General features: G+C 38.3%; 49 protein-coding genes and 3 pseudogenes. 36 read left to right on the top strand and 16 right to left on the bottom strand.

The window, feature by feature from the left end; all coding sequences use genetic code 11:
- Window positions 1-185 precede the first annotated feature (185 nt).
- Window positions 186-569: a hypothetical protein gene (locus ACSU6B_RS11930; protein ID WP_215002830.1), complete on the bottom strand. Its 384-nt coding sequence runs from the start codon at window positions 567-569 to the stop codon at window positions 186-188.
- A gap of 319 nt (window positions 570-888) precedes the next feature.
- Between ACSU6B_RS11930 and ACSU6B_RS11925 the strand changes: the two genes are divergently transcribed.
- The 3 genes from ACSU6B_RS11925 to ACSU6B_RS11915 all read left to right on the top strand — a co-directional run bounded on the left by ACSU6B_RS11925 (window position 889) and on the right by ACSU6B_RS11915 (window position 3,184).
- Window positions 889-1,710, top strand: coding sequence for a basic amino acid ABC transporter substrate-binding protein (locus tag ACSU6B_RS11925; protein WP_410885429.1), 822 nt, complete (start codon window positions 889-891; stop codon window positions 1,708-1,710).
- A gap of 98 nt (window positions 1,711-1,808) precedes the next feature.
- Window positions 1,809-2,465, top strand: a complete 657-nt coding sequence (locus tag ACSU6B_RS11920; protein ID WP_215002834.1) for an amino acid ABC transporter permease — start codon at window positions 1,809-1,811, stop codon at window positions 2,463-2,465.
- The gene (locus ACSU6B_RS11915; RefSeq protein ID WP_214715245.1) at window positions 2,462-3,184 is read left to right on the top strand and encodes an amino acid ABC transporter ATP-binding protein; all 723 of its coding nucleotides are present in this window, start codon (window positions 2,462-2,464) and stop codon (window positions 3,182-3,184) included. The genes ACSU6B_RS11920 and ACSU6B_RS11915 overlap by 4 nt, the downstream gene beginning before the upstream one ends.
- Window positions 3,185-3,610: 426 nt before the next feature.
- On the opposite strand, the pseudogene ACSU6B_RS11910 reads toward ACSU6B_RS11915, so the two are convergent.
- From ACSU6B_RS11910 to ACSU6B_RS11895, 4 genes and pseudogenes are all read right to left on the bottom strand, one after another.
- Window positions 3,611-3,922: pseudogene (locus ACSU6B_RS11910) on the bottom strand (Fur family transcriptional regulator).
- A 69-nt stretch (window positions 3,923-3,991) separates the two neighbouring features.
- Complete coding sequence (locus tag ACSU6B_RS11905) at window positions 3,992-4,909, bottom strand: metal ABC transporter solute-binding protein, Zn/Mn family (RefSeq protein ID WP_410885426.1); 918 nt, start codon at window positions 4,907-4,909, stop codon at window positions 3,992-3,994.
- Between the two features lie 63 nt (window positions 4,910-4,972).
- Window positions 4,973-5,818, bottom strand: a complete 846-nt coding sequence (locus tag ACSU6B_RS11900) for a metal ABC transporter permease (protein WP_410885424.1) — start codon at window positions 5,816-5,818, stop codon at window positions 4,973-4,975.
- An 11-nt stretch (window positions 5,819-5,829) separates the two neighbouring features.
- Window positions 5,830-6,639: a metal ABC transporter ATP-binding protein gene (locus ACSU6B_RS11895; protein WP_410885422.1), complete on the bottom strand. Its 810-nt coding sequence runs from the start codon at window positions 6,637-6,639 to the stop codon at window positions 5,830-5,832.
- Window positions 6,640-6,871: 232 nt separating this feature from the next.
- Between ACSU6B_RS11895 and ACSU6B_RS11890 the strand changes: the two genes are divergently transcribed.
- The 5 genes from ACSU6B_RS11890 (at window position 6,872) to ACSU6B_RS11870 (ending at window position 10,496) form a co-directional block, all read left to right on the top strand.
- The gene (locus tag ACSU6B_RS11890) at window positions 6,872-7,888 is read left to right on the top strand and encodes a permease (RefSeq protein WP_410885420.1); all 1,017 of its coding nucleotides are present in this window, start codon (window positions 6,872-6,874) and stop codon (window positions 7,886-7,888) included.
- 3 nt (window positions 7,889-7,891) lie between these two features.
- Window positions 7,892-8,245, top strand: coding sequence for a DUF1980 domain-containing protein (locus tag ACSU6B_RS11885; protein WP_410885418.1), 354 nt, complete (start codon window positions 7,892-7,894; stop codon window positions 8,243-8,245).
- A 354-nt stretch (window positions 8,246-8,599) separates the two neighbouring features.
- Window positions 8,600-8,869, top strand: coding sequence for a 30S ribosomal protein S14 (gene rpsN / locus ACSU6B_RS11880; RefSeq protein WP_410885416.1), 270 nt, complete (start codon window positions 8,600-8,602; stop codon window positions 8,867-8,869).
- A gap of 75 nt (window positions 8,870-8,944) precedes the next feature.
- The gene (locus tag ACSU6B_RS11875) at window positions 8,945-9,298 is read left to right on the top strand and encodes a hypothetical protein (RefSeq protein WP_410885414.1); all 354 of its coding nucleotides are present in this window, start codon (window positions 8,945-8,947) and stop codon (window positions 9,296-9,298) included.
- 22 nt (window positions 9,299-9,320) lie between these two features.
- A complete protein-coding gene (locus ACSU6B_RS11870) occupies window positions 9,321-10,496 on the top strand; it encodes an FAD-dependent oxidoreductase (RefSeq protein ID WP_410885412.1) in 1,176 nt (391 codons plus the stop codon).
- Between the two features lie 140 nt (window positions 10,497-10,636).
- On the opposite strand, the gene sufU is transcribed toward ACSU6B_RS11870, so the two are convergent.
- The 3 genes from sufU to ACSU6B_RS11855 all read right to left on the bottom strand — a co-directional run bounded on the left by sufU (window position 10,637) and on the right by ACSU6B_RS11855 (window position 12,578).
- Window positions 10,637-11,089, bottom strand: coding sequence for a Fe-S cluster assembly sulfur transfer protein SufU (gene sufU, locus ACSU6B_RS11865; RefSeq protein WP_168244403.1), 453 nt, complete (start codon window positions 11,087-11,089; stop codon window positions 10,637-10,639).
- 91 nt (window positions 11,090-11,180) lie between these two features.
- Window positions 11,181-12,170, bottom strand: a complete 990-nt coding sequence (locus ACSU6B_RS11860; protein ID WP_410885410.1) for a CobW family GTP-binding protein — start codon at window positions 12,168-12,170, stop codon at window positions 11,181-11,183.
- Window positions 12,171-12,185: 15 nt separating this feature from the next.
- Window positions 12,186-12,578 (bottom strand): (2Fe-2S) ferredoxin domain-containing protein, encoded by a 393-nt coding sequence (locus ACSU6B_RS11855; protein ID WP_410885408.1) that lies wholly within the window; start codon window positions 12,576-12,578, stop codon window positions 12,186-12,188.
- 515 nt (window positions 12,579-13,093) lie between these two features.
- Here ACSU6B_RS11855 and ACSU6B_RS11850 point away from each other — a divergent pair.
- From ACSU6B_RS11850 to ACSU6B_RS11820, 7 genes and pseudogenes are all read left to right on the top strand, one after another.
- A complete protein-coding gene (locus ACSU6B_RS11850) occupies window positions 13,094-14,095 on the top strand; it encodes a CobW family GTP-binding protein (protein WP_410885406.1) in 1,002 nt (333 codons plus the stop codon).
- Window positions 14,096-14,184: 89 nt separating this feature from the next.
- Complete coding sequence (locus ACSU6B_RS11845; RefSeq protein ID WP_410885404.1) at window positions 14,185-15,366, top strand: GTP-binding protein; 1,182 nt, start codon at window positions 14,185-14,187, stop codon at window positions 15,364-15,366.
- 23 nt (window positions 15,367-15,389) lie between these two features.
- Entirely contained in the window at window positions 15,390-15,539 is a 150-nt protein-coding gene (rpmG, locus tag ACSU6B_RS11840; protein ID WP_144548409.1) for a 50S ribosomal protein L33, read from the top strand.
- Between the two features lie 191 nt (window positions 15,540-15,730).
- Entirely contained in the window at window positions 15,731-16,306 is a 576-nt protein-coding gene (dcd, locus tag ACSU6B_RS11835; RefSeq protein ID WP_410885402.1) for a dCTP deaminase, read from the top strand.
- A gap of 93 nt (window positions 16,307-16,399) precedes the next feature.
- Window positions 16,400-16,912: a MogA/MoaB family molybdenum cofactor biosynthesis protein gene (locus tag ACSU6B_RS11830; RefSeq protein WP_410885449.1), complete on the top strand. Its 513-nt coding sequence runs from the start codon at window positions 16,400-16,402 to the stop codon at window positions 16,910-16,912.
- A gap of 82 nt (window positions 16,913-16,994) precedes the next feature.
- Complete coding sequence (gene folE2, locus ACSU6B_RS11825) at window positions 16,995-17,900, top strand: GTP cyclohydrolase FolE2 (RefSeq protein ID WP_410885400.1); 906 nt, start codon at window positions 16,995-16,997, stop codon at window positions 17,898-17,900.
- A gap of 171 nt (window positions 17,901-18,071) precedes the next feature.
- Window positions 18,072-18,260, top strand: a pseudogene (locus tag ACSU6B_RS11820) (GTP-binding protein); the annotation flags it as partial.
- A gap of 244 nt (window positions 18,261-18,504) precedes the next feature.
- On the opposite strand, the gene ACSU6B_RS11815 reads toward ACSU6B_RS11820, so the two are convergent.
- Entirely contained in the window at window positions 18,505-19,563 is a 1,059-nt protein-coding gene (locus tag ACSU6B_RS11815) for an N-acetylmuramoyl-L-alanine amidase (protein ID WP_410885398.1), read from the bottom strand.
- A 385-nt stretch (window positions 19,564-19,948) separates the two neighbouring features.
- Between ACSU6B_RS11815 and ACSU6B_RS11810 the strand changes: the two genes are divergently transcribed.
- From ACSU6B_RS11810 to ACSU6B_RS11800, 3 genes are all read left to right on the top strand, one after another.
- A complete protein-coding gene (locus ACSU6B_RS11810) occupies window positions 19,949-20,218 on the top strand; it encodes a TIGR03943 family putative permease subunit (protein ID WP_410885396.1) in 270 nt (89 codons plus the stop codon).
- A 384-nt stretch (window positions 20,219-20,602) separates the two neighbouring features.
- A complete protein-coding gene (locus tag ACSU6B_RS11805) occupies window positions 20,603-21,472 on the top strand; it encodes a permease (RefSeq protein ID WP_410885394.1) in 870 nt (289 codons plus the stop codon).
- A gap of 10 nt (window positions 21,473-21,482) precedes the next feature.
- Complete coding sequence (locus ACSU6B_RS11800; RefSeq protein ID WP_410885392.1) at window positions 21,483-22,379, top strand: TIGR03943 family putative permease subunit; 897 nt, start codon at window positions 21,483-21,485, stop codon at window positions 22,377-22,379.
- 533 nt (window positions 22,380-22,912) lie between these two features.
- On the opposite strand, the gene ACSU6B_RS11795 is transcribed toward ACSU6B_RS11800, so the two are convergent.
- Together ACSU6B_RS11795 and ACSU6B_RS11790 are read right to left on the bottom strand one after the other, a co-directional pair.
- Entirely contained in the window at window positions 22,913-23,179 is a 267-nt protein-coding gene (locus tag ACSU6B_RS11795) for a zinc ribbon domain-containing protein (RefSeq protein ID WP_410885390.1), read from the bottom strand.
- Window positions 23,180-23,196: 17 nt separating this feature from the next.
- Window positions 23,197-23,703 carry a hypothetical protein gene (locus ACSU6B_RS11790; protein WP_410885388.1) on the bottom strand — a complete coding sequence of 169 codons (507 nt, stop codon included), beginning with the start codon at window positions 23,701-23,703 and terminating at the stop codon, window positions 23,197-23,199.
- Window positions 23,704-23,861: 158 nt separating this feature from the next.
- Here ACSU6B_RS11790 and ACSU6B_RS11785 point away from each other — a divergent pair, with 158 nt between their 5' ends.
- The 3 genes from ACSU6B_RS11785 to ACSU6B_RS11775 all read left to right on the top strand — a co-directional run bounded on the left by ACSU6B_RS11785 (window position 23,862) and on the right by ACSU6B_RS11775 (window position 30,001).
- The gene (locus tag ACSU6B_RS11785; RefSeq protein ID WP_410885386.1) at window positions 23,862-25,466 is read left to right on the top strand and encodes an acyl-CoA dehydrogenase family protein; all 1,605 of its coding nucleotides are present in this window, start codon (window positions 23,862-23,864) and stop codon (window positions 25,464-25,466) included.
- Between the two features lie 442 nt (window positions 25,467-25,908).
- A complete protein-coding gene (locus ACSU6B_RS11780) occupies window positions 25,909-28,662 on the top strand; it encodes a dynamin family protein (RefSeq protein WP_410885384.1) in 2,754 nt (917 codons plus the stop codon).
- Between the two features lie 112 nt (window positions 28,663-28,774).
- Window positions 28,775-30,001, top strand: a complete 1,227-nt coding sequence (locus ACSU6B_RS11775; protein ID WP_410885382.1) for an RtcB family protein — start codon at window positions 28,775-28,777, stop codon at window positions 29,999-30,001.
- Between the two features lie 70 nt (window positions 30,002-30,071).
- Here ACSU6B_RS11775 and ACSU6B_RS11770 read toward each other — a convergent pair whose 3' ends face one another.
- On the bottom strand, window positions 30,072-31,028 hold the full coding sequence (locus ACSU6B_RS11770) for a D-2-hydroxyacid dehydrogenase (protein WP_410885380.1): 957 nt from the start codon (window positions 31,026-31,028) through the stop codon (window positions 30,072-30,074).
- Window positions 31,029-31,278: 250 nt separating this feature from the next.
- Here ACSU6B_RS11770 and ACSU6B_RS11765 point away from each other — a divergent pair, with 250 nt between their 5' ends.
- The 12 genes and pseudogenes from ACSU6B_RS11765 (at window position 31,279) to recQ (ending at window position 42,271) form a co-directional block, all read left to right on the top strand.
- On the top strand, window positions 31,279-32,487 hold the full coding sequence (locus ACSU6B_RS11765; protein ID WP_410885378.1) for an MFS transporter: 1,209 nt from the start codon (window positions 31,279-31,281) through the stop codon (window positions 32,485-32,487).
- A gap of 223 nt (window positions 32,488-32,710) precedes the next feature.
- Window positions 32,711-32,848: a hypothetical protein gene (locus tag ACSU6B_RS11760; RefSeq protein ID WP_410885376.1), complete on the top strand. Its 138-nt coding sequence runs from the start codon at window positions 32,711-32,713 to the stop codon at window positions 32,846-32,848.
- 140 nt (window positions 32,849-32,988) lie between these two features.
- Window positions 32,989-33,198 (top strand): annotated as a pseudogene (locus tag ACSU6B_RS11755) (3-hydroxyacyl-CoA dehydrogenase); the annotation flags it as partial.
- Between the two features lie 129 nt (window positions 33,199-33,327).
- Window positions 33,328-33,513: a CBS domain-containing protein gene (locus ACSU6B_RS11750; protein ID WP_410885374.1), complete on the top strand. Its 186-nt coding sequence runs from the start codon at window positions 33,328-33,330 to the stop codon at window positions 33,511-33,513.
- Complete coding sequence (locus tag ACSU6B_RS11745; RefSeq protein WP_410885372.1) at window positions 33,473-33,706, top strand: AMP-binding protein; 234 nt, start codon at window positions 33,473-33,475, stop codon at window positions 33,704-33,706. Before ACSU6B_RS11750 ends, ACSU6B_RS11745 begins: the two co-directional genes overlap by 41 nt.
- Entirely contained in the window at window positions 33,688-34,095 is a 408-nt protein-coding gene (locus tag ACSU6B_RS11740; RefSeq protein WP_410885447.1) for an AMP-binding protein, read from the top strand. The genes ACSU6B_RS11745 and ACSU6B_RS11740 overlap by 19 nt, the downstream gene beginning before the upstream one ends.
- A gap of 214 nt (window positions 34,096-34,309) precedes the next feature.
- A complete protein-coding gene (locus tag ACSU6B_RS11735) occupies window positions 34,310-35,455 on the top strand; it encodes an acyl-CoA dehydrogenase family protein (protein WP_410885370.1) in 1,146 nt (381 codons plus the stop codon).
- Between the two features lie 14 nt (window positions 35,456-35,469).
- Window positions 35,470-36,627: a thiolase family protein gene (locus tag ACSU6B_RS11730; protein WP_410885368.1), complete on the top strand. Its 1,158-nt coding sequence runs from the start codon at window positions 35,470-35,472 to the stop codon at window positions 36,625-36,627.
- Between the two features lie 180 nt (window positions 36,628-36,807).
- Window positions 36,808-38,382, top strand: coding sequence for a fatty acid--CoA ligase (locus tag ACSU6B_RS11725; protein WP_410885366.1), 1,575 nt, complete (start codon window positions 36,808-36,810; stop codon window positions 38,380-38,382).
- A gap of 15 nt (window positions 38,383-38,397) precedes the next feature.
- On the top strand, window positions 38,398-39,492 hold the full coding sequence (locus ACSU6B_RS11720; RefSeq protein WP_410885364.1) for a CaiB/BaiF CoA transferase family protein: 1,095 nt from the start codon (window positions 38,398-38,400) through the stop codon (window positions 39,490-39,492).
- 128 nt (window positions 39,493-39,620) lie between these two features.
- Window positions 39,621-39,818 (top strand): DUF4083 family protein, encoded by a 198-nt coding sequence (locus ACSU6B_RS11715; protein ID WP_410885362.1) that lies wholly within the window; start codon window positions 39,621-39,623, stop codon window positions 39,816-39,818.
- Window positions 39,819-40,138: 320 nt separating this feature from the next.
- Window positions 40,139-42,271, top strand: coding sequence for a DNA helicase RecQ (gene recQ, locus ACSU6B_RS11710; protein WP_410885445.1), 2,133 nt, complete (start codon window positions 40,139-40,141; stop codon window positions 42,269-42,271).
- 155 nt (window positions 42,272-42,426) lie between these two features.
- On the opposite strand, the gene ACSU6B_RS11705 is transcribed toward recQ, so the two are convergent.
- Window positions 42,427-43,227, bottom strand: coding sequence for a formate/nitrite transporter family protein (locus ACSU6B_RS11705; protein WP_410885360.1), 801 nt, complete (start codon window positions 43,225-43,227; stop codon window positions 42,427-42,429).
- A 216-nt stretch (window positions 43,228-43,443) separates the two neighbouring features.
- Between ACSU6B_RS11705 and yfkAB the strand changes: the two genes are divergently transcribed.
- A complete protein-coding gene (gene yfkAB, locus ACSU6B_RS11700) occupies window positions 43,444-44,562 on the top strand; it encodes a radical SAM/CxCxxxxC motif protein YfkAB (protein ID WP_410885358.1) in 1,119 nt (372 codons plus the stop codon).
- A gap of 358 nt (window positions 44,563-44,920) precedes the next feature.
- Window positions 44,921-45,565, top strand: a complete 645-nt coding sequence (locus ACSU6B_RS11695) for a GntR family transcriptional regulator (RefSeq protein WP_410885356.1) — start codon at window positions 44,921-44,923, stop codon at window positions 45,563-45,565.
- Between the two features lie 114 nt (window positions 45,566-45,679).
- On the opposite strand, the gene ACSU6B_RS11690 is transcribed toward ACSU6B_RS11695, so the two are convergent.
- From ACSU6B_RS11690 to ttdA, 3 genes are all read right to left on the bottom strand, one after another.
- The gene (locus ACSU6B_RS11690) at window positions 45,680-46,477 is read right to left on the bottom strand and encodes a fumarylacetoacetate hydrolase family protein (RefSeq protein WP_410885443.1); all 798 of its coding nucleotides are present in this window, start codon (window positions 46,475-46,477) and stop codon (window positions 45,680-45,682) included.
- A 78-nt stretch (window positions 46,478-46,555) separates the two neighbouring features.
- Window positions 46,556-47,167, bottom strand: a complete 612-nt coding sequence (gene ttdB, locus ACSU6B_RS11685) for a L(+)-tartrate dehydratase subunit beta (protein WP_410885354.1) — start codon at window positions 47,165-47,167, stop codon at window positions 46,556-46,558.
- Window positions 47,164-48,075, bottom strand: coding sequence for a L(+)-tartrate dehydratase subunit alpha (gene ttdA, locus ACSU6B_RS11680; RefSeq protein ID WP_410885352.1), 912 nt, complete (start codon window positions 48,073-48,075; stop codon window positions 47,164-47,166). Before ttdA ends, ttdB begins: the two co-directional genes overlap by 4 nt.
- Window positions 48,076-48,522: 447 nt before the next feature.
- On the opposite strand from ttdA, the gene ACSU6B_RS11675 reads away from it, so the two are divergent.
- The gene (locus ACSU6B_RS11675; protein ID WP_369445799.1) at window positions 48,523-49,839 is read left to right on the top strand and encodes an MFS transporter; all 1,317 of its coding nucleotides are present in this window, start codon (window positions 48,523-48,525) and stop codon (window positions 49,837-49,839) included.
- The last annotated feature ends 233 nt before the right edge of the window (window positions 49,840-50,072 follow it).

Here is a 50,072-nt window from a genome sequence, read left to right as displayed (position 1 = left end):
AGGAGGCGCTAGCGCCGAGGAGGCTCCCCGGACCGCCCGCGGAAAGCGAAGTGCCTAGAGCGGAAATCAACAGGCCCAATAGCAGGTACAATGAATAATTAAATGCTGAGAATAAAAAATTGCCGAGAAAAATACCCTTTCTCGACAATCTGAACCGGGCGCATGCCCGGTCCTTAAAGTTTCTCTTAGTATTCGCCATCAAATGGTGTGAATGGGAAATTAAATCTTCTTTCAACTGCACGAAGGCGTTGATTCACGCGTTGGAGTCTACGGTCGATTTGGGCTACTTGGCGTTGTAGTTGATTGATCTCCCTTTCTTGACGCTCATTCGCCCTCTCCAGTTGATTCAGTCTGCGCTCAACCTGCTGTGGCTGCCTTGCTGGGTCATATTGTTCAGGTTGAAGATAGGGATTAAATGGCTCTGCTGGAGCATAGGGATTCATTTGCTCTTGTTGATCATAGGAAATAAATTGTTCTGGTTGACCATAGTAATTCATTTGTTCTGGTTGTACATAGGCATTATAATCAACCGGCATTTGTGGCATTTGATAATAACCATACGGATTCATTGGGCATCTCTCCTTATGTGGTAAATACCCTATAGATTATGTAGGTGTATAGGAGGTGTATCGGCGAATGCCCATGACAAAGTCATCTCAAGAAAAAGAATATGCAATGTAAAAAGGAGGATATCCAGGAGTAATAGATGGAAATAAAAGAAGTTATTATTCTACGATGCTAAACACTTCAGGTTATTACAGTATTAATATAGTAAAATATTTAAAATATTGAATATAAAATCAAAACAGGGTATAATCATGTATATTCGGAATATTATCAATTCTTACAATAATTACTTTTATAAAAAAACATTGGAGGTCTGAACAAATGAAGAAATTTAAACTATTTTCAACTGTATTAATGGCAGCACTACTCTTAGTTCTTTCAGCTTGTGGAACGAGTAAGGGTACAAGCACAACAACTGGGGGAGACGGGGAAAAGAAGACATTGCGTGTGGTAACAGATGCCGCCTATGCACCGTTTGAATACCAGGATAAAGGGGAAGTTGTCGGTTTTGATATCGATTTTATCAATGCAGTGGCAAAAGAAGCTGGTTATAAAATTAAGGTGGAGCATGTTGGCTGGGATCCAATTTTTGTTGAATTAGATAAGAAAATCGCTGACATTGGACTTTCCGCCATCACCATCAACGATGAAAGAAAACAAACCTATGATTTTTCAGTACCTTACTTTTTATCAACCAATAAAATCTTAGTTCCAAAAGATAGTGATATTAAGAGTGCAGCAGATTTAAAAAATAATAAAACGGTAGCCGTTCAAAATGCAACAACTGGACAAGAAGCAGTTGAAGGTCTTTTAGGAAAAAATAGCGATAAAATCAAAAAGTTTGAAAATAATAACCTAGCAATCTTAGAACTAAAAAGCGGCGGAGCAGATGCTGTAGTTGCTGATAACACAGTTATCGAGCAATATGCAAAAAACAACCCGAAAGATAATTTTGTTGTCATTGAAGATTCAGGTGCTTTTGCTAAGGAATTTTACGGATTAATGTTTCCAAAGGGAAGCAAGATTAAAGCAGACTTTGATAAAGCTGTAAAAGCGGTTATTGATAACGGAACGTATGCAGATGTATACAAGAAGTGGTTTAAAGTAGAACCAGATACCCAGATCTTAAAGGATCAGCAGTAATATTGCTTATTAAATTGCGTAACTCTTACTTAGCAGTTACGCAATTTTTGCTAGTTAGATTCGATAATTAGCTTGTTGTTTAATAGGGGGATTAAAGTATGGATTTTCGTTGGGATATTTTAGTTGAATATGCTCCTTTTTTTCTTAAAGGAACAATATTAACCATTGGGCTTTCAATCGCAAGCATTTTGATTGGTACCATTCTTGGCTTATTCATCGGATTAGGGAAAATAATGAAAAATAAGCTCCTCGCCTGGCCTTTTACCATTTACATTACCTTTTTTCGAGGTACACCATTACTTGTTCAAATATTATTAATCCATTTTGCAGTCGTACCCCTTTTTCTTGGAAAAACAAGTCCTATTTTAGCTGCAATTCTTACACTATCATTAAACGCTGCGGCATATATCGCTGAAATCTTCCGCGCGGGAATTCAATCGATTGATCGGGGCCAGATGGAGGCAGCTCGTTCTTTAGGGATGAATCATGTACAAGCTATGCGGTATATTATCCTCCCGCAATCCTTTAAACGAATGATTCCACCGCTTGGAAATGAATTTATCGTCTTAATAAAAGAGTCATCGCTGGCGGCTCTTATTGCAGCCCCTGAACTTATGTATTGGGGACGAGCCATGCAGGGACAGTATTTCCGAGTCTGGGAACCGTATCTTGCGGCTGCAGTTATTTATCTTGTGTTAACACTTTCTTTAAGCTTCCTGCTAAATCTTCTTGAAAGGAGGTTGGCAACCGAATGATTCAGGTAAAGAATTTAAAAAAATCCTTTGGCAAAAACGAAGTCCTCAAGGACATCAATGTTACAGTCAAGAATCAAGAAGTAGTCGTGGTAATTGGACCTTCGGGTTCCGGAAAATCAACATTTCTTCGCTGCATAAATATGCTAGAAACGATTACCGGTGGTCATGTCTTAATTGAAGGAATCGATTTGACGGACAAAAAAACAGATATCAATAAAGTACGTACAGAAGTGGGAATGGTTTTTCAGCAATTCAATCTTTTTCCGCATAAAAAAGTGATTGAAAATATAATGCTTGCACCAATGAAAGTAAGAAATATTCCAAAGGAAAAAGCGAGAGCTAAGGGTTTGGAACTTTTACGGAAAGTTGGATTAGAGGATAAGGCAGATGCCTATCCCGATTCTTTATCAGGTGGGCAAAAGCAGCGGGTTGCGATTGCTAGGGCGCTTGCAATGGAGCCGAAAATCATGCTTTTTGATGAACCAACGTCTGCACTCGACCCTGAAATGGTTGGCGAGGTACTTGAGGTTATGAAGGACCTAGCTAAAGAAGGAATGACGATGGTGGTTGTGACACATGAAATGGGCTTTGCCAAAGAAGTTGGCGATCGGGTTATATTTATGGATGGCGGATTGATTGTCGAAGAAAATGTTCCTAACGAATTATTTGATCATCCGAAGGAAGAACGGACAAAGGCGTTTTTAAGTAAGGTTTTATAACAAAGGGACTATTAAAAGAGGAGTTATTACCTCACATTTCTCCATTAGGTTGGGAACACATTAATTTGTTAGGAGAATATACATCTGATGTAAAAAAGGTACCTTCAAATGAATTGCGTCTATTAAAGATATAAAGATTAGGCTGATTTTTCCTTAGAGTTGGATAAATCAGCTTTCAATTTCCATTTATTGTCTTACCGTGGGTTTTATGTCAAAATGTTGGAGCTACCCCAAAGAGAGCGAAATCTTCTATAGCTCGATCCTAAAAAAACCTCGATAACTCATACTTGAGTCAAGGAGGGCTGAAAGTCTTTACGATCGTTATGAAATTCTATCCTAATAATGGCATTACTGTAAGAACGTACGGTGGTATGAAAGCTCGAGAGGTGGTCACGCACACCTATTTGATCGAAAAGGTTTTATCTACTAAGCACAATCTTCACAATAACCATAAATTTCAAATTTATGTCCAGTGATTTCAAATCCTTTGGGTACATTAAATATGTTTTTCATAGGACATTCTACAAAGGATATCGTTCTCCGGCATTTTATGCAAATAATAATATGATGATGCTAGTATTCATCGGAACAAGCAAATCGAAAAAGCCTTTCTCCTTTAAATTCTGTCGATTCTAATATCCCAACTTCCTCAAATAAGGATAGATTTCTGTAAATGGTGTCAAAGCTTAGATTTGGATATTCTTTTTGCATAACTCCAAATACTTCCTTTGCAGACACATATTATTTATAACCCTTTGCCTTTAACAATTGTAGAGCGCCTTTCGCATTCATTTAACCATCTCTAAGTTACTTACTTTCTATTACTTTAGCAACATCGTCCAGTTGATCCATCATCCATTGCAGATAATTTTTCCCTTTTGGCTCAGTCTCGGTTACCTTTACAATTGGTATACTGTTGGAATTTGCAAGATTAACTATATTATCTACCACTGGAGTTGAATTTTGAGTATTATGGACAAGTAATTTAACTTTCTTTCCTTTTAAATCGTTTTGTAAAGCTGCAATATCCGATGGAGCAGGATCTGTACCTTCATCGATTGCTCTAGCAAACTTTGAATTATTAATCTTTAAGTTTAAAGCTTTAGCCATATAGTCAAATACTGGTTCAGAAACATCAATATTAGTTGCAGATTGTTGCTTCAGTTCTTGAACTTTCTCCTTTAATGGGTCAAGCGATTTTATATAAGATTGTGCTCTTTGATTGAAATCTTCTTTATGAGTTGGATCCAGTTTGGATAAATCATCTGCTATTTTGATTGCTAATTTAGGCATGGTTGTTGGGTCATACCAAACGTGTTCATTTTCTCCTTCTTTTACTCCCATGATGTCCTCAGCTACTAGGATTGAAGATTTTGAATTGGCAGAAGATGAAGATTTGATCACCTTATCCATCCACGCATCATAGCCAGCTCCATTATACACGATTACTTGTGCATCATTGACTAATTTAGATGTATCAGCAGTAGGTTCATAATCATGTGGATCGACGTCAGGATTATCCAATATCGACGTGACTTCTACACGATTTCCGCCCACAACTTTTGCTACTTCCCCGTAAAAATTCTCGGCAGCCACGATTTTGATTTTATTATCGGTATTAGCTGGTGCCGAAGTTGTTGTTTTTGAAGTATCAGCACAGCCTGACAGAAGTAGAAGGGAAGCAGAACATCCTACAGCTAAAAGTGAGTACCATTTTTTTCGCATGATTTTGTTTTCCATTTTAAGATTTCTCCTCTATTTTAAATATTTATTCCATAATTAAATTGATTAAGATGCAAAAGACTTTGTACTGGTTTTATCTAAAGACCCTTTTGTCCGTATTCGCTCACGGTAGTTCCTCCAACCTAGTGCAGCAAAATAAAAAATTGCTTGTATAGCGGTAATAAAGAAACTAACTGGTAGATTCGTATAATATCCAATTACTAATCCCAACCATAAACCGACAACAGCAAGGAGAACAGAATACAGTATCATACGAGATACCTTTTGGCTTAAATGACGAGCTGCTGCTGCGGGCGTGGTCATCAGGGTGAATACAAGAAGGGCACCTACAATTTGTACAGCGCCAACCACTGCAATCGAGAGAATGAGCAAGAAGGAAATTGAAATTCCTCGAACAGGCAAACCTGCAGCCTCAGCCCCCACAGGATCAAAGGAGTCAAAGGTTAACATCTTAAACCCTATTAAAAGCAAAACCAATACCCCGATGGATAAACCTAAGACCTCTAAAACTTGCTGGGTGCTGATACTTAACACACTACCAAAGAGAATAGAAAATGCAGCTGAAGCATTCTTTGTGGATAAGGATAAGAAAAGCAGTCCAAGTCCAAGAAAAATACTTATTATTACATTTATGGAGAGATCTCTTCGGAACACTTTAGTACCCAATTGCCCAATTGCCAATGCACTAGCAGTGGTAAAAAGCAGTAAACCGTTTAATGGGTTCCAACCCATATAAATTGCGAACGACGCTCCTGCGAATCCAATTTCTGAGAACATGTGGGCAATGAATGATACGCCTCTTGCAATGACATAGACCCCAATTACACCGCACATGACCGCAACCAACGTACCCGCTACAAAAGCATGTTGCATAAAATCATATTGAAACATTTATTTACCTCCTATGAAACTTCCGAATGTGAATGAACGCAGATGGGCGTAACAGGTTCCATTAGATTAGGAGAGGACATCAGAATCTTTGCACCTGACCTCGTCACTTCAACCGGTACACCATATAACTTCGTTAATACATCAGGTTGCATCACATCTTCAACTGTTCCTTTTACATATTTTTCTCGTGTTAAGTACAAGATCTGATGCGCATATTTAGAGATTAAATTCACATCATGACTTACAAATACTACACTGATTCCACGTTCTCGGTTGACTCGTTCTACGACAGCTGCAAGGTTTTCTTGAGCACCAGGATCAAGGTTAGAGGTCGGTTCATCGAGTAATAACACCTTGGGGTCTCGAAGTAGTGCTTGTGCTAAAAACAGTCGTTGTTTCTCGCCACCTGAAAGTTTACCAAGTGGTTTATCTGCATATTTTTCTGAATCTGTCAAATGTAAGGCCTCTTCTACCAGTATACGGTCTTGCTTTGTTAGCCATGGCCTATATTTATGCGGCAATCCAAAGCTTACAAAATCTCTCCCCTGAATGGGAGTTTCCGGATCAATCTGACGCGATTGAGGAACGTACCCAATCAAAGAAGATCCCGCAGACTTAATATTTTTCCCACCTACTTCCACCGTTCCATCCTGTGGTTGAATCATTCCTAATAACACCCGCAGTAATGTTGTCTTACCTGCTCCATTTGGACCGATAATTCCCATAAATTCTCCAAAGGCCACGTTGAATGACAAATTTCGAAGAATCCATTCTCCTCCAAGGTGGACATTCACGTTATTAAGTGTAATTGCATTTTTCACTTAATCCATTCCTTTCAAACACTAGATTCAAAGATTACAATAAAAGTTATTCGTAACGATTACGATTTACACTTTAATAATAATAATGATTACGAATTAGATTGTCAACATTTTCTGAAAAGAATCCAACCCAGATGATATCCTTTTTGTGGTTCACAAAAAACAGGAATGTCTTAAAGTAGACAAGCATAATAATAAATCGTAATCATTTCGTTTTAAAAGGGGTTATATTATGACGATTTCATCTTCTTTAAAGGACATATTCCTATTTGGTTTATTTTTGTTTATTGTGTATCTTTTTTTCTTTGGAAATGATGAAATCCCTCAAATCATAGGAGTTATTTTTCAAGGTGAATGGAAGACAGTATTTGTTGTTTTTCTTGGGATTTTACTCGAAGCACTTCCTTTTATCGTCTTTGGTGCATTTATGGCATCGGTGATTCAAATATTTGTATCCGAAGATATCATACAGAGATTGATCCCCAAAAGGCCAATCCCTGCAATGATTACAGCATTACTTGCATCTGTCATCATTCCTGTGTGTGAATGTGCAATTATCCCGGTAGTCAGAAGATTGATTCAAAAGGGGATGCCAGTGCATGCCGGGACCATACTTCTGATTGGGGCACCAATATTGAATTTTGTTGTATTTGGTTCTACCTATTATGCCTTTCAACAGCAGCCTGAAATTCTATACGGACGATTTATTTTGTGTATATTGACAGCTGTTATTGCGGGAACAGTAATATATGGTAGTCTTAACAAAGTGAACATTCTGAAAAATAATATGGAAGATTTGACTCTTTACAGGTCATTAAATCAAAACCGAGGAGCTTCAAAGCTAAAGGGGGTATTGCATCATACTTGCCAGGAATTTTTTGCTGTAGGAAAGGTGTTTATGATCGGAGCATTTCTTGCAAGTATTGCTCAAGTGTATGTTCAGCAATCTATGCTAATTGAACCGGCAAAAGACCCTGTAAACTCAACAATCATAATGATGGCGTTTGCCTTTATTCTTTCACTTTGTTCTGAAGCGGATGCATTTGTTGCGGCTTCTCTGGGACATGTATTTCATCCAGGTGCGATATTAGCTTTTTTAGTTTATGGTCCAATTTTGGATTTAAAGAATGTATTTGTGATGTTATCTTCATTCAAAATTAAATTTGTCATATTTTATTTTCTTGTTGTTACGATAACAGTACTGCTTCTGTCCTTGCTGGCAGGACACCTAATAAATGGAGGTTATTAAAGAATGAAGGAAAAGCAAGTACCTATTTGGCAATTCAACAATGAATTACAAGGAATCCTTTTAATTGGTATTAGTTTAGTAATTTTTAAGCTTTATGTATCAAAAAAAATCTTGATTATACTGGAACCCAAGATGATTCCTTTTTTGTTGTTTGCAATGATAAGCCTTTTTATCATCGGTTTTTTCCGTCTTTTGAACAGCGATTTAAATGGGGCAGACTGCGATTGTGAAGTGTGTGATCCATCTTCTTCACTGTTCAGTATCTTCATGAAATCTTCTTTTTTCATCTTTGTGATTATATTGTCTCTGGTTTTAAATGATTTTATTGATACCGTTCAAGTCCCTTTCAAAGAGTAATGTTTTTCTAATGAGAAAGATGTGAACAACATTGTTGGACCAATGGACGTCTGGTTAGTCAAAGTAATATCCGTTTTCCTGAAGAAAAACTTGAAAATAGTAATGGTTCCGATTTATAATAATATGCGATTATCAAAATAAAGGAAGGGAAAATGAAAGACCCGTTTTTAATAAAAAAATACTTCAAAATTGATCTATTTTTTTAGTATGTAAATCGTAATGATTTTGATTTGTATCCCTTTAATGTATCGTAACTTGTTTCGCAAAAAAGAGTGAAATCGATGAGTATGCTTTATAAAACGTAATGATTACGTTTTAAATGAGATTGGATGATAATAATAGGAGGCACTAGTAATGGCAAAAAAATCGAAAATAGTAAAAGAAAAGAAACGTCAGGAAATGGTAAAGAAGTATGCGGCACTTCGTATGGAGCTAAAAGAAAAAGGGGACTTTGAGGCACTTGGGAAACTTCCTAGAGATTCATCACCGACACGTTTAAAGAATAGATGCGAGGTAACAGGAAGACCAAGAGGGTATTTAAGAAAGTTTAAAATGTCTCGGATTGCTTTTAGGGAATACGCTCATAAAGGGCAAATTCCGGGAGTGAAGAAATCAAGTTGGTAGGTGTTATACTCGTTCAGCCGCCATATTGAGAAATTTGGCGGCTGAACTATATCTGGAAATATGGAGGTGTACAGAATGAATCCAATTTTATGGAAATTTTTACATCGTAGTGCTGTTTTAAAATTACCGGATCGGAAGCGGGAAATCTATCAGTTTATAGAGAGTAAAGAAAATCAATTGGAGGAAATCGCTATAAATGAGGAACAGTTTATTCATCTACTTTGTGAAAAGTCACCATTTAAGGAGGCAGCAGACCATTTTTCACTCCATATTTCATACATAAAGGATTTAATGGATGAGGCACAGGCAGAAATTGATCAGGTGATAGATGAAAGGTGTAATCGCATGAAGTGGATTGATTGTACGGAGATGATGAGATATGTGAAAGGAAGAAAGGATAACCAGTGGGCTTTTATATTTGTTTCTTAGTCAGTTATAGGCGGTGTTTTTTATGTATGAGTGGGTAATTATTGGCGGTGGAATTCAAGGAGTAACGCTAGCAGTCTTTATGCTGAAAACGGGAAAAACAAAGGTGGATAAACTTGCGATCATCGACCGTAATAACGAACCATTAGCGAATTGGAAGCGAAATACGAAGATGATCTCGATGCCATATTTGCGTTCCCCATCCGTTCATCATTTGGACGTTGATCCATTTAGCCTTCAATCATTTGTAAAGAAGGGCTCCTATCATCAAAGTACTGCCTTTTATGGTCAATATAAGCGTCCATCACTGGAAATGTTTAACGATCACTGTGATCATCTTGTAAATGACCTAATGATAAGAGAGACATGGGTTCAAGGAGAGGTACAGGAGGTATTAAAAACAAGTGAGGGCTGGCAGGTACAGTTGAAAAACGGCCGTGAAATAAAGGGGAAAAAGCTTGTATTGGCCATTGGAATAAGTGAACAGCCCAATTTACCGGATTGGGCAATGGATCTTGATAAACAATCTCCTGGAAGTGTTTATCATATTTTTGATGAAACGATACCTGAATTCGAAAGGATGAAGCTTCCCATTACAATTGTAGGGGGAGGAATAACGTCTATTCATTTGGCACTGAAGTTGAGTGATCTGTACCCAAATCAAATCACGCTGTTGAAACGGCATCCATTCAGGATCCATTATTTTGATAGCGATCCAGGCTGGTTAGGTCCAAAACTGCAGAATGCATTTCACAAAGAAGAAAGTTATGTAAAAAGGAGGGAGGAAATATTAAGTGCCAGACATAGGGGTTCCATTCCCCATGACTTATATATAAAGTTAGTAAATCGGATCAAAAATGAATCCCTTGTTATTGAAGAAGGGGAGATCGTTCAAGGTCAAATTAAGAATGCTTGCATTCATCTTTTCGACAAAGATGGAAAATTTATTACAAAAACAGGGACTGTACTGCTTGCAACTGGATTTTTACCATGCCTCCCTGGAAGTGAATGGATATTGCCAATCGTAGAGACTTTGGATTTACCTTGTGCGGAATGCGGGTATCCTATCGTATCGAAAACCTTACAATGGGGTCAGGATTTATATGTTACCGGTGCTTTAGCAGAGCTTGAAATGGGCCCGATTGCCCGTAATATTTCTGGAGCAAGACAAGCAGCCGAACGGATCGTAAAGCATTTATAAAAGAATATAAGTCTATTAACGGGTTATTAATTTGAAAGTACTTATAATAAGATAGAAATAGCATAATAAAAGAACAAAAAAACTAATCCGTTGGAATTAGTTTTTTTGTTCTTCTTTGCGATAGTAATCAGTTTCCAGTTCTAATACCTACTTAAAGGAGTACAATAATCCTTTTCATTTTTTATAATCTTATCTAAAGCTTGCCAGGTCATTAATGCACAATTGTGTCTAGCTTTTAACTGATGTACCCCTTGAAGTGATAGGCTGTCACCAAGGTCAATCCCTTCAGTTATATTTCCATATCGGATTAACTGTTCAAAAGCATTTCGTAAGCATGAAATTTCTTTAACTGATTTATGTTTAATGAGTTCCGTCATCATCGAGGCAGATGCCATACTAATGCTGCAGCCTTCCCCTATAAACGCTGCTTTTCGTACCTGATTTTGTTCAAGTTCAATAAATAAAGTCATTACATCCCCACAAGTAGGGTTTTTATAATGGACTTTTCTGATTGTACTACCGAAAAGTTCCTTAAAATTTCTTTTGTGACTATAATGGTCCATGATAACTTGTCGGTAGAGGTTATCAAGCATGGTATAGTTGTTTCCCCCTTTTATCGTAACTTTACATAACTTTTCTTCCTAATATTCCGATAGTTGATTGTTAGTATCATAAAGAGATTTGTCAATTTGCTATGCAATTTTTAAATTGCTGTTCTAATTCTTCTTTATTTAAATCCTTCCCTATAAAAACGAGTTCACTGATTCTATTTTCATTCTCTTTCCATTGCCTGTCAGGTCGTCCTGAAAACAGCATATGAAGACCCTGAAAAACAATCCGTTCTTGTATACCTTTAACATAAAGTATACCTTTATAGCGTAATAAGTCTTCCCCTTTCTCTTGAATAAGGTAACTCATCCATTGGTCAACTTTGTCTAGATCAAGTGGCTTTTCCTCTTGGAATGCAACCGATGATACCTTATAATCATGGTCGTGATGGTGATGATCCTCTAAGAAATGGGGATCAATTTCAAGCTTTCGGTTTACGTCAAACGTGTGAATACCTAAAATATTTTCTAGCTCAATATTGCAATTTTCTGCATGTAATCTTTTTGCTGTTGGATTCATTTGACTAATTCTTCGTTCCAACTTATTTAGATCATCTTCTGAGACTAAGTCTGTTTTATTTAAAATAAGTACATCTGCAAAGGCAATTTGTTCCTGCGCTTCATCATGGCTATCCAAATGCTTTGTAATATGTTTGCTATCGACAACGGTAATAATGCTGTCCACTTCAAATTTTTCGGATAGTAATTCATCCATAAAGAATGTCTGGGCAACTGGAGCTGGATCCGCTAATCCCGTTGTTTCAATCAAAACTCGATTAAAGCTCGTTTTTCCTTGTTCCATTGAAAAAACGAGTGTGCGTAAAATGCGAATTAAATCCCCACGTACTGTACAACAGATGCAGCCATTGTTCATTTCTAAAATCTCTTCATCTGCACCAACCACTAGCTGATTGTCGATTCCAACTTCTCCATATTCATTGACAATAACCGCAATCTTTTGGTTATGCTTTTCCGTTAAAATTCGATTTAAAAGTGTTGTTTTTCCTGCACCTAAATATCCAGTCAGAATGGTGACTGGGATTTTCTTTGATCCTACAAAAGTCATTATTCTCTACTCCTTTTAAAGTATTTTCGAAATTTTGCTTACTTTTTCTTTGTCTTTCTGTATTCCGGTGACTACTCCGTTTACACGTTCAAAACCTTCACCATTAAATAAATGGCTTATCTTTTCTTTATAAACCTTACCGGCAAGAAGGGAATCAATGAAGATAGAGGCATCCTCAGGTTTTAAATCTTTATACCAAGTCCCATTAGGATAGGAGATGACAACACATTTATCTTGGCATCTTCCATTGCAACGAGTTCGGGTTGTATGGATAGTGTCGTCGGCATTTCGGTCTGAGATTTCTTTACGAATTGCTTGTGTTAGTTCCTCTGCACCCACCTGGCTGCAGCTGCTCCCATTACATATTAGAACATGATTTTTAGTTTTACTTAGATCCCATGTAGCCATATTTTCCATTCCTTTCTTTTAATCGAAATTATTACGATTTAAAATCGATAGCTGTCTTTACTCGATTTTTTTACTACACCTATTACATCCATTCCTTTTATTTACAACATATTAGAGATAAAACGGAATCATTACGATTTAAACAATGCTATTTTAACCTATGTTTAATCCATATGCAACATAAATTGGATAAACATGGGTTCAATCAGTAAGTAGGGGACGTGCTGTCTCATTCAGGTTTAGTAGTATATGTCATAAGGAGCCAAAATTATAGAACTTACGGTATAACACAAAAGGTACAAATAATTTTAATATTTTTAACAAAGAACTTGCTCAAAAAATAAAAAAGTGGTAAATTAACAATTGCTATCATATAAATCGTAATAATTACGATTTATATTTCGTTGAGAGAATGGGGTGTTGATCAATTAATTATGGGTGATGTTGGTCAAATTTGTTGGAATATAAGACGAAGTTTTAGGTATTATACCCATTGGTAGAAGAGGAGGATTATTTTGAAAAAAATACCGACTTATATTATTTCAGGATTTTTGGGAAGCGGAAAAACAACATTACTGCTCAATTTATTAAAATATTGTAAAGCACAAAAAAAGAAGGCTGCCATCCTCTTAAATGAGCTAGGGAGTGTGAATGTTGAAAATCACTTGTTTGAAGACGAGAATGTATTTGAGTTATTGGATGGATGTATCTGTTGTTCCATTCAAGAGGATTTAAAAGCTACCTTAACAACTCTGGTAGAGTCACACATGGAAAAACCGATAGATGTATTATTCGTTGAAGGAACAGGTGTTGCCAATCCGTTAGAGATCGTAGAAGTAATCGCCAGTCCCCCTTTTGTGAATTCGTTTGACATACAATCCGTCATTAGTATGATTGATGCAAATGCATACTTAGATAATCAAGATATTTTTACTTCGAAAACCATTCGTGATTTGCTTAAAAACCAAATTAAGGGGGCAACAATGGTTGTTCTCAATAAAGTTGATCTTATGAAAGAAAAACAATTACAAAAAGTTGAAGTGAAAATAAGTAAGTTGCTAGATACCAATACACCGGTAATAAAGACATCATATGGAAATGTTGATCTAAGAGAATTATTACAAAAACGATCGAACACGACTGTCTTTTCACATCAACATCAAACCAATTGTTGTGGGGATTCCCTGCATTCTTCTTGTAGTCACCATAAACACCATCATGATCATGTACAGCACACCAGCATTAAAACCATAACATTTCAAGAAGTGCCTTCTGTAACGAAAAGACAACTAAAAAAATGGTTAAAGTCATTACCAGAAGGGATTATGCGTGGAAAAGGATACATATTCTTGCAAGATAAACCGGGATTGTATCCATTTCAATACAGTTCGAATCAAGTGCACATAGGGGATTTTCCGCTAAAAATTGCAGTAGATCCTTGTATGGTGTTAATTGGGAAAGATATAGACATTACGACTATTCAAAACTCTTATGCTTCCCAATTTTCGTTATCTTAATTTCGCATGGAAAGAATAATTCAAATGATCAGGTGTAAAGGTATATCATCTAAATCGTAATCATTCAGGTTTAAAAAGGAGAAATAAAAGTGAGGAAAATACCAGTAACCGTATTAAGTGGATATTTAGGAGCAGGAAAAACAACATTATTAAATCACATTTTAGCTAATCGGGAAAATAAAAAGGTTGCTGTGATTGTTAATGATATGAGTGAAATCAATATTGATGCGTCTTTAGTAAAACAAGGAGGCTTTTTGCGTACAGAAGAGAAACTGGTGGAAATGCAGAATGGATGTATTTGCTGCACGCTGAGGGAAGATTTAATCAAAGAAGTGGAGAAGCTTGCTTCTCTAGGAGACATTGATTACATTGTGATTGAATCCACCGGCATTAGTGAGCCGATACCCGTTGCCCAGACGTTTACCTACGTTGATGAAAATTTAGGAATTGATCTATCGGCCTTTTGCAGGCTAGATACCATGGTGACTGTTGTTGATGCAAATTGCTTCTGGCAAGATTTTGCTTCCGGGGAAAGCCTGCTTGATCGGAAACAGGGGACAGACGAAACCGATACAAGAGAAGTAGTCGATTTGTTAATTGACCAAATTGAATTTGCCAACGTTATTTTGTTAAATAAAGTGGACTTGGTAGAAGGAGAAGACAGACATGAATTAAAATCAGTCCTTCAAAAACTAAATCCGGATGCTTGCATTATTGAAACAGATCATTCCAGAGTACCACTGGAACAAGTTTTAGATACAAAACTATTTGATTTTGAAAAAGCAAGCCAAGGTGCCGGCTGGATAAAAGAATTAAATAATGAACATATACCGGAAACAGAGGAGTATGGAATCACATCTTTCGTTTATCGCAGACGACGTCCTTTTCATCCGGAAAGATTAATGAACTGGTTAGAAGAATGGCCTGTAGAAGTTGTTCGGGCAAAAGGCTTCTTATGGATAGCATCCCGTAATAATATTGCAGCATTGCTGTCACAAGCCGGCCCGTCCATCACACTTCAAGGGGCTGGAGAGTGGATTGCAGCCTATCCTAAAGAGGAACAACAAGAAATTTTACAGGAAGACCCGGAATTGAAGGAGAGATGGGATGCAGTTTTTGGGGATCGCTTGACAGAGCTTGTTATGATTGGAATCGACATGAACCAGGAAGAGATTGAAAAAACTCTTGATGACTGTTTGTTAATCGAAGAGGAGCTAACGATAGAGTGGTCTACATTTAAAGATCCACTACCGCCATTTGTGGAAGCATAAAACAAAATTAGGAGGAATTTAATATGAGAGTAAAAATTACGTTAGCATGTACAGAAACAGGTGATCGAAATTATATTACAACAAAAAATAAACGAACACATCCAGATCGATTGGAATTAAAAAAATATTGCCCGCGTTTAAAAAGACATACATTGCATCGCGAAACAAAATAGGAAAGATTTACGTAACTAGGATAAAACATTTTATCGTTTGTGCGCCTTTATTCGACAAAGGCGCATACTTTTTAGAATCACTTTAAAGGGAACAATACACTGATAGTACTTCTTCATAGAATAATAACGAGAAGTCTACTAACCTAAGTATTTTGGGCAAAAGCAAATTGAATATGATAGGAGGTTAGAGTGTGATTCTTTCTGATAAGACCATTATGAAGAAGTTAAATGAGAAGGAGCTAATGATTGAGCCTTTATCACAGTTACAATTACAGCCTGCATCTGTTGATTTAAGGTTATCCAATCATTTTTTAACAGTGAATGAAAAGGTTGTTCCACTAATTACAATTGACAATCCCGCCGACTATAAAGAATTTTGTAGAAATACTATTATTATACCTCCTCAATCCTTCGTATTAGGATCTGCCCTTGAGTGGATCCGCTTACCTAATAATATGACAGCTTTTGTAGAAGGGAGAAGCTCCATTGGAAGATTAGGCCTGTTTATTCAAAACGCCGGATGGGTGGACCCAGGTTTTGAAGGGCATATCACTTTAGAACTTTATAATGCTAACCATGTTCCAATCGAATTAAAAGCAGGAATGCGTATCTGTCAGTTGGTCCTAGCAACTTTAGATCAAGAAACGACTCCCTATATAGGAAAGTACTGTTGTCAAAACAGAACCACTGAAAGCAGAGTCTATTTAGATGAAGAATCTGTGGAATTAAATTCAAGGTACAACTACAAGTTTAAAGAATTTGATTAACTTCCTCTCTTTATTTTTTGGATTAAATGCGAGATTAATTTTCTAATATGAAAAGAAAATATAGATGAAAGTAATCAAGAGGAGGGAAAGATGATGGGTGTTGAGCAGCATAAGAAAGAATCGCCTAAAAAAGTAAATTGCAAAGTCATCACAGTCAGTGACACACGGACGAATGAAACAGATAAAAGTGGAAACTTAATTATCAAGTTGTTAGAAGAAAATTCTCATATAATACATGATTATGAAATCGTTACAGATGATTTTGAGGTAATTGAAGAAGCAATTAAAAAGGGATGTCTTGATAAAGAGATTGATGTTGTCTTAATAAATGGTGGGACAGGTATTGCAAGTCGTGATGTTACAGTGGAGGTTGTTCAAAGTTTATTAGAAAAGGAACTGACAGGATTTGAGGAGATATTCCGAATGCTTAGTTATTTAGAGGATATTGGTTCTGCAGCGATTTTAAGCAGAGCAATTGCTGGTGTAGCTTATAATACTACTATTTTTTCCATGCCAGGATCAAGTGGGGCAGTCAAACTAGCTATGGAAAAACTCATTATACCAGAGATATCCCATGTAGTCAGAGAAATACGTAAAGACTCCTAAAAGGGTGAGTTGAGAGTTATTAAAATGGTATTAATTTAATAATATGTAATGCTTATTGATTATAAAGGAGTAAGGTGTATGTATGAAAAATTTTAAACTTCCCCCAAAGAGCGAACGATTAAAGCTGTTTGGTTCCATAGAACCAGGATTAAGAACGAAGCCAAGCGAAAAAGAAGAGATGTCAGATTTACAAAATATGAAGAAAAATTTCTTGTTTGAACTAGATGCCGTTGGTATTACAAACGTTAAAACTCCTGTTACTGTTATCTCAACGATAGAGCCGCTAACGCAAACTACTATTGCTACCTTTACGCTTACATCCACTATTCCTCATAATGTAAAGGGAACAAATATGAGTCGTTTTACCGAACAATTGGAGCTGTATCGAAGACTAGGATTTACCTTAACCTTTTCACAACTATCCGATTTTATAAAGGAATTATCAGAGCGTTTGGGCCAAAAGGATGCAAAACTAGAAGTAAGTTTCCCTTGGTTTTATGAACAAACAGCCCCTGCATCTCTTCTTACAGGATTGAACTGTGCTGATGCAAGAATCTTGTTTTCTTATCGAAATGGAAAGATTGTAGAAAGAAAGGTTGAATTAACCTGTACTGTAACCACCTTATGCCCTTGTTCGAAGGAAATTAGTGAGTACAGTGCTCATAATCAACGGGGGCTCATTAAAATAAATGCATTGTTAATGGATGATTATGATGAATCGATTGACTGGAAAATTATTCTGTTAGATGCTGCTCAATCCAACGCTAGTGCTGTAATTCACCCAATTTTAAAACGTCCCGATGAAAAAATAGTGACTGAAAAAGCTTATGAAAACCCTCGCTTTGTCGAGGACATGGTTCGCCTTGTGGCCGCAGACCTATATGAAGTACCATTTATCCAATCATTTAAAGTAGAATGTCGTAATGAAGAATCCATCCATCTTCATGATGCGTATGCTTCTGTATCATTTGATAAAACAAATAATTAATACTTTCAACCTTATTTATTAGAGTGAGGGAATATGATTTCTTAAATCTAATGAAGTAATTGAAACAATGATAAAAATCAAACTTTACATATTAAATAATATCCATACATTTAACGATAGTAAGCTAGTTTGGTACTAATTTAAGGAATTAGAGAGGAAGATGAAAAGAAAGTGATACCTGTATATGTCCTTTCGGGATTTTTAGGTAGTGGAAAAACGACTTTACTGTCAAATATGTTGAAGTATCTTCAACTGAACGGGAAACGACCTGCAGTAATCATGAACGAGATAGGAGATGTCAATTTGGATGGCCTACTTATCAATGATGAGGTGCCGGTCATAATGAACAGCATGCTTTCTCTATTAAAAAAACAATGAGCGTTCTTATCATTCGCACAATCACGTTATGACCTATACTCACCGAATCAAGGGAGTGGTCGAAATATAAATTGATTTGAAATTAGACAACAGCTGTTTTTATGAACGTTTTCTGTTTTTAACAAACTTTTACGAAAGATTGCGTTAGTCAAGCGTTAATAACTAATCTAAAAACACAAATAGGATCAAAGACATCAGATTTTATAGTCTGTGTCTTTGATCTTTTTTAAGTTACTTGTTCTTTGATTGAAAAATAATCGAGTAACCCTAGGTAAACCCCTTGGGCTACCCTATCACGGTAAGCAGAGCTTTCCACAACCGCCTCATCTTGTTTATTAGAAAGAAAGCCAAGTTCAATTAGTGTACTTGGTCGTGAATTGTTTCGTAAAACATCCAAGTCATCGAATCTTGTTCCATCGTTTTTTAATCCCGTTGTTTTGATGACCTCCTCTAAAATATCCGATGCCAAAATGTTATCTCTTGATTTTTGATAGTAAAAATCAGTCAATCCATTTATCGATGGATCTTCTATCCAATTGTAATGAAAGCTTATAAAAGCATCCGCATGGTTTTTATTTGAGAGGTCTGCCCGTTGTTCTAAGGAAATATAAGTATCGTTTGTCCGAGTCATAATAACATTAACACCTGCAGCTTCCAGCTTATGTTTAACAACTTTAGCTGTTACTAAGGTCAATGTTTTTTCATATGTTCCAATAATGCTGGTCGTCCCATCATCACTCCCTCCATGACCTGGATCAAGAACAATGGTTTTTCCTTTAAGGGGCTCCTGACTATTTTGAATACGGTCTGTTGATGTTGTGGATCCACTAACAGGTTGTGTTTCATTTTTGCTAGCTGTGTCTTTAGCGATGTAATTTGTGTACACCCACCCCTGAACGCCAGAAGAAGATTCAATTTTTGCCCATCCAGGTTGTTCATCTTTGACGGTTATTTTTGTTCCCAAATTTAATTTTCCTATTACCGAACTAGATAAACTTGGTTGGTCTCGAACGTTTAAACCATTGACTCCTACGGTTGCTTCTATATTTTCAGTTGGGGCAACTCGTTTGGGAGTTTTAGTTTTAGATTTCACCTGCGCCTGTACTCGTTTGGGAGTTTTAGTTTTAGATTTCACCTCTGCCGGTTTATAGTTAACATTGATAACCCATCCAGCTTGATTCTTTGATATGTTAATTTGATACTTCTTTTGAGAAAGAACAACAAGGAAGGATAATACAAGAACACTAAGAATTGCCAATACCTTAATTAGTCTTAAGTTCTTCATTTTGATTTCTATTTAACCTCCATGATTTTATAAACTTAAAACTAATATGGTCAAATGTTTATCTAAATATAATAGTTTTTTGAAATAAATGAAAATTCGATAAATAACTCGTGATAAAAGAAGGCTTTTTTATGCCTGACCATTGTCTTGTTAGGCTTGGTATGATTTATTCTTCGATTGCAGTTCTTGGTCCTGCTTTGTCTTAAATAAAGGTAGGAGATAAATACCGGGAGAATAAGGAGAGGTTCCCAAAAAAGTTAAAAACTAGTAGCATTATTGTTCTGTAACAACAAATTTAATAACATCTAAAAGTAGGGAAGACATTTTTATTCTTTCTTACTGTATCCATCGTTCGAAAAAGTACACTTTTACGAACGGGTTATTTTTGTATCGGGAAAAAGAATTTATGCAAAACCAGATTATTGTTGCTCGATTTGGGATCACATGTTGTGTTGCCGATGCCTCGGTATATGGAATGATGGTAAATGGAGAGGTAGCTGCATTGCCGAAGGATAAATGGGTTCAAGTAACAGGAAAAATTGAGCAAACCCAATTCAATGGGGAGACAATTCCCGTTTTAAAAATTAACCAGCTTTCAAAAATTACTGCTCCACAGGCACCCTATGTGTTTGATGTAGGTATTAGAATTGAATAGCCCTTTAATTATTAATGAAAAAAATGATTACTCCATCAAATTAAAAACAAGATTAAAGGCATTTATTTTTATCTATTCATAAAATATTCACATTTAAGTAGTAGAATCATTTTTGGGTAAACGAACCATTACCAATACAGAGAGATCCAGCCGTAATTGTGCTGGATTTTCTATTTCTAATTATTATTGGTTTCAAATAAAACATTTAGAAAATTCTTTTGAACTGTTAACATTTTCGTCACAAAAATTGTTTAATATATTTTAATGGGAAACATATCTACCCCATATGGAAAATCAAAACATATCAAATTAGTGATATTTTTGATATGTTTTGATTTGTTTTTTTAAAGAAACCAATTGTGTTCTACCACAGGAGGAAATTGCATGGACCGAATATTACAATTAAACACCATTTTTATAAGTATCGTCATCGAGGCATTCCCTTTTATTGTAGTGGGGGCATTTATTTCTGCATTGATTGAAGTTTTTATCTCTGAAAATACATTACTTAGAATTCTACCCAAAAATAGATTTTTATCTGTTATTGCTGCTAGTTTAATGGGAGTATTATTTCCAGGGTGTGAATGTGGCATTGTTCCCATCGTTTCGAGGCTCATAAAAAAGGGGCTCGCCCCACATGCAGCCATTTCCTTTATGCTTTCTGGCCCAATTATCAATCCAATTGTTTTATTTGCTACATTTATTGCTTTCGGAGATAGCTGGACGATGGTAGGGTACCGAGCAGGGTTAGCGATCGGTGTTTCTATTTTAGTTGGCCTTGTATTATCTTTTGTTATAAAAGAGAATCCATTAAAGGAAAATAGTGAATTACACACTCATGACCATTCTCACCAAAATACTAAACAAAAATTAATGAGTGTTTTTAACCACACCGTTGACGAATTTTTTAGTATGGGAAAATACGTAGTGCTGGGTGCACTAATTGCATCTACTATGCAAGTTTATGTACCTACACGGATATTAACAACACTGGGCGGTACGCACGTAACTGCTATATTGGTTATGATGGCTTTAGCTTTTATTTTATCTGTTTGTTCGGAAGCAGATGCTTTTGTAGCAGCATCTTTTCGTAATTTTTTTCCCCAAGCTTCAGTTGTATCTTTCTTAGTGTTTGGCAATATGGTAGATATTAAAAATTTACTTATGATGTTTGGGTCTTTTAAGGCAAAATTTGCGGTTCTTTTAGTTTCATTAATTACTTCATTTGTATTCATTGGTTCACTTCTTTTGTAAAGGATGTGGGATGATGTTTAAAGTCCTTATTTTAATATTTACAACAAACTTGTTTTTTATGCTGCATACCACAGGAAACATTTCAAAATATATAAACATGAAATATAGCTTCTTATCTGCGAGTATGATCGTGATTTTATTTATACTTACAGTTATCGAAGGAATTAAATTATGGTCTTCTGGAGAAAAGAAAGAGAAACATCGTGATTGTGATTGTAGCCACGATCATCATGACCATGAACACCATCATGATCATGGTCACGAAAAAAAGAAACAATCGGCAGGAAAAAAGATAAAAAAATTCTTGGCTTACACTCTTGTGTTAATTCCTGCTATTTCTGGAGTAGTTTTGCCAGTGGCAACTCTTGATTCTCAGCTAGTGGATGCAAAGGGGTTTTCATTTCCGACATTAGAAGACGGAAGTGATCGTTACGGGACGCATCAAGTTCTAAATCCTGATATGAGTAAATTCATGAACCAAGCTGACTTTACGGATTTAGTAAGGAAAGAGTCTAAGTCTTATATTCCAAAAAATAATATTACCTTAACGGATAAAGACTATTTAGTCGGGTTAGAAGTAATGTATAATTTTTCAGGGGCTTTTGCAGGGAAAACTCTTACCATGAAAGGATTTACTTACAATGGTCCAGGAGAACAACCTAACCAGCTGTTTTTACTTCGATTTGGGCTCATTCATTGTGTCGCTGACTCTGGTGCCTTTGGAATGATGATTCAATTCCCGAAAAACGTACACATTCCGAATGACCAATGGTATCAAGTAACAGGAACAATGGATACAGTTTATTATCCACAAATGAAAACCAAAATTCCTGTTTTAAAAGTAACAAGCTACAAAACCATTCCAAAGCCTAATGACCCTTATGTTTATAGAAACACTTTGAATTAATTAAAGGACCCTATTTGGGGTCTTTTTTTTGTCGATTTAAGTATGGAAATATAGAAAAACAAAAGAGCTTGGAAAAGGATCCATCTCTTAGTCTAGATTATGTTTTTTCTCTCTCTTCAATCCATCTTTGGCAGATAAGGTGGGCATTACCCGCACGCTTGTGGGAGGAATGGGTATCCAGGCGATTTCCCTAGCTCTATTGTCAATATTCTCTGGTCGGTCATCGTCACCATTGTGTAACTTATGTTATGGATGATAGCTCCATGGACGTTTGTATCTCCTCAGAACTTTAACTTAGTATCTCTTGTACCTAATGCCTCTGGTATTATCCTAAGCCTAGGCCAGAAGCCTCCTTTTCCTATAGCTAAGGAAGCAAAATCATTTAAACTTTGATAACTGTCTAGCTCCAGCGCCCAGCGGCTAGTGTATTTCGCTCTCCGCCCTACGATAAGTCAAGCACGAATGCGCTAACGCTCTTCGTGTTTCCTTTATCCAGTTGGAGCGCTCCAGTCCATACGCCGCTAAACGGGCGATTACGCTTTTCCTTGCCATCTTTCCAGCTTCGGAATGTTTCTTGTAAACATCCCCGCAATAAACTTCGGCATCCCAAATTCAACAATTTTTTGTTTTACTCTTTCTTTCATTTCGTCAACTGTAATATTAGGTAATGTGAATTCTCCGTTCAAATAGCAGTGGCTGCAATACTTGGTGCTCTTCGTTCCGTCCTTATCCGTTCCGCCCCCAAGTTCATCTTTTGTTAACGGCATTCCACAGCTTTGACAGTTTTTATAGGTGGTCATTTTTATCACTCCATTCTTTATTCAAAGTCAAAAACATCCACAATCCGGTCTGCTTTTAGCCGGTTTTGACACAGTTTAAATAATTGTCCCAAAAATACTTCAACCTCAAGTAATGTAGAAGGCAGTTTGATTTGAACGGTTGTTGAACCAAACATTTGTTTAAAATAGGCTTTTCTTTGGTCATTTTTTCCATCCCGTTTAAATGGTTTGTATCCCCAGACAATATGAGGCACCCCATCAATTTCTTGGATTTGTCGTATCTCTGCGCAGGTTGTGGACCGATCATGTGCATAAATGACTAAATAATAGTTGTCATTACGATGCCAATCAATGAATAAAAAATAATAACCCGTATCGCTATCTGGCCTGGTTACCTCATATGCTGCTAACGTTGGTTTTCCATTAGTCCATTGATGAAACTTTTGGAGGCTTCCGCCCGTAATTTCAAGTTTTTTAATCTCATAGATCGATGAATTAAAGGATTCGATACAGTTAGCTAAAAATATAGCTTGTTCCTTTTCCAACTTAGATTTCCCCTTTATTTATTTGAACCAATTATACTTTGAAAGTGGATGAAAAAGAAAGAATGTCCAAATTTAACTTAAACTTATATTTAACTGAATTAGAAAGTGGTATAATTTATTTATTGATTATTCTGAAAAATAAACCAGGAGGTTATTTGATGAATTTTTACAAAGATGATTTGCAGTTTCAATCCTTGCTTAAAGAGTTACTCGATCAACCCTTTTTTGAATATGCAGACAAGGAGTTAACTGTCTTTGGTGAGAAATGTGCAACTGCTATCGATGATCGGGCAAGGTTTACGGACCGGGAAGGACAGCCGCGCTTAAACAAATATGATGCCTATGGTGTAGATATTTCTGAAGTATGGGTGAACGAGGGCTATAGAAGAACCGTTGAAGAAACTTACAATACTGGAATAGTTGGTTATGTTCATAAAGAAATTCCAGGACTCGGGAAAAAAGGAAATTACATATATTCTTATGCACAAGGGTATCTTCTCTCGCAAACAGAGCCTGGATTTTACTGTCCAGTCACATTGTCGATGGCTACTGCTTATTTACTTAACCAATATGCTTCGAAAGAAATGAAGGAGCAATTTTTGCCGCATGTCCTCTCAACAGGTGAAGTTCCACACTATGAAGGTGCGACATTTTTAACAGAGCGTCAAGGAGGCTCTGATGTCGGTGCGAATGAGACGAAAGCTGTTGAAGAAGGAGATCATTTCAAACTTTATGGAGAAAAGTACTTTGCCTCCAATGCCGGTATGTGCGGGGTCGCTATGGTTTTAGCGCGGAAAGAAGGTGCACCATCAGGAACGAAGGGACTGACTCTATTTGCAGTGCCATGGCGAAACCAGGACGGAACACTTAATGGGATTCGTATTCGCCGTTTAAAAGATAAACTCGGTGTCAGGGCAGTCCCTTCTGCTGAGGTGGAATTTGATGGCGCAGATGCCTTTGTTGTGGGCGATCCAGCGAAAGGTTTTTACTATATGATGGAAGCTCTAAATCTATCAAGAGTCTGCAATGCCGTTGCCTCATTAGGAATTATGAGAAGAGCTTATTATGAAGCAAAGGAATATGCTTTAAAAAGGGATGCGTTCGGAAGTAAGCTCGCAAACTATCCAATGGTCAAAGACACGCTGACACGGCTTGCAGTAAAGCTGGAAATTGAAACCCGCACCGTTTTTAGCTATCTTCCTTTATTTGAGCGCGTTATGAATAATCAAGCAAGTCAAAAGGAGGCCATTCTTAATCGTCTCTACATCGCCCTTTTGAAAAAAGAAACGGCAGAACAAGCGATTCATTATGCACATGAAGCGATTGAAATGCACGGCGGGAATGGTTATATCGAAGACTTCGTCACTCCAAGACTATTGCGGGACGCCCAAGTCTTGACTGTCTGGGAAGGAACGGCCAATATTCTCGGATTAGAGGTTTTGCGTTTAATCGAGAAGTATAAGGCAGAAGAGCTGTTTTTAGAAAAGATGAGTCAACGCTTACGGGGGGTTGCCCATTTGCCATCCGAATGGACTTATTTGGTTGAAAATAAATTAATTCAATTGCAGAACCTATCGAAATCATTACGTACGGCATCCGCAGATCATAAAACCTTTCACTCGAAAAAGGCGGCCGAACTTATGGTGAAAATTCTTGAGAGTATTGTCGCGCTTGAACAGGCAGCAAGCGGTGACCGCCGTGCCCTCATGGTAATGGAGGTATTTTTAGAGGAGACGTGGAAGTCTTCTTATTTGTTTAATTAAGAAATGAGGACAGTCGAATACTTTTCGGAAATTGTTTTGAATTCGAAGAGTGAGAAACCTTTATCAGTTAGATAAGTGAACTCTATGAAGCTTGCCATTTCATGGTGGGCTTATTTTTTTAGTTTGATTTGAAAATAAGAATTCATTTTACGTCTAATAATCAACATTTTACCAATAATATCCGGCGAATGTTGTAAGTTTCGTTAAATATGTAATAAGAGTCTGAAAATATGTAATAAGTTCTGTAAAATATGTAGTAAGTGTCATTAATTATTTTTCTTTGTCTCCAAAATGAAATACAAATGACATCCTTTTAAAAAATTGCTCTGGTAGAATCGTATAATTAGGACTTATAATCAGAAAATCCGTCGAATAGTATATAGAATAATTAGGCCTCTTTTCCATATGAATGACAGAGAGTGGTGTAATTGGAGGGAAAGATATGACATTAGAGACGCAATTAAAACAGAAAACGTATTATGAAATGTTCATTAATGAACATGAAAATATTCATCCGATCCAGGTGCTTGGTGAACTGTTTCAGGAGGAAGCGCTAAAGGACCTGCCTGATTTATCGTCTATTCGCTTTGCGCAGGGGGAAGTGTACTTCCATCATAAAGATTATGAGGCTGCCATTTTTAAATGGGAGAATATAATCAATGAACTTGAACCCTGGGCAAAGAAAAATACTGCGGATGCATATTATGAGTTAGGTTTATTATCGACTGCTGAAGACCTTTATTGTGCAATTCAAACCAATGATCTCACCCTAAATACGGAAGTGGCCTTACAGTTATTTTCGTTGTATATAGAGCGAGGAAAGCTCGACCTGGCCTTGTCGGTGATTAAAAAAACAATTGCTGCAAACCCAGATTATCCGAACGTAACGGAAATCGCTCGTTCTTTTTTTGAAGAGCAGCAGGATTGGAATCATGCGATTGAACTAGCAGTAAACGAGGCAAAACGGACGGAATCATTAGACTGGTACGATATGATCATTACCTATGTGGAAAATGGTGTGGCTAGAAGTCATGCGCCGAGTTATTTTTCACAGGCTTTACTTGAAGTGTTTAGTCTGAATAAACAAAAATTTGAGAAGCTTATTTCCGCCCTTTGGGACAGCTATAAGAATGAAGAATCGTATTTTACTTGGATAAGAGAAATGAACCATTTGTTATTAAACCTTGAAATCAGTCGGGATAGAAACTTATCTGTACTTTCAGGTCTCCATAAGGAAGCATTTTTCAACTTAATTGATGGAAGGTATTTCATTAAAAGTCTGCAGGATTTTATTCCAGACTTCCTAACAAATTGGTTACGACTTGCCGATCGTAAAGATACCGTGCTTGCAGCAGCTGCCGTGCTCTCATGGAATGAGCTTTTTCCAGCAAGCATAAGTATGTCTATCGTTAGTGAGGCTGAAAAACTGATCAGTATTACGGAAACTGATATGGACGAATTAGAGGAGTGCCTGACACTATTTGATGCTATTACGAATTGGGCCCAATCAAATGAGATGGGCGAGAATAATCGAGTAAAATGGATTGTCGAGCAATTAGTCGATTTTGACAAACAACATCTATTAATTACCGGGTTAAGCGGAAGTGGAAAATCGACTTTTGTTAATTTGGTTCTCGGAGAGGATTTGCAGGACAGCCCAACCTCTTCTGTGGTCATGTTTAAAGATTCCAAGGAAGAAGAAATCATAGAAATTACTGATCGAGAAAAGACTCGTTTATCTGGTTTTTCTGATTTTCAAGAACGAATGGATCGACGCCGTAATGCGTTGGAATCTATGATTGAATTTAGGCGTCCGAACGCCTTTTTACAGGAAAATAAGGTCGCTCTAATTGATACCCCTGGCCTAAAAGGAAACTATAATGATTCCTATGAAGTATTGAAGAATCTGCAATTAGCAGATACCGTTCTCTTTGTGCTCGATGCAAATGCACCGTTTACGGATAAAGAAAGGTCAGTGCTTGCAAAGATTCAAGAGTTAGCTCCTGATATTCCAGTACATTTTCTACTGAGTAAGACCGATACGCTTGTAAATGAGCAGGAAGCAATAAGAGTTTTCGATGAAACTAGGGCGAGGATTCAATCCTATTTACCGGATGCTTTCGTGTTTGCTTTTTCATCGCAATATGAAAGCAGTCAGCAGCTTAAGGACTTAAAAGAGTTTATCCAATCCATTAAAAATATGAGAAACATTGAAGATAAGCGGTTGGCAAAGCTGTTGTTCTATATTCGGACCACGATTGCCAGCCTTATGCAAAAACGGATTGATGTTGAAAATCAATTGGTAGAATCCGTGCGTTGGAATGAAGAAATGCTCCAGAAGTTAACGGGGGCCGTAAATCAACTGAAGGATACGGAGAACCAAAAAACAAAAGCAGTGGTGCAGTCCTACCGTGCCATCAAAGCTTCAATTGAAAAGGATATATCAGAGTCTGTTCCAAAGATGCTTCAAGAGTGTTCTTCTTTCATTAAAGAAGACAGTAATTTTAGCAAGATTCACTTAGAACTTAATGATGAGATGAACAAGAGACTGGAAGTGTACCTAGATCAGACGGTCATGCCAAAATATTACCGCTTGCTTCAAGAATGGATCGAGGGAAGCAAAGAGGAGTTCGGGCAAGGTCAGGAATTCTTGAATGAAATAGGTGAAGGCTTTAATCATATGTATGGGGAAGAACGCCTCAGCCTTGATTGCGATTTTAAAGTGCTCGATGATTGGCACCGTGATACTGACCGGATGACAAGTCGCTTCCAGTTGGAAACTGTCAATATTCTGCTGCGCAGAACCCCGTCTCAATTTTTATTAAAAAGTGCTGGTAAGCTGTTTGGTGCCATGACACAAAATAAAGCACTGCTTTTTAACAAATACAAATCATTTGTAGAAAATGAGGAGTATATCGAAGCGATTTCTGCCGTCAAGCAACAGTTTTTTCAGCAATTTGAGCTGTTTGAAAAATCACTGGAGCGAGATGTTACCCTATTTTTCAAGAGTCCATTGAATCTGTTAAATCGTTCAGTGGAGGAAGCAAGATTAGGAATCCAGACAAACCAAGAAATGCTTACGAATATGAATACCAATCCAGAAATGTTCCGCGATCCGTTGACATTGTTTGAAGTTAGATTGCGTCAGTTTGAGTGGATGACGGTGGCAGGAAAAGGTATGCAAACCGTCTATTAATATTTGGAAAAGGAAGGTGTCCGAGGCATCTTCCTTTTTTAGGGAATTACGTTTCCTAAATGTCAAAAAAATGGTAGCCTATGGGTAATCTGTTTTGAAGGAGGGAAAACGAGTGATTAAAGTAACGGGTGCACAAACAGAGGCTTGTGTTTTTTCGAACTATCCTCAGGAAACAGCCCTAGAGCAAATCCAAGAGCTATGTAATCAAGCTTTTTTAAAGGATACAAAGATTAGTATTATGCCAGACTATCACGCCGGTAAAGGTTGTGTGATTGGAACAACCATCCAGCTAAAGGATAAGGTTGTCCCCAATCTAGTGGGTGTAGATGTCGGCTGCGGCGTGTTAACCGTCAAACTTCAGGATCAAGAAATTGATTTTAATAAACTTGATCAAGTGATCCGTACGTATGTCCCAAGTGGGCAGGAGCTTCATACAGAGGAGACAGTCAGGTTTATTAATACTAGTTTTCCCGCCATTCAAGAATTTGAAGCAGATCACATATTGAGTGAAAATAGAAGCCTTTATAGCTTAGGTACATTAGGCGGAGGGAACCATTTTATTGAAATCTCAGTTGATACCAATGGCTATCACTATTTAACCATCCACACTGGCAGCCGCTATGTTGGGGCGAAGATTGCCACCTACTACCAAAAAGTAGCGATCTCAAAACTTCGTCAGCAGGATTTAACTGATATCATTGACCAATTAAAGGCGGAAGGACGTCAAAAAGAAATCGAAGCAATGATTAAAAGCTATAAAGAAAAGAATCCCGTTATTCCGAATGATTTAGCGTATTTAGAAGGCGAGGATTTTCATAACTATATGCATGATATGAAGTTAGCTCAAGCATTTGCAAAAGCTAACCGCGAAGAAATTGCAAGAGCGATCACAGAAAATATGGGACTAGAGGAGCAGGACCGCTTCGATACGGTACACAATTATATCGACACGGAGAACCTGATTTTACGAAAAGGGGCTGTTTCCGCGCAAAAGGGCGAACGTCTTATTATTCCGATTAATATGAGAGACGGGTCGATTCTAGCAGTCGGTAAAGGGAATGATGAATGGAATTATTCTGCTCCGCATGGTGCGGGTCGCGTATTGAGCCGCACGAAAGCAATGAAAACTCTCAATATGGACGATTTTTATAAAACAATGGAGGGCGTATGGACGACGTCTGTTTCGGAAGAAACCTTAGATGAAGCGCCAATGGCCTATAAGTCAATGAATGAAATTTTAGAAAAGGTAGAAGAAACTGTTGAGATTGCAGGTTTCATTAAACCGGTTTATAACTTTAAAGCAAGTGAAAAGTTCACACATGGAAGATTTAAAAAATGATAAATTTGGGAGAGAGACTGTAATAATAGTCTCTCTATTTTCTTTTTTCAATAATTTCTGTACTCCTGTATTAATATCCTTTTGAAAAATTAACAAGATTGATCGATGGGATATCACCTGAAAGATATTCTTTTAAGTTAGGGATCAAGATGTTTTCAATGACCCTCTGATTATAGTGATCGGTTGATCCAGATGTGTGGGGGGTGATGATTACATTTTCCATCTCCCATAACGGACTTTCCGGACTCAACGGTTCTGTTTCAAACACATCGAGTCCTGCTCCCGCGATTGTTCCTTCCCTTAATGCCTGGATAAGGTCAGCTTCCACGACAATCTCCCCGCGGCCGATATTCATAAAGAATGCGGACGTCTTCATTTGCTTAAATTGTTCTGCGCCAAACATTTGATTCGTTTCCTTGGTGTGCGGTAATGTAACCACAACATAATCACATTTTGGCAGCAGCTGATCTAATTGGTCTGGAGAATACATTTCATCCACATAGTCCTCTGGCTTTCCAGAGTGCCTGACACCAAGGACGTGCATACCAAATGCTTTAGCGATTTTCGCTGTTTCTTTCCCAATGGTACCGACGCCGATAATGCCAATGGTTTTTTCATGTATTTCTTGTCCCATATGGGCATGATGCCAAGTTTTCTTCTGTTGGTTTTTAACATAGGTATGGATTTTCCGTGTTAAGCCAAGCATTAATGCAAAAATAGTCTCAGAAATCGGATAGGCATGGACGCCATTAGCGCTAGTCAAGTAAATGTTTCTAGAATCCATCTCTTCAAGCGGCAGGTAATCAACACCGGCACTCCATGATTGGAACCACTTCAGCTTGGAATGTGGAGAAAGGCAGTATTCTTCGATCCCATTATGCCAGCCAGCGATGATTTCCGCGTCCTTTAGATGCTCTTGCCAAATATTTTTATCCTTGCCTACAATCAATTCCCAATCAGGAATCATCGCATTGATTTGTGTTATGTAATCTTGATCAATATTACGGGTGATAACCATTTTTTTCATAAGTGGGGATTCCTCCAATTTAACAATGTTTACTTTATTTAATGATAACGGAAATCAAAAAAATTGATAAGGTTTTTGTTTACTAGTCGGACACTAATCCGAAGAAACCAGCAAATTTTATAAAACTATCTGATATCCAAATATTCTTTTTCCATTTTCTGTGCTATTATTTAGAAATACGAAGTAAATATAAGTAAGCGGATCTTCATTGTGAAGATTCTTTTTTATTGGAGTGAAGGGAGGGGATTGTTTGAAAGAGCGTTTGTGGACGAAGTCGTTTATTATGCTTATGGTGGGAAATCTGTTTGTGTTTATGTCATTTCAAATGCTTATTCCCACACTACCGCCATATATAAAATCCATTGGGGCTTCGGGGCTGGAGATTGGCCTAGTGACGGCATTGTTTTCGGTTGGCGCTGTCATTAGCCGGCCGTTTATCGGCTTTATGCTTGAGTATAAGCCTAGAAAGGCACTTGTTTTAATAGGAGCAATTATGCTTTTACTGGTCACGATCCTTTATCCAGTTTCACAGGTTGTGGTGATTTTTCTATTATTCCGTTTTGTCCATGGTCTTGCCTGGGGCTGGTCAACAACTGTAAATGGCACAGCGGCGGTTGATGTGATTCCAAATTCACGGCTCGGTGAAGGGATGGGCTATTTCGGACTTTCGATGACAATTGCATACATTATTGCCCCTAGTGTAGGAATATTTGTTTACAATATTACTTCTTTCACGAATCTAATTTATTTTTCAGCGATATTAGGGGTTATCTCGATCATTTTACTTACTGCTGTAAAGTATCAAACTCCTAAAGCAGTGATAAATACTAGAAAAGAAGAATTGAAGTTTTCCTATCTAGGTTCACTGGTTGAAAAATCAAGTTGGTTTCCAGCATTTATCACGATTATCATCAATTTAGGTTACGGATCAGTAGTCACATTTATTGTTATTTTTGGTGAAGAACGTGGCATTGAGCAGATCTTTTTATTTTATATTTTTAATGCGGTGATGGCCACATTGGGCAGACCATTTGCAGGGAGATGGTTTGATGAGAAGGGCCCAATAGGACTTGTATTGTTCTGTACATTCGCTACATTTGTTGGCATATGGGTACTCTCTTTTGCACATTCCAGCTTATTTATTGCCATTTCAGGTGCATTATTCGGTATCGGATTCGGTTGCTTGATACCAACGCTGCAATCTTGGGCCTTACTCATGACACCTGCACATCGACGAGGTGTGGCCAACGGGATGATCTTTTCGTCGATTGATTTGGGGATTGGGCTAAGCGGTCTTATTTTTGGGGTGCTCGCCCAGTTTGTTGGGACGGCATCCATCTTTCGTATCGCAAGTCTATTTCTCATAGCAGCTATTGTTTTAGTTATAATAATGGAAAGAAAGAAACGAGCGTCGTTAAAAGACGTGGTAGAAAAGAAAAAGGTCAGGACATCATATTAAATGAGGTCCAGACCTTTTTTATGTCTTAATCCAGCCTGGGAGCCATTTCATCTACAACTTTATTAAACTGTTCAGTAAATGATCACTTTTCTGGCAAAGATGTCCATACCTAAAACACATTCATTAAAGGTCAATAGTAAAAATGACCATTATTCTAGAATTTTTCTTTTTGGCATAATACTTGCAACAGATAATTACAGGAAATCCTATTAGGAGGTGAACTATGCAAATTCAAACTTGTCGTGCGATCGTTACTGGCGGTGCCTCAGGGCTTGGAGAGGCAACCATCCGTAACATTGTTCAAAACGGAGGAAAAGCGGTTATTTTTGACCAAACAGCAGCTTTACTAACTGCTTCTTGAATGTCTTCCTCTATAGTGACATCTGCTTTTAAAAATAAAACAGCTTCACCAAGTTCGTTTTGGAGACGTAAACCATTTTCTTTCAAAAGTGAAAGATTATGCACACCATTCCTGCCAAGCACTTTCTCCGCAATCCCAATCTGACCATTGCTCCTGGACTTTTCCATACACCGATGTTTGATACCCTTTCACAAGAGGCGAAAGATTCGCTTGGAAAAATGGTCCCGTTCCCTTCATGACTGGGATTCCCGAGTGAATACGCACAACTCGTTCAAAGCATCATTGAAAATCCAATGTTAAATGGAGAAACAATTAGGCTTGATGGGGCAATAAGAATGCAGCCAAAATAAAGGTGAAGTTGGGGAAGGCACAAGCCTTCTCTTTTTGTTCGTATGGAATGATCAGAAGTATTGTTAAAATATTCAAAATTATCCCTCTTTTTTGTTACAATAAAGATATGAATAAAAGGGGGGAACGAAATGCTCCAAATTAAAGAGCTTATTACGTCAGTCGATTGTATAGTTACCGAAAATACGACACTAGTTGAAGCCATCAGTCTAATGAACAAAAAGAAGTGGAACCTGCTTCCTGTATCGGATGTTGCTAGAAAACTAGTTGGCGTTTTTGGCCGCTGCCAAAATTGGGGCCGTTGCCGTACCTGTTAACTTTCGTCTAACTGCATCAGAGATTCACTACATTTTAGACCAATCCGATACGTCTTTAATTGTGTGTGACAAGGAGTTTGAACAAATAATCACAACTGCCAAACAAGGCACGGAAACTCGGCTGGTCATTACCGTTGGTGACCTAGAAACAACTGGATCCCATTCGTATGAAAGATTTTATCCAATAATCTAAATGAGCCGGCTGTTGAGGTTTCCGAGCAGGATGATTTAGCAATTCTCTACACATCGGGTACAACCGGTCGACCGAAGGGAGCTCTTTTTGATCATAGTCAAATTTTTAAAGTAGGGATTGCTGTAGTTATTAATATGGGGATTAGACAGCATGAACGAATTCTCCACCTCCCACCGCTGTTTCACTCTGCTCAGTTAAACTTGTTCCTTATTTCTGGGGTTGCACTTGGTGCTACACATATTATTCATCGCGACTTTCATCCAGTTAAAACGCTCCATTCGATTCAAGAACATAAAATTACCCATCTTTTTGCGGTTCCAGCTATGTATAACTTTCTACTCCAAGTTCCCAATGCAGCAGATTATAATTTATCTTCTATGAGAAGATGAGAAATGTAACCATATAGAGTGGAGTTGGTGTTTTATTCCAACTATTGTATAAAAGCAGCTATGATTTGTAAAATAAATCCAAGCTTACGTCTAAAAAAGCGTGATTTTGTTAAAAAAGTCCAAGTTTACGTCTAAAAAAACGTAATTTCGTAAAAAAACTCCGTGTACTTTTAAAAATGTAACCGTTACCACATCGAAAGAGAGGTATTTTTGAATGAAACACCCATACTTAAATGAAGATCATGAAATTTTTCGCAAGTCATTGAGAAAGTTTTTGGACAAAGAAGCATATCCCTTTTATGAGCAGTGGGAGGAGGACCGGATGATTCCGCGTTCCTTCTGGAAGAAGATGGGAGAGCAGGGGTTTCTTTGTCCTGATATTGATGAAAAATATGGCGGCAGTGAGGTCGATTGGGGATTTGCGGTCGTCATTAATGAAGAGTTGGAACGAGTGGGCTCAGGCTTAATTGGGATAGGCCTCCACAATGACATTGTCATCCCTTACATCACCGCCTATGGGACAGGAGAGCAAAAGCAGCGCTGGCTGCCGAAATGTGTTACGGGTGAAATTATCACAGCGATTGCAATGACAGAACCGGGCACAGGTTCTGACCTGGCCAACATCAAAACAACAGCAAAATTGGACGGAGACCACTATATTGTTAATGGACAAAAGACATTCATTACCAATGGGATTCAATCCGACCTCATCGTTGTTGCTGTTAAAACGGACCTAAATGCGGTACCAAAGCATAAAGGTGTCAGCCTCCTTGTCATCGAGAGAGATGCCCCTGGTTTTTCACGTGGAAGAAAGTTAAACAAAGTCGGTCTCCATTGCCAGGATACAGCGGAATTAATCTTTGAAGATTGCCGTGTACCGAAAGAAAACCTACTGGGGGAGGAGGGTAATGGTTTCCTTTATTTAATGGAAAAACTCCAACAGGAACGGCTTCTTGTCGCAATTGGGGCGCAAACTGCCTCGGAAGTCATGCTCAAAATGACGATTGACTATGTAAAAAGCAGAGAAGCGTTCGGAAAACCAGTCAGCCAGTTTCAAAACACCCAGTTTAACATTGTGGAAATGGCAACAGAAATTGAAATGGGCAGAGCTTTTTTGGATCAGTTAATTGCCGAGCATATTGAAGGGAAAAACGTAGTAACGAAGGTCTCGATGGCGAAATTTAAGCTAACCGATATCGCCAAGAAGATTGCCGCAGAGTGTATGCAGCTCCATGGAGGCTACGGATATATGGAAGAATACGAGATTGCGAGACGATTCCGTGATATTCCTGTTTCTAGCATTTACGCTGGAACCAACGAAATTATGAAAACGATTATTGCGAAAAATCTAGGATTATAGAGAGGAAGATGACTATGCGTGAAGTAGTAATTGTTGAAGGAGTACGTACACCAGTAGGAAGAAGAAATGGCGTGTTAAAGGATATCCGTCCGGATGACTTATCAGCCCTAACGTTAAAGGAACTAGTCAATCGAGCAGGGATCGACCCAGCGCTTGTGGAGGACGTTATTTGGGGTTGTGTTACCCAAGCCGGCGAGCAAGCAGGCGATATTGCAAGAGTTGCTGCGTTAATTGCCGGCTTCCCAATCGAAGTCCCGGGGACAACAATTGACCGCCAATGCGGCTCAAGTCAACAAGCTGTGCATTTCGCTGCTCAAGCGATCCTTGCCGGTGATATGGACATTGTGATCGCCGGCGGTGTTGAAAGCATGTCCCGTATTCCGATGGGCTCAAACTACAAAGGGGCTGAGGAACCTTTTAGTCCAAATTTAAGGTCAAAGTACGAAATGATTCATCAAGGATTGTCGGCCGAGCGGATTGCTGAAAACTATGGTTTTACCCGTGAAGTGCTGGATCAATTTTCTCTTGAAAGTCATCAAAAAGCACTAAAGGCACAGGAGGAAGGTTATTTTTCAAGAGAAATTTACCCAATCGAGGTAAAGCTTCCTGACGGTACAACAGCTGTCATCAAGGATGATTCTGGTCCGAGAAAAGGAACATCTATAGAAGCATTGGCAGGTCTCCGCACTTCCTTTAAAGAAGATGGAGTGATTCATGCCGGAAACTCCAGCCAAATAAGCGACGGGGCAGCTGCCTTATTACTCATGTCGCGCGAAAAAGCAGAAGAGCTTGGTCTAAAACCGCGCTTCCGTGTTCACACACGCGTGGTGGTTGGCTCGGATCCAACTTTGATGCTGACAGGACCAATTCCGGCCACACAAAAGGCACTAGAAAAGTCTGGCTTATCCATTGACGATATTGATGTGTTTGAAGTCAATGAAGCCTTCGCCTCTGTTCCGCTGGCTTGGCTTAAGGAGATTGGTGCAGACCCAGCAAAACTAAATCCAAATGGCGGAGCGATTGCGCTTGGTCATCCGCTTGGCGGCAGCGGTGCGCGTTTAATGGTTACAATGATGCACGAACTTGAGCGGACCGGCGGGCGCTACGGATTGCAAACCATGTGCGAAGGCCACGGCATGGCAAACGCAACGATTATTGAGCGAATAAACTAAGAGTTATTTAGATTCGCTGATAAACCATCAATATTCGCTGATTGGCCACAGGAATTCGCTAATGAACTATCAAGATATGCTGATTGGCCACAGGAATTCGCTGATGAACTATCAAGATACGCTGATAAACTAGCAAAACATACGAAAGACCATAAAAAGTTCAGTAATGGAGGCGATTCAATGACGACGACAATCGGGAAAATCTTTGATTTGACGGTGAAAAAGTATCTGAACAAACAAGCCATTTACGATGTCAGAAAAAATGTCCGGTTTACTTATAAGGAATGGAGCGAACAAGTGAACCGGCTCGCTAATGCCCTCATAAAAGAAGGTGTCCAAAAGGGTGATCGTGTTTCCACCTTCATGTTTAATACCGAAGAATTAGGAACAGCTTTTTTCGCCTGTGCGAAAATCGGTGCCATCTTCAATCCGATTAATTTTCGCTTAACCCCTGAGGAGGTTGCCTTTATTCTTTCTGATGCCACGCCAAAGATTGTTCTTTTTGAAAAGGCTTTAGAGCCTGTTATTTCAGCGATCGCCAATCGTTTTGACAAGACCTCCTTCTGGTTTATTGATGACGGAGAACCTGCGTATGCTGCAAGCTATCAGGAAAAACTGGGCGCTTCGTCCACGGAGGATATTCAGGCGGACGTGAAGGAAACGGATCTTTATGCGTTTATCTATACCAGTGGGACAACGGGAAGGCCGAAAGGAGTTATGCACACCCACCGCAATATGGTAGACCAAAGTGTATTCTGTATTGCCTCATGTAAACTTAGAGCGGAAGACGTTGGTCTCGTAACTGCACCAATGTTTCATTGCGCTGAACTCCATTGTGCGTTCCTGCCAAGGATTCATGCAGGAGCAAGTAATGTCATTTTGCATCAATTCAATCCAAAGGCGATCCTCCAATTGATTGAACTAGAAAAAATCACGAAATTCTTTGCGGCGCCAACCATGTGGAACATGCTCCTTCAAGAGGACCTTAGCAAGTATGATCTATCCAGTCTGAAGCTTGGTTTATATGGTGGGGCGCCAATGGCCCCATCACTCGTTCATGCACTCCATAACAGCCTAGGAATCTCATTAATTCAAGCCTATGGAATGACCGAAATGGGGCCCGCCATTACTTTTCTATCAGAGACTGACCAATTGAGGAAAGCAGGATCGGCAGGGCAAGCAGCCTTGAGTCATGATATTCGGGTGGTTCGCACTCGAGAAGACGGTCCCTCAGATCCAGAAGATGTGGTACCAGTCGGTGAAGCCGGTGAGATTATAGTTCAAGGACCATGTATGATGGCCGGCTATTTCAACCAAGTAGAAGCGACAGAAAAAGCATTGTATAAAGGTTGGTACCATTCTGGAGATATAGGTTATCTCGATGATGAGGGGTACCTTTATGTCAATGACCGTGTCGATGACATGATTATCAGCGGCGGCGAAAATATCTATCCAAGGGAAGTCGAAGACCTTTTGCATGCCCACCCTGGTGTCCTTGATGTGGCAGTAGTTGGCCAGCCAAATGACCGGTGGGGCGAGACTGTAACTGCCTTCGTGGTAAAAAAGGATCCGAAGGTAACTGACGAAGAATTGGATATACACTGCAAAAACAGCAATCAGCTTGCCAATTACAAACGCCCGAGGAAATACATTTTCTGTGAAGCGCTGCCTCGAAATGCCAGTGGGAAAATCATGAAATTTGTCTTGAGAAAACAACTGGAGGAGCTTTTTACTCCAGGTACTAAAAATTCCTAAAAGAGGGTCCTTACTATGTTAAAAGGTGTTAAAGTTATTGATTTCACGAACTACTTGCCAGGTCCTTTCGCAACCTTACGATTGGCCGAATTGGGTGCGGAGATTATTAAGGTGGAGCCTCCTGAAGGAGATCCTGCCAGGCATACGGGGATTTCAAAGCAGGGGAGTGGGCTTGTTTTTCTAGCTAACAACCGTCAGAAAAAAAGCATCACTCTTAACTTGAAGGAGCAAGAGGGAATTGACACTGCCAGGAAATTAATTGCGAACGCGGATGTGGTTCTCGAAAGTTTTAGACCAGGTGTAATGGAGAAACTTGGGTTGGGATATGAGGCAGTTCAAAAGGTAAAGTCTGATATCGTCTACTGCTCTATATCAGGCTATGGACAGAAAGGTCTGTTAAGTAAGCTAGGGAACCATGATATCAATTATATGGCTTTGAGCGGGGTTTTGGCCCAGTTCAAGGATAAGGCCGGCAAACCTGTCCATCCGTCGATTACGCTTGCCGATTATATAGGCGGTTTTGCGGCTAATGAACGGATATTGGCCGGGCTCGTTTCGAAAGCGTTAACAGGAAAAGGAAGCTATCATTCTATTTCAATTACTGACCAACTGGTTTCAATATTGGGGAACCATGTCATGGTTGAGAAAGAAACCGGGGCGGGAACTGGCATTAATGTTCTTAATGGAAGCATTGTTTCATACGCCTTATATGAAACGATGGATGGACGTTACATGAGCATTGGCGCTCTCGAACCAAAGTTTTGGGATAATTTTTGCAGGGCTAATGGGCGTGAAGAATGGATTCAGTCGCATTTTTCCCAATCGGTGGAGTCCAATCCAATTTTTCAAGAAATCTCAGCACTTTTTAAAAGCAAAACCTTCTTTGAGTGGATTGAATTCGCCCAAAAGGTAGACTGCTGTATGGCACCTGTCCTTGAGATAGGGGAATTAACCGATAGCCCATACTTTCAAGAGAAGGAACTCATTTTTTCATCACCTTGGGGAGACTATCAAGTTAAAATGCACAGTGACTTAGAGCAGGAATCTATTGTCCCTCCTCCTCAAAAAAGCGAGCATAAAGACGAGATATTGAATAATATTTTGATATAAAAGGCGAGTCTAGACTGCCCTAGGATCATTTGGCAGTCTATTCTTTGTATAGATTTGCACCATACAATATGAAAACATTAATGTATAATAATGGTATAATTACATATTTAAGGGGGAGGTTTTGGGTGATGGGCAGAACTGATTTATTTGGTCTCTTTGCTATGATTCCAATTTTATTGTATTTAGTCATTCTTGTGTTTAGTATTTATTTCATTGTAAGAACAATAAGGTTCATGAATGAAAAAACCAAATTAGACCAACAAAGGAATGAGAAGTTGGATGAACTGATTCAAGCGATTAAAGAAAATAATAGGACAGAAGAGTAAAGGAAATCATTTGAGAAAACGCTTAGAAGACCTAAGCGTTTTCTTGTTAATTGATTTGTTTTAAGCTAAAGTCAACAAAGGACTCTGAACGAATGGTTTTTTCGTGAAAGTTTAAAAATGATATAACCTGATTTGGGATCACGATACATCTCATCCCTGCTTCTGTCGCAAATTTAACTAATAGAATAGAAACAATTTACCAAAGGTTTACTTATTATAATTGATAAATGCTTTTTGAAAATCGAGTGACAAGCAGTATAATAGAGTAAGAATATCATTAACTTAATAGGATCATCTATGTATTGAAAGGAGGAAAAATGTTGTTTGAAAAAGCATTGCCATTACTAGAATCCCACTTCGGTTATAGCTCCTTCAGGACGGGCCAAGAGCAGGCAATCCGTTCAGTTTTATCTGGTGAAAACACAATTACTGTTATGCCAACGGGTGGCGGGAAATCCATCTGTTATCAAATTCCTGCACTTGTCCTTTCCGGTACCACGATTGTCATTTCCCCACTGATTTCTTTAATGAAGGACCAGGTTGATGCCCTCATTCAAGTCGGTATTCCGGCAACATTTATCAATAGTTCGTTAAGTTTTGGCGAAGCAAATAGGCGAATGATGGAAGCGGCCGAAGGAAAATATAAGCTTCTGTACATAGCGCCTGAGCGTTTGGAATCACGTGAATTTCTTGAAGATCTTTACAGCATGGATATTCCATTAGTAGCCGTGGATGAGGCCCACTGTATATCACAATGGGGACATGATTTTCGGCCAAGCTATCGCCATATCCAACAACTAATTAATAGCCTGCCGCAAAGGCCAATTGTATTAGCACTTACTGCTACAGCCACACCAAAGGTACGTGAGGATATTTGCGATTTATTGAACATTGATGAAGAGAATACGATTATTACCGGATTCGAGCGGGAAAATCTGTCCTTTACGGTTATCAAGGGCCAGGATCGGGACAAGTTTATTAAAGACTATTTGAAAAAGAATGATAAAGAAGCAGGCATTATTTATGCAGCAACAAGGAAGAATGTCGACCAAATTTATGAGAAATTACTGAAAGCAAATATTAAGGCAGCCCGCTATCATGCGGGGATGGGGGATGTAGAGCGAAATCGTGAACAGGAACGATTCTTAGAAGATAAAGCGACTGTGATGGTCGCAACCTCTGCTTTCGGAATGGGAATAGATAAATCCAATATCCGTTATGTGGTACATTATCAGCAGCCCAAAAATATGGAGAGTTATTATCAGGAAGCGGGCCGTGCGGGCAGGGATGGTCTGAAGAGTGAATGTATCATGCTTCATTCCTCACAGGATGTTCAAATTCAGCGTTTTTTAATTGATCAATCTAGTGATCGGAGCCGCATCACACAAGAATTAGCTAAACTCCAGCAAATGGTCGATTATTGCCATACCGAAAACTGTCTGCAGGAATTTATCTTAAAATATTTTGGTGAAACCGAAACAGAGCCTTGCGGCAGATGCGGCAACTGTTTGGACACGAGGACAAGCATCGATGTAACGAAGGAAGCCCAAATGGTGATGTCCTGCGTCATTCGGATGGGGCAGCGCTTTGGTAAAACGATCACGGCTCAAGTGTTAACAGGTTCAAAAAATAAAAAAGTAACGGAAATGGGTTTTGACAGGCTTCCAACCTATGGAATCATGAAGGATAGAAGTTCAAAGGATGTCAGTGACTTTATTGAATTCTTGATATCACAGGAATTAATCGCGATCGAGCAAGGGCAATTTCCAACCTTATTTGTTTCACCAAAAGGAAAAGATATTCTCTTAGGTAGAGAACAGGTCCATCGCCGTGAAACTGTACAGGTGAAACAAGTAGCTAAGGATGACCCATTGTTTGAAGTGTTAAGAGAAGTGCGGAAGCAGATTGCCGAATCAGAAAAAGTACCGCCATTTGTGATTTTTTCTGATGCTGCCTTAAAGGATATGTGTGCAAAACTTCCAAAATCGACGGAAGATTTTTTACAGGTTAGTGGAGTGGGGGAACTGAAGTTGAAAAAATATGGCCTTGAATTTATTCAAGCCATCCGTACCTTCTGCGAAGCCAATTTAGACTATCAAAGTGAGTTGGTACCTGTAGAGAAACCGCCAAAGAAGCCTGCCAAAAAAGCTGGGGTAACAGATACGCATTTGGAAACATTAAAACTACACCAAAGTAATTTTTCTATCGAGGAAATTGCTGAACAACGGGAATTGGCGGTTAGTACGGTGGAAACCCACTTGCTTCAATGTGCGCAACAAGGTTTGGAAGTTGAATTTTTAAAACATATTCCCGCTGAATACATGCCGCTTCTAGAAAAAGCCTTGGCAGAGGCTGGCCGTGAGCGACTGAAGCCGATCAAGGAATTGCTTCCTGAGGAAGTAAGCTATTTTATGATCAAAGCCTATGTTTATTTTATTAGCAAAAAGAAATAGATTGGCAAAAAGATGGCCCACATCAAAGAAATGTTACAATTATCAATATTTTTAGAATATTCTTAATTATTGTCGATTGCCCTCTTATATTGTTGATATTTCCCCGGGAATTTGTCGATATGACACCTAATAAAAGAACAGGGCAGCATGTAAACTTAGCTGCCCTGTTCTTTATCATATTCATCTAAAAATGGCTTATTAGCATAATAGTACATCATCGCCATGAAAACAGCGCCGCCAATCAGGTTGCCAATCGTTACAGGCACTAGATTGTGAATCACTCCACCCCATGAAATCGTCCCTGGATGGTTTAAAACTAAGGCAATGGCAAACGTACACATGTTAGCGATACTATGTTCATATCCGGAAATAAAGAAACAAAAGACAAACAGCATCATCGCAAACATCTTCGGTCCATCGCCATTTAACCCCATCGGAAGAAAAAAGGCCATACAGACGAGCCAATTACATAGGATTGCTCGGAAAAATAGCTCGGTTATTGGGACCTGCATTTTAATCTCGACTACATGAAGTAAAAAGCCGTTAACCTCGGAACTTTCATACAGTCCGGTTGTAAAAATAATAAAGGCAAAAACCGCCGCCCCAAGTATGTTACCCGCGTAACTGCAAATCCATAGTTTTACGACGTCTATCCAGGTCATTTTCTTGCGAAGTGCGGCATAGGTGTAATAAAACGTATTTCCAGTAAACAAATCACCACCGCCATAGGCGATTAAAATGATGGCAGCCCCGAAGGTAAGTGCCGCCATCGGATAGGCAAAAGGGTTATCCTTAACATAAAAGAAATTCCCCGTTTTAAATGCTACAATGACCCCGAAGCCAATAAACATACTGGCAAGCGCCGCCCGTAAAATATAACGAAGGATGCTTTGCCGAAAGATTTTCAGCTTTTTAAGGGCGAGTTTCTCAGCTTCTCCTAAAGGCTGCATTTCCATGTTAGTCATAACCACCATTCGCAATTAAATATTATCCTTTTATTTTTTATCCAAAGTGCTGGGGTTATGTATTAGTGGGTAAATTTTTCATAAAACAAGCATAGAATAATAGTATTTTTTAAAACATAAACTTTTGTAATGGTTAAAAATAGCAATAACATCTGTAATTCAGTTATAATAGAGAAGTTTTTTGAAGACTGATTTTAAGGAGTCATTATGTCAAAATTGAAAAAAATTACCCCTTCATATGATCCATGGGAAGCCTATTTAGATATTGAGCAATATGGAAAGCCTCAATTAACCAATATTGAATTCACCACGACGACCCTTTGTAATATGCGTTGTGAGCATTGCGCAGTAGGATATACACTCCAAACAAAGGATCCGCAGGCGCTTCCTCTGGATTTGCTCATACAAAGATTAGAAGAAATCCCGACACTTCGATCACTTAGCATTACCGGTGGAGAACCGATGTTATCCTTATCCTCGGTAAAAAATTATGTTGTACCGATTTTAAAATATGCCCATGAGCGCGGTGTACGGACGCAGATTAATTCCAATTTAACCCTTGAATTAGATCGTTATGAATTAATCGTCCCTTTTTTAGATGTCTTACATATCTCGCATAACTGGGGGACCGTCGATGATTTTGTCGAGGGTGGTTTTGCCAGAATGGAACGGAAGCCGGAATATGAACAACGGGAACAATATTTTAAAAGAATGATAGATAATAGCCGTGAACTGGTAAAAGCAGGAGTGATGGTATCTGCTGAAACGATGTTAAACAAGCGGACACTACCGTATTTAGAAAAAATTCACCGTCAAATTGTTGATGAAATGCTTTGTCAGCGACATGAAATACACCCAATGTACCCAAGTGATTTTGCTAGCAATCTCGAAACCTTATCACTTAATGAAATAAGAGAAGCGATCCATCACTTACTAGATGTCAGAGATGAAAATGTGTGGATGCTGTTTGGCACGCTCCCATTTTATGCGTGCAGCAGTGAACAGGAGGATTTATCTCTCCTTAAAAGCATGTATAAAAGTAAAAATGTCACCGTCAGAAATGACCCTGATGGACGTTCGCGACTGAATGTAAATATTTTTAACGGAGATATTATTGTTACTGATTTCGGTGATACACCATCCCTAGGAAATATCCAGACTACAAATCTGTTACATGCATATGAAACCTGGCAGTCGTCAGCCTTGGCAAAAGAATTAAGCTGTCATTGCCCGGCGGTTAAATGCCTTGGACCCAATATACTAGTTAAGAACAGTTATTATCAAGAAATGGACTTTACTAAGCAAGAAAACAGAATTAAGTTATAAAGTAAAAGCACTTTAAATGACATCACATTTAAAGTGCTTTTCTTATTGGACCATTCTAAATTGTCGTGTTAATGCTGAGAATACTAAATAAGGTTATTGCCTTTATCACTCTATAATTGAGTTTAATATTGTATTTCTGTTATTATTTTTAAATGGAAGCTTTTATCATAATTTTAGCTAAAACAGCATTCATTTTAAAAAGTTATTATAACAAATTTTGGGGAAGTGTGTTTATACAATGAATACTCCGGATGAACTTAAATTGGAAGATGTTAATTCGAAAGAATTAGATCAATCTTCTCTTTCTCAAAGCATTCAATCATTTTTATCCAGTTTAGATAAAAATGGAGAATCACGGTTGCCACAACGTGCTTATCTAGCTACTCGACATGCCATACGAGATCTTCAACTTCCTCCCGGACAAACCGTATTAGAAAGGGAAATGGCTGATATCTTGGGTATGAGCAGAACGCCTGTCCGTGAAGCGCTCGTGCGTTTAGAGATGGAGGGATGGGTACGACTCATACCTCGTCGTGGGTTTGTTGTGGCACCAATTGTAGCAGATGATTTACAACAAATTTATGAAGTTGTCGAAGGGCTTGACGGCATTGCGTGTAGCCTTGCTACTAAGCGTGCCACATCTGCAGAATTAGACCAACTTGATTATTTGGTGGATGAACAAGAAAAAGCATTAGAATTAGGCGATCTACTGTTATGGACGGACCTTGATGAGCAATTTCACCAAACCATTGTTGATTTAGCTCAAAATCCGCGTCTAAGAGGGATTATGGATAGTCAAACTGATCAACTATATCGTGCCCGATTATATACGATTAAGCTTCGACCTAAACCAACACCCTCCATAATGGATCACAAAGCCATCGTTACTATTATGCGAACAGGTGAACCGGAAGCAGCTCGTATGATGCTACAATCCCATCGATATAGATCTCGTAATGAAATTTTAGAGGCTATACGCACTATGTCAATATCATCCATTTAGGTAGTCACAATATAGGTAATCTCTCCCTAGTTAAAAATACAATTTTAAAAAATAAAAAAGGCTGAAGAGATTTCAAGAAATCCTCTACAGCCTTTTTTATAAATTTTAATTCTTCTATTTAACATAATTGACTAGCTTACCGATATTCTCTACTTCAACAGATACGACGTCTCCTGATTTCATTGGACAACTACCAGCAGGTGAACCAGTAGCTAAAACATCACCTGGCTCCAGTGTCATAACCTTTGAAATCCAACTGATTAGGAAAGGAATCGATAGTGACATCTGATTAGTGTTACCATCTTGTACTACTTTGCCGTTCAAAGAAGTAACTATTCTTAAATTAGTTGGGTCTATACCAGTCACGATGCACGGACCCAATGGTCCAAAAGTGTCAAAACCCTTTCCGCGTGTAAACTGGGGATCGGCTTTTGTTAGATCTCTCGCAGTCACATCATTAAATACAGTGCAGCCAAAAACATAATCCAATGCCTCGTCTTCTTTTATATTTTTTCCGCGTTTACCAATAACAAGTGCCACTTCCCCTTCCATTTCTACTTGCTTGGTTAAATCACTGGAAGGAAGAATGATTTCCCCTTGATTTGGAATCAAGGAAGAAGCAGGTTTTAAAAACAAAAATGGTTCTTTGAGATTTGCCTTTCCCCCAGTTTCTTTGGCATGTGCAGCGTATGTCCAGCCGAAATTGATCACTTTTGAGGGGGAAACGGGCTCTAAAATTTTCACATCATTATATTTAACTTTTACACCATCAAATTTTAGTTCATTGTTTTGAATTTCAGTAAAATTACTGGTTAATTGTAAAATTTCATCATTTTCAACAATTCCGTAATATATTTTATCGTTATTATTTTGATAACGAACAATTGTTTGAGATCTTTGAAGTACCTGCATTACCACACCAGACCAGCTCCATTTATAGGTTAAAAGCCTTTGTTTGTCATATCCACAAGGGTACCTTTTATAGACTATTTACTTGATGAATCGTACTTGCTTACTAATTAATTCAAATTGTTCGTCCTTCTTTTTATTGAACTCCACTTTATTTTCTTCAAAGATGTTATTTCCGTCTGCGTCAATGGAAACAATGAGTGGACCAAATTCATTTACTTCGCATACCCAAAGAGATTCAGGCATTCCAAGGTCTTTCCAATGGACTTCCTTAATCTGCTCCACCTTTGTTGCGGCATAAACCGCATTTCCGGCTGGAAAGACAAGATGCAGCGCTTTATGAGTCTTGCATCCTTCTTCAGTGTTTTTTCCCATCCCGCCTTTTCCAACAATGAGTTTAACACCTGTTTCTTCGATAAATTCCTTTTCAAACTTTTCCATTCTCATACTGGTTGTTGGACCTATAGAAATAATCTCGTACTCTTCATTTCCATGGTCTCTAACAATGGGACCCGCGTGGAAAATGGCTTTACCATTTAAATCAACAGGTAATGGAATTTTTTCCTCAATGAGTCTTCTGTGCGCAACATCCCTGCAAGTAACTAATGTACCAGTTAGGTAGATAATATCTCCTATTCTTATATCCTTAAGATCTTCATCTTTTATAGGTGTGGTTAATACTTTCTTACTCATAGTGTTGCCCCCTCGTGAGTATTAATTTCATAGTTTAAATTACTGTCAAAGGTAATCTTCCCTCTTCTATGGGACCAGCATCCTGTATTAACCGCAACCCCAATAGTAGAAGGATGCCTTGCTGTATTCACAACATTTACACCCATGACTGACTTAGATCCCTTAAGTCCCTGAGGTCCGAGGCCAATAGCATTGATACCATCCTCAAGAAGCTTTTCCATTTTTGCAGCGTTTTCATTTTCATTTTGACTTCCAACAGGTCTCATAAGCGCTAATTTTGAATTTAAAGCGGCTGTTTCAACAGAAGTACCGACTCCAACACCTACTAATAGAGGAGGACATGCGTTGAGTCCATAACTTGTCATACGGTCAAGGACAAACTTTACAACGCCTTCATAGCCTTCACCAGGCATAAGAACAGTTGAAACTCCAGGAAGGGTACATCCGCCTCCTGCCATATAAGTATAAATTTCCACTTTGTCACTGTCTTCTTCAATTTCCCAGAAGATACTAGGAGTACCATTTCCGATATTCTTTCCTGTATTGTATTCATCGAATGTCTCTACCGAATTGTGACGCAAAGGGGTTTCTTTGGTTGATTTATATACACTTTCTCTTAGAATTCTATCCAATTGCCCAATTAATGGGAAGTTCTGTCCACACTTTACAAAAAATTGAAGAACACCTGTATCCTGGCATGAAGGTCTCTTTAACTCAAAAGCTAGTTTTTGGTTATCAAACATAGTTTTGTAAATGATTTTTGCAAGAGGATTATTTTCCCCTTCACTAAGTTCTTTCAGTTTATTTTCCACATCATCAGGAAGTTTATAGCTGACAAGGGATACAAACTTTGCCATTAGATCAGTCATCTTTGTTATTTGTTGCGTTTTTTCCATAACAATACTCATAATAATAACTCTCCTTTTTATTCTTTTTTCCCAACCGTATAGTTAAGTGTTTGTGGGAAGATCTTCTATATTTATTATTTATCAACGTATACATTAATGTCAATGAAAATTTAATGGAAATATTATAGTTACCATTACACAAGATATAAAGGAAGATAAAACCCTTTAAATTTGTTGAATTTATGACAAAATACAATTTTTTATATAAAATAACTAATAATCTGAAAATAGGATATTGACATCAATGTATACATTAATTGATAATTGGTGTAAGGGTTTTCAACTGAAAATCACACACATCATCAATAATGGAAGGAGGTTAATGAAAGCTTTATCATGTATTTCTTATAGCAATCATCTAATTGGATTATACTTGCAACAAGATGCGACTAAGATATTGACCAACAATACGTTTGAATGGACATCTTTTAAATAGGGGGGAACTTTATGAGTGTTAACATGAAAGAATTAAAGGCATTTACGAAAAAAACCAATACACGTTATGTGATTTTGACCATTTTATTCATTACGACCGCAATCAATTATATTGACCGTTCAGCACTAAGTGTAGCTGCACCTGTGATGTCCAAAGAGCTACAACTGGATGCGGTTTCATTGGGTATAGCTTTCTCAGCATTCAACTGGGCCTATGCCTTTTTGCAAATCCCGGGCGGCTGGATGCTCGATCGATTTGGAGCACGTGTTGTTTATGGGGTTGGGTTGTTCGTATGGTCACTGTTTACCTTTTTTCAAGGATGGACTAGTGGTTTTCTGATGTTATTCATCTTAAGATTTATCGTCGGGATAGCAGAAGCTCCTTCGTTTCCCGGGAATAGCAGGTTAACTGCCATGTGGTTTCCTCAAAATGAACGTGGCAGGGCCGTCTCGGTCTATAATTCTGCCCAATATTTTGGACTTGCTTTGTTTACCCCTATACTCGCATTTCTTTTACAGAAATTTGGATGGCATATGATTTTTTATGTTGCTGGATTGGCCGGAATTGTAGCGTCATTCTTTTGGTTTAAACATATTCACGAACCGAAAAAACACCCAAAAGCAAATCAAGCTGAAATTGACTATATTCTGGAAGGTGGCGGCTTGGCGAATGCAGGGGATAAACCGATAAAAATCAGGTGGGCTCATGCAAAACTACTTTTGACCAACCGACAAATGATTGGAATCTATATTGCACAGTTTTGCCTCAATACCATTGTTTGGTTCTTCTTGACTTGGTTCCCTACCTACCTTGTGCAAGAAAAACATATGTCCATGCTCAAGGTTGGCTTTATGGCTTCACTCCCGTATGCAGGTGCCTTTTTAGGTGGAATTGTCGGTGGATATATATCCGACTGGTTGTTAAAGCGTGGAAAGTCACTTGGTGTAGCACGTAAAACACCAATAATAATCGGATTCTTGTTTTCAAGTATTATTGTTCTCGCTAACTATACTTCATCAGCAGCACTCATCATGCTTATCATGTCGGTAGCCTTTTTCGCCAAAGGGATGGCAGGTGCAACATGGACGCTTGTTGGCGATATGTCTCCAAAAGAAATCATTGGACTAAGCGGTGGAATATTTAATACATCAGGTAACTTGGCTGGTATCGTAATCCCTATTGTAGTTGGATATATTTTAAGTACTACGCATTCCTTCAGTGCTGCATTATTCTTTATTGGAGCAGTCTTGATCATTGGAGCATTATCTTATATCTTTATCGTGAATAAAGTAGAGCGGATCGAATTACCAGCAGAATTAATGGAGTAAAAACCAGCTCTAAAAAATGTACATGCTTCATGGAAATTAAATTTGAAAAAGAAGGCTAGCCTATATATTAAATGGTTAGCCTTTCTTCATTTCAGGATTTATTTCTATAGCTGTAACGCTTCATATTTTTCAGCACTTATATTCAAAAGCTTTGAGGCGTAGGAATAATAACTATATTAGAAATATTCAAAACACTATTGACAACTTGTTAATAGGAGACTAAAATCTAATTT

It is taken from the genome of Neobacillus sp. C211, assembly GCF_051842875.1.
Classification (GTDB): Bacteria; Bacillota; Bacilli; order Bacillales; family Cytobacillaceae; genus Neobacillus.
The sequence above is the reverse complement of the archived record's forward strand: the minus strand, read 5'-3'. Positions and strand labels throughout refer to the sequence as shown.

Excerpts from the sequence above, each read along its gene's own strand:
- ACSU6B_RS11795 (WP_410885390.1), bottom strand. The coding sequence starts at position 23,179 with ATGACCACCTATAAAAACTGTCAAAGCTGTGGAATGCCGTTAACAAAA.
- ACSU6B_RS11915 (WP_214715245.1), top strand. The coding sequence starts at position 2,462 with ATGATTCAGGTAAAGAATTTAAAAAAATCCTTTGGCAAAAACGAAGTC.
- ACSU6B_RS11930 (WP_215002830.1), bottom strand. The coding sequence starts at position 569 with ATGAATCCGTATGGTTATTATCAAATGCCACAAATGCCGGTTGATTAT.
- ACSU6B_RS11730 (WP_410885368.1), top strand. The coding sequence starts at position 35,470 with ATGCGTGAAGTAGTAATTGTTGAAGGAGTACGTACACCAGTAGGAAGA.
- ACSU6B_RS11885 (WP_410885418.1), top strand. The coding sequence starts at position 7,892 with ATGAAGGAAAAGCAAGTACCTATTTGGCAATTCAACAATGAATTACAA.
- ACSU6B_RS11720 (WP_410885364.1), top strand. The coding sequence starts at position 38,398 with ATGTTAAAAGGTGTTAAAGTTATTGATTTCACGAACTACTTGCCAGGT.
- ACSU6B_RS11735 (WP_410885370.1), top strand. The coding sequence starts at position 34,310 with ATGAAACACCCATACTTAAATGAAGATCATGAAATTTTTCGCAAGTCA.
- ttdA (WP_410885352.1), bottom strand. The coding sequence starts at position 48,075 with ATGAGTATTGTTATGGAAAAAACGCAACAAATAACAAAGATGACTGAT.
- ACSU6B_RS11815 (WP_410885398.1), bottom strand. The coding sequence starts at position 19,563 with ATGAAGAACTTAAGACTAATTAAGGTATTGGCAATTCTTAGTGTTCTT.
- ACSU6B_RS11870 (WP_410885412.1), top strand. The coding sequence starts at position 9,321 with ATGTATGAGTGGGTAATTATTGGCGGTGGAATTCAAGGAGTAACGCTA.
- ACSU6B_RS11830 (WP_410885449.1), top strand. The coding sequence starts at position 16,400 with ATGGGTGTTGAGCAGCATAAGAAAGAATCGCCTAAAAAAGTAAATTGC.
- ACSU6B_RS11800 (WP_410885392.1), top strand. The coding sequence starts at position 21,483 with ATGATGTTTAAAGTCCTTATTTTAATATTTACAACAAACTTGTTTTTT.
- ACSU6B_RS11855 (WP_410885408.1), bottom strand. The coding sequence starts at position 12,578 with ATGGCTACATGGGATCTAAGTAAAACTAAAAATCATGTTCTAATATGT.
- ttdB (WP_410885354.1), bottom strand. The coding sequence starts at position 47,167 with ATGAGTAAGAAAGTATTAACCACACCTATAAAAGATGAAGATCTTAAG.
- ACSU6B_RS11780 (WP_410885384.1), top strand. The coding sequence starts at position 25,909 with ATGACATTAGAGACGCAATTAAAACAGAAAACGTATTATGAAATGTTC.
- ACSU6B_RS11785 (WP_410885386.1), top strand. The coding sequence starts at position 23,862 with ATGAATTTTTACAAAGATGATTTGCAGTTTCAATCCTTGCTTAAAGAG.
- ACSU6B_RS11760 (WP_410885376.1), top strand. The coding sequence starts at position 32,711 with ATGCAAATTCAAACTTGTCGTGCGATCGTTACTGGCGGTGCCTCAGGG.
- ACSU6B_RS11675 (WP_369445799.1), top strand. The coding sequence starts at position 48,523 with ATGAGTGTTAACATGAAAGAATTAAAGGCATTTACGAAAAAAACCAAT.
- ACSU6B_RS11750 (WP_410885374.1), top strand. The coding sequence starts at position 33,328 with ATGCTCCAAATTAAAGAGCTTATTACGTCAGTCGATTGTATAGTTACC.
- rpsN (WP_410885416.1), top strand. The coding sequence starts at position 8,600 with ATGGCAAAAAAATCGAAAATAGTAAAAGAAAAGAAACGTCAGGAAATG.
- ACSU6B_RS11920 (WP_215002834.1), top strand. The coding sequence starts at position 1,809 with ATGGATTTTCGTTGGGATATTTTAGTTGAATATGCTCCTTTTTTTCTT.
- ACSU6B_RS11805 (WP_410885394.1), top strand. The coding sequence starts at position 20,603 with ATGGACCGAATATTACAATTAAACACCATTTTTATAAGTATCGTCATC.
- ACSU6B_RS11725 (WP_410885366.1), top strand. The coding sequence starts at position 36,808 with ATGACGACGACAATCGGGAAAATCTTTGATTTGACGGTGAAAAAGTAT.
- folE2 (WP_410885400.1), top strand. The coding sequence starts at position 16,995 with ATGAAAAATTTTAAACTTCCCCCAAAGAGCGAACGATTAAAGCTGTTT.
- yfkAB (WP_410885358.1), top strand. The coding sequence starts at position 43,444 with ATGTCAAAATTGAAAAAAATTACCCCTTCATATGATCCATGGGAAGCC.
- ACSU6B_RS11905 (WP_410885426.1), bottom strand. The coding sequence starts at position 4,909 with ATGCGAAAAAAATGGTACTCACTTTTAGCTGTAGGATGTTCTGCTTCC.
- ACSU6B_RS11900 (WP_410885424.1), bottom strand. The coding sequence starts at position 5,818 with ATGTTTCAATATGATTTTATGCAACATGCTTTTGTAGCGGGTACGTTG.
- ACSU6B_RS11715 (WP_410885362.1), top strand. The coding sequence starts at position 39,621 with ATGGGCAGAACTGATTTATTTGGTCTCTTTGCTATGATTCCAATTTTA.
- ACSU6B_RS11705 (WP_410885360.1), bottom strand. The coding sequence starts at position 43,227 with ATGGAAATGCAGCCTTTAGGAGAAGCTGAGAAACTCGCCCTTAAAAAG.
- sufU (WP_168244403.1), bottom strand. The coding sequence starts at position 11,089 with ATGCTTGATAACCTCTACCGACAAGTTATCATGGACCATTATAGTCAC.
- ACSU6B_RS11890 (WP_410885420.1), top strand. The coding sequence starts at position 6,872 with ATGACGATTTCATCTTCTTTAAAGGACATATTCCTATTTGGTTTATTT.
- ACSU6B_RS11860 (WP_410885410.1), bottom strand. The coding sequence starts at position 12,170 with ATGACTTTTGTAGGATCAAAGAAAATCCCAGTCACCATTCTGACTGGA.
- ACSU6B_RS11875 (WP_410885414.1), top strand. The coding sequence starts at position 8,945 with ATGAATCCAATTTTATGGAAATTTTTACATCGTAGTGCTGTTTTAAAA.
- ACSU6B_RS11690 (WP_410885443.1), bottom strand. The coding sequence starts at position 46,477 with ATGCAGGTACTTCAAAGATCTCAAACAATTGTTCGTTATCAAAATAAT.
- rpmG (WP_144548409.1), top strand. The coding sequence starts at position 15,390 with ATGAGAGTAAAAATTACGTTAGCATGTACAGAAACAGGTGATCGAAAT.
- ACSU6B_RS11770 (WP_410885380.1), bottom strand. The coding sequence starts at position 31,028 with ATGAAAAAAATGGTTATCACCCGTAATATTGATCAAGATTACATAACA.
- ACSU6B_RS11925 (WP_410885429.1), top strand. The coding sequence starts at position 889 with ATGAAGAAATTTAAACTATTTTCAACTGTATTAATGGCAGCACTACTC.